The sequence below is a fragment of the Streptomyces sp. WAC 04229 genome (genome assembly GCF_003947455.1).
Lineage (GTDB): Bacteria > Actinomycetota > Actinomycetes > Streptomycetales > Streptomycetaceae > Streptomyces.
In genome coordinates this window covers 1-57,671 of the sequence record NZ_QHJH01000006.1, presented here as the reverse complement: position 1 = coordinate 57,671, position 57,671 = coordinate 1, and the positions used below count along the sequence as shown (strand labels likewise).

Genomic DNA, 57,671 nt, shown 5'->3' with positions numbered 1-57,671 from the left:
CGACCAGGTCCACCGCACCGCTGTCCGGGTCGATCCGGTAGACGTTGTTGGCCGCGATCTCGCTCTCGGCGCGGTAGCCCTCGTAGTCGCTGGTGATGCCGAAGTCCGGGTCGGAGAACCAGACGGAGCCGTCCGACTTCACCGCCGCGTCGTTAGGGCTGTTCAGGCGCTTGCCCTGCCAGCGGTCGGCCAGCACCGTGACCGTGCCGTCGTGCTCGGTCCGTGTCACCCGGCGGTTGCCCTGCTCGCAGGTGATCAGCCGGCCCTGCCGGTCGAGCGTGTTGCCGTTGGTGTGCCCGGCGGCACGGCGGAAGACGCTGACGGCGCCGGTCTCCTCGTCCCAGCGCAGCATCCGGTCATTGGGGATGTCGCTCCAGATCACCTGCCGCCAGGCAGGCACGTAGACGGGCCCCTCGGCCCAACGGCAGCCGGTGTACAGCACCTCCAGGCCGTCGTCGCCGTTCATGCACCGCCCGGCACGGAACCGGTCGTCGAGCATCTCGTACAGCGCAGGGCTCTCGTCGGGCATGGGGTCCCCTCCCACAGACGGGCCGAACAAACTTCGGCATGGCACGCATATTCTAGGATGACGTATTGTGCCTGCACCTGTAGGGCGAATGGAGAATTGTGGATCACATCGATCGTGTCCTCCTGACGCGACTCCAGCAGGACGCCACGCAGTCCTACGCCGTGCTCGGCCAGGCCGTGGGCCTGTCCGCCGGGGCGGCCCACGAGCGTGTGCGCAAGCTGCGGGAGCGGGGGGTCATCCGACGGACCACTGCCGAAGTGGACCCGGCGTCGGTCGGGTGCGGTGTCCTCGCCTACGTGATGGTCGACTCGACGGCGTGGATGGGAGACTCCGCGCAGGACTTCGCCGCGCTGCCCGAGATCCTGGAGGCGCACGTCATCGCCGGCAGCGCCTCGGTGCTGGTGAAAGTCAGGACCGCGACCACCGAGCAGCTGCAGGACGTGCTGCGCCGTATCTACGCCATTGCCGGGGTCAGCGGGACCAGTGCGACGGTTGTGCTGGAGACGCTCTTCGAGCGGCAGGTTTCCCCGGGGGCGGGCGACCAGACGTGAGTCAGCGCCGGGACCTCGCGGGTGTCACGAAGTCGCGGCGGGCGGACGGAAACACGCGATCACGGTCTTGCCGTCGGGACAGGCGCGGGCCTCCCAGTCGTCCGCCAGCGCCTCGACGAGGAACATCCCGCGTCCGCCCAGGCGGTCGGGGCTCGCCGCCCGGGCCAGGGGGAGTTCGCCGGAAGAGTCGTGCACGGCGATGTGCAGGCAGTGCTCGTCCCACGTCATCATCAACTGCGCGTTGCTGCGGGCGTGCACCTGGGCGTTGGTGACGAGCTCCGAGACGGTCAGCAGCACGGCGTCCACCGTCTCCGGAGCCGTGGCGGTCCACCGCATCTGCCGCAGGTGGCCGCGGGCCCAGTCCCGCGCCGTCCTCACATCGCTGGTGAGCGGCAACGACTTCGCCCAGCCCACTGCCCGTAGGGATGATTCGCTCACCTTCGGCACCTCCTGATCCGGTTCCCGTCCTCTGTCCCGACTACCCCGGCACGGCGGATCGAGGCCCAGTGGGTCGAGGCCGGCCGACCGTGTCGTGTCCGGGGTGGCCCCCACGGACCACAGCGGGCGGCTCGCGAACCCGGCGTGGTCATCAGTCGAGGAACCTCAGGAGTTCGGCGGTGACGAAGCGGGGGTTCTCCTCGACGAGCCAGTGTCCGGCTCGCGGAACGTCCACCGCCCGCTCGATGTTGGTCACGCGCGGGGCCACTGTGCCGCGGATCGCGTCGAGTTGTCCTTCCGCGGTCATGAGCAGGGCCGGGACGCGTACCGGTGCCGCGGCCACGGTGTCGCGGACGTCCCGTTCCAGAGCGCGGTAGAGCTCGAAGCCCCCCGAGAGGGCCTCGGGCCGGCTGTAGGTGCGGGCGTACTCGTCGATCTCGGCGCGGGTGAACGGCGCGTCGTCGGACGTGCCGCCGAACGCCGTGCCACGGTACGAGACCTGGGGGTAGAACAGCGACAGGTACTTCCTGACGTCGTCTCCCACGACCGCCTCGGGGACGCGCCGCTGGGCGTGAAAGGCGATGTGCCAGCTCAGTGAGCGGTAGGTGGGCGCGTCGATCGCGGGCCCGGGCAGCGGCAGGTCCAGGTAGCCCAGGCGCGCGGTGTCGTCCGGGAATTGGCTCGCGTACTGGAATGCCACCGCGGCACCGAGGTCGTGCCCGACGACGCGGGCGTCGTGCAGCCCGAGCCGGTCGGCGACCAGTTTGTGCACGTACCGCGCCAGCGTGGCCTTGTCGTAGCCGGACGGGGAGCCGGTGCTGTCGCCCAGTCCGGGCAGGTCTACGGCGTAGACGGTGTGGTGCTTGGCGAGTTCCGGCATGATCGGCCACCAGCCGTACCAGGTCTGCGGCCAACCGTGGATCAGCACGACCGGCGTGCCGCTGCCGCCCCTCACGTAGTGCATACGGACCCCGTCGACGTCGGCGAACTCGTGGCGGAAGTCCTTCTCGAACCGGGGATCGTTTTGGGTGACGGCGGCGTACGCGGGGGCGTCGTCCACCGCTGCCGGTGTGGAGCAGGACGCGGTGGCGATGGTGAACAGGAGGGTGAGGAGAACGCTTGCCACCGTTCGCGCGGAACGGCGGAAGGTGTGCGGCATCGGCCGTGGTGCTGGGGTCATGGTTCGCAGTCTTGCCAGCCGCCCCCTGGCCTGGCACTCCATCTTGCGGTTACGGCAAGAGGCAGCGCGGCCCGTCCGACGTCGGCCACGACGCCGTGGCCGAGGCAGTCGACGACCGGCCGGGCGGCACAATGACACGATGGATCATCAGTTCGTCGGCATACCGGAGTTGACCGACGTCCCCCGCGTCGCGGTCGTCATCGACGTCATGCGGGCCTTCACCGTGGCCGCCTGGGCCTTCTCGCGTGGCGGGGAGAGGATCGTCCTCGCCTCCACGGAGCGTGCGGCGCTCGAGTTGAAGGAGAGCCGGCCGGGTTGGCTCGCCTTGAAGGACGGTGCTCCGGCGGCGGGGTTCGACGCGGTGAACTCGCCGGGCCTGCTCAGGTCCGCCGATTTCGCCGGCCGCACGCTGGTGCAGAAGACGACGGCGGGAACCGTGGGCGCGCTGGCCGTCGCGGACGCACCGCTGGTCCTGTGCGCGAGCTTCGTGGTGGCCGGACCCACCGCGCGGTTCCTGCGGAGCCAGGAGGCCGGTCCGGTGACGTTCGTCGTCACCGGGGAGGACGGCAGGGCCGACGAGGACCTGGCCTGTGCCGAGTACATCGGGCGTTGCGTGGACGGTGGCGGTGTCGACGCCGCCCCCTACGTCCACCGTGCGGGCGCCTCACGCGCCGCGGCCGAACTCGCCGGAGGACTGCGGAGCGGGTACCACCCCGACGACGTCGGTCTCTGCCTGGAGGTCGACAGGTTCCCCTTCGCCATGGTGGCTCGCCAGGAGGGGCCGCTGACGGTGCTCCGGCCCGTTGCCGTGCCCGACTCCGACCGTCCCGGGCGGTCCTGAGCCGCTGCCGAGAGCCCTTGGCCGGAAGCGCGCGTCCGGCCGGATCGGGCGGGTCACACCCCTGGACGGTCGTCACGGGGGTGTGCTCTGATCCTCAGTGCGCTCCCGTCTTCCAACGATGTACAACTCCGCGACCTCGTACGCCCGTCGACACGGAGCCCTGCCCCCGTGCGGCCCTTCAAGGGGACCGACGGCACAGAAGGATCCGAGTCCACAGTCAGGAGACCCGCATGTCCGTCAGCAGACGCGCCCTCCTCGGCACCGGCGCCCTGGCCCTCGGCACGGCGGCGCTGGGCGCCCCGCTCGCCACCTCCGCGGCCGCCGCCACATCGAGGGCGTCCGGCGCGCTCGCGCCGGACGCCCTCCGCAAGCTGCCCGCCGGCAGCGTCACCGCGCGGGGCTGGCTCGCCGGTCAGCTCGGACTCCAGCTCGACGGCCTCTGCGGCCGGTTCGAGAGTCTGTCGCACTTCCTCGACTTCTCCTCGACCGGCTGGGTGCACCCGGAGCGCGGAGCCTGGGAGGAAGTGCCGTACTGGCTGCGTGGATACGTGCCCATGGCGGTCGCCACCGGGGACCGGGACGCGCTCGCGCGCTCGGGCACCTGGATCGAGGCGATCCTGGCCACCCAGCAGAGCGACGGCTTCTTCGGGCCGCGCGCGCTGCGTACGTCACTGAACGGCGGTCCGGACTTCTGGCCGTTCCTGCCGCTCCTCCAGGCCCTGCGCACGCACGAGGAGTACACGGGGGACGAGCGCGTCGTCCCCTTCATCACCCGGTTCCTGCGCTTCATGAACGCCCAGGGCCCCGGCGCCTTCAACTCCAGTTGGGTCTCCTACCGCTGGGGCGACGGCCTCGACGTGGCCCTGTGGCTGCACCGCCGCACCGGCGAGCCGTTCCTGCTCGACCTGGCCACCAAGATGCACACCCTGGGCGCCGACTGGACGGGCCCCACGCCCTCCCGGCACAACGTCAACATCGCCCAGGGCTTCCGTGAGCCCGCGCAGTACGCGCAGGTGACCGGCGACCCGGAGCTGATACGGGCCACCTACCGGGCCTACGACCGGGTCATGGACGTCTACGGGCGGTTCCCCGGCGGCGGCATGGCGGGCGACGAGAACTACCGGCCGGGGTTCACCGACCCGCGGCAGGGCTTCGAGACCTGCGGGATCGTCGAGTTCATGGCCAGTCACGAACTGCTCACCAGGATCACCGGCGACCCCGTCTGGGCAGACCGGTGCGAGGACCTGGCCTTCAACATGCTGCCCGCCTCCCTCGACCCGCAGGGCAGGGCCGTGCACTACGTCACCAGCGCCAACGGCGTCGACCTGGACAACCGGCCGAAGACACAGGGGCAGTTCCAGAACGGCTTCGCCATGCAGTCGTTCCAGCCCGGCGTCGACCAGTACCGCTGCTGTCCGCACAACTACGGCATGGGCTGGCCCTACTTCACCGAGGAGCTGTGGCTGGCCACCCCGGACGGCGGACTGGCCGCGGCGATGTACGCCCCGAGCGAGGTCCGCGCGCGCGTCGCCGGGGGTACGACGGTCACCGTCACCGAGGACACCGGCTATCCCTTCACCGAGACCGTCGCGCTGACCGTGTCCACGCCGCGCCCGGTCTCCTTCCCGCTGCGGCTGCGGGTGCCGGGCTGGTGCGACGGGCCGGAGGTCCGCGTCAACGGCCGCTCCGTCGCCGCGGCGGCGGGGCCCGGCTGGGTCACCGTGCGGCGGACCTGGCGCAGCGGCGACCAGGTGTCCCTGCGTCTCCCCCAGCGGACCACGCTGCGCCACTGGCCCGACCAGCACGACGCCGTCAGCGTCCAGCACGGGCCCCTCACCTACTCCCTCCGGATCGGCGAGCGGTACGAGCGGTACGGGGGCGACGACACCTTCCCCGAGTACGCGGTGCACGCCACGTCGCCGTGGAACTACGGTCTCGTCGCGTCGCCCCGCCTGGAGTTCACCCCGGCACGCGGTCCCGTGCCCGACAATCCCTTCACCCACGAGTCGGTCCCGGTCCGCATCAGCGCCGAGGCCCGTCGCGTCGAGGAGTGGATCGCGGACGACGAGAACGTGGTGGCGCCCCTGCAGGCCGGGCCGGCGCGCAGTGACTCCCCCGTCGAGACGGTCACGCTCGTCCCCATGGGCGCCGCGAGGCTGCGCATCACCTCCTTCCCCACGGCCACGCCCGACGGCAGGGCCTGGACGCCCGAGCCCCCGTTCCGGCGCGTCCAGAACAAGCACAGCGGCAAGGTCCTCGCCGTGGACGGCATGTCGCTGGAGAACAGCGCGCGCGTCGTGCAGTTCGACAACTCCGGCACCGGCGACCACGCCTGGCAGCTCGTGGACCGGGGTGAGGGCTGGTATCTGATCCGCAACGGCAACAGCGGCAAGGTCCTCGGCGTCGACGGCATGTCCACCGCCGACAGCGCCCGCGTCGTCCAGTACGAGGACAACGGCACCGCCGACCACCTGTGGACCCTGGTGGACGACGGGGACGGCTGGTACCGCATCCGGAACCGGCACAGCGGCAAGGTACTGGGCGTCGACGGCATGTCGACCGGCAACAGCGCGCAGGTCGTCCAGTTCGACGACAACGGGACAGCCGACCACCTCTGGAAGTTCCTGTGACGCGACGGGAGTGAGCCTTTGCCGCGCCTGGGTTGACGGCGGATCAGTGAAGTGGTGCGCGAGGTCTGGACAGGCGCGGAAGGGCGTGTTGTCATTCCGCTGACACAAGCTTTCCAACGTTGCAAAGATGGCTTCCGAGGAAGGGTCCGATGACGAGACCACACACCCGCCCACGAGCCAGAGTGTGGGCAATCCTGACAGCGGCGGCCCTGGTGCTGCCCACGACCGGCCTCACGGCCTCCGCCACGGCCGCGGAGGCGGCCACCGGCACGTCCGCGGTGCGGGCCGAGCAGGACGGCCCGGCCGCCGTCCAGGTGCAGGGCCTGAAGGGCGAGTACTTCAGCATGTCCGCGCCGGGGGCGAGGGATTTCGCCGAACTCGGCGGTACGGTGCTCGACCCGCAGGTCAACTTCTCCGGCCTGACCAGCACTTTCCAGGAGCTGACCGGCAAGACGGAGCACACGACCGCCCGCTGGACCGGGCAGATCGCGGCGCCGGCCACCGGCGACTACACCTTCCACGCCATCGGCGACAACGGCTTCCGGCTCTTCATCGACGGCGAGCCGGTCATCGACCACTGGCAGCCGGACTGGGACAACGAGCAGACGAGCGCCGCGGTCCACCTGAAGGCGAGTGAGAAGCACGACTTCCGCCTGGAGATGTTCCAGGACACCGGCGGCGCCAACATGTTCCTGCGCTGGTCGACGCCGACGACGGACAAGCAGCTCGTGCCGATGTCGGCGTTCACCCCGCCGGACGACTTCGAGGTCTACCCGGTGGAGCTGAACGTCGGCGAGGACGGCCGGCAGGTGCGGGCCCGCTTCGAGGGCAGGGTCGGCGATGTCGAGGGGCTGGCGGAGCACCTGAAGGTCGAGGCCGACACGACCCCGATGCCCGTCAAGTCGGTGCGGGTGGCGCCCGGCGACCGCAACGCGCTCCTCATCACGCTCGCGGAGCCCATCCAGAAGAACCAGCAGGTCAAGTTCTCCTACGACGGCGAGGGCGGCCTCACCGACGGCGGCGGGACGGTGCCCCAGGTCGTCCGGTACGCGCAGAACGAGTCCACCCACCGGCTCACCACGCCGTGGGGCGACCGGCTCGACGAGAAGAACCCGCTGCCCGAATACCCGCGCCCCCAGCAGGTACGGTCGAAGTGGAAGAACCTCAACGGGCCGTGGCAGTTCAGCGCCGCGGAGGCCGGGGAGCAGCCGGTCTTCGGCAAGGACCTCGACGAGAAGATCATCGTGCCGTTCCCGGTCGAGTCGCAGCTCTCCGGTCTTGAGCGGCACGAGGACCACATGTTCTACCGCAAGCTCGTCGAGGTGCCCAAGAGCTGGAAGGTCGGCGGGAGCGACAAGGCAGGCAACCGCCTGAAGCTCAACTTCGGTGCCGTCGACTACCAGGCACGCGTCTTCGTCAACGGCAGGAAGGTCGCGGAGCACACCGGCGGATACAACGCCTTCAGTGCCGACATCACCGACGCGCTGAAGGGCAAGGGCCCGCAGGAGGTCGTCGTCGCGGTGACCGACACCGGCGGCGCCAACCAGCCGATGGGCAAGCAGTCCCGGAACCCCGGCGGCATCTTCTACACCCAGTCGTCCGGCATCTGGCAGACGGTGTGGATGGAACCCGTCGCCCGCGCGTCCGTTGACAACGTAGTCACGACTCCGGACATCGACACCAGCAGCCTCGCGGTGACCGTCGAGTCCGGTGACGCCTCCGACAAGGCACGGGTCGAGGCCGTCGCGCGTGACAAGCGCGGCAAGGTCGTGGGCAAGGTCAGCGGGCCGGCCAACGAGAAGCTGCGGCTGCCCGTCGCGAAGCAGCACCTGTGGAGCCCCGACGACCCGTACCTCTACGACCTCGACGTGAAGCTCGTCGACGGCAGGTCGACCGACCGCGTCGGCGGCTACTTCGGCATGCGGAAGATCAGCGTCGAGAAGGTCGGCGGGTTCCCGAAGCTGGTGCTGAACGGGAAGCCCGTCTTCTCGCTCGCCACCCTCGACCAGGGCTTCTGGCCGGACGGTCTGTACACGGCACCGAGCGACGACGCGCTCGCCTTCGACCTCGAGGCCCACAAGAAGCTGGGCTTCAACGCCGTACGCAAGCACATCAAGGTGGAGTCACCGCGCTGGTTCTACCACGCGGACCGGCTCGGGCTGCTGGTGTGGCAGGACTTCGTCTCCGGGAACTTCCCCGACGAGTCCGGGCAGCAGGCGTTCGTCGAGCAGGGCACGGAGATGATGCGGCAGCATCACAACTCGCCCTCGATTATCGGGTGGATCGTCTTCAACGAGGGCTGGGGCGAGTGGAACCGGGAGGCCACCGGCCGTCTCGCCGAGTCCGTGAAGGCCGCCGACCCGTCCCGGATCGTCAACGCCCACAGCGGTGTCAACTGCTGCAACTCCAAGGGTGACTCGGGCAAGGGCGACATCATCGACCACCACGACTACAACAACGAGGATCCGCCCTTCCCCGACGAGACCAGGGCCGCCATGGACGGCGAGCACGGTGGCTTCACGCTGCGCACACCGGGGCACATGTGGCCGGGCGCGCCGACCGTGATCTACAGCGGCGTGGCCGACAAGGAGGCGCTGACCCGCAAGTACGTGGAGAACACGGAGGAGTTCTACCTGGCCCAGGCCGGTGCGGAGCTGTCCGGCTCGGTGTACACGCAGATCACCGACCTGGAGAACGAGCTCAACGGTCTGTACACCTACGACCGCCGGGAGATCAAGGTCGATCCGGACCGGGTCCGCGAGATCAACCGCAAGGTCATCGCGGCCGGCGCGGCCGCGGGCGACCGGGAGCCCCTGACGGGCGGCGGCAGCTGGTCCCTCGACGAGGGCTCCGGCACCACCGCCGCGGACGGCGGGCCGGGCGGCCGGGACCTGAAGCTCGCCGCGGGCACGGCCTGGACCCCGGGCGTCAGCGGCAGCGCGCTGAAGTTCGACGGTCAGGGCCAGTCCGCGCAGACGGACGGGCCGGTGCTCGACACCACCGGCAGCTACTCGGTGTCCGCCTGGGTACGGCTCGACGCGCTCCCCGGCAACTACGCCACCGCGGTCAGCCAGGACACGCGGCGCCAGGCGAGCCCGTTCTACCTCCAGTACGGGCAGGGCGCCTTCGCCTTCAGCACGCCCGGCGAGCAGCGGGCCCGGATGGAGACCACTCCGGAGACGGGCCGCTGGTACCACCTCGTCGGCGTACGGGACGGCGCGGACAACCGGCTCAGCCTGTACGTCGACGGTGAGCCGGCCGCCACGGCGGCCGCCGGACCGGCCTACCCGAGCACCGGCCCGCTGACCGTGGGCCGCGCCCAGTGGGGCGGCGACCCGACGGACTTCTGGAACGGGGCGGTCGACCAGGTCCACGCCTACGACAAGGCCCTCACCGCCGAGGAGGTGAGGGCTCTGTACACCGACGAGAAGCCGTAGGTTCCAGGCTCTCCGAGGTCCCGGCGGGAAGCGGGTTGGCCCCGCTTCCCGCCGGATGTCTCAGCGGACCGGGCCGACCGCCACGTTGTCGAAGGAGGCACCGGTGTCGAAGACCCGGACGCCGTTGGCACCGCTGCGGTACGTCCCGTCGGTGACCGAGATCCTCGGGGTCGTCATGTCGTCCACGTACACCTTGATGGAAGGGCCGGCGGCCGTGACCCTCACCCGGTGGGTGGACCCGGGGTCGAGGGACGTGTGCGCGGTCGCCAGCGGTGTCCAGGAGTCGGCGACCCGGCCGAGCACGACCCCGCCGTCCCGGCGGATTCCCGCGTAGTACCCGGTGTAGCCGTCCACGCCGACCGACGGCCGGGTCACCCGGAAGGTCAGGCCCGCGTCGCCGTTGCCCGAGCCGAGGCGTACGTCGGCGTCGTAGGTGAAGTCGGCGAAGTCGGTGTCGAGGAGCGCCTTTCCGCCCAGTGAGTGTCCCGCCCGGTAGCGCCCGCCGTCGGCCGACCAGGAACCGCCGTAGGTCCGCCAGCCGAGGGCGTTGCCGTCGGCGAAGTTGTCCTTCACGCCCATCTGGATGCGCGGGATGGTGCCGTCGGCGTTGAAGTGCAGGCGATCATAGGCGAGTTGGCGGTGGTTTCCGTCGGTCTCGCTGAGCGGGCGGCGGTGGTAGACGATGTACCAGATGTCGGTACCCGGCACGTTGATCACGGAGTTGTGCCCTGATCCCTTGGCGACCGCGGGGTCCTGGGCGAGCACCCTGTCGATCTTCTCGAAGGGGCCGGTCGGTGAGTCGGAGATCGCGTAGGAGACCGAGTAGTCGGGTCCGGTCCAGCCGCCCTCGGACCACATCAGGTAGTACTTGCCGCCCCGTTTGAACATCTGGGGCCCCTCGACGTAGTCCGCCGGGGTGATCTCCTTGTACGTCGACCCGTCGGCGAAGGTGCCGAGGCTGGTCATGTCCCGGTTGAGCTTGACGACGTTGGCGTGGCCCCAGCCTCCGTAGTACATGTAGGCCTGCCCGTCGTCGTCGATGAAGACGTCCTGGTCGATGGGCTGGGCGCCGTTGTGGAAGCGGGAGACGAGCGGGCCGCCGATGGCGTCCTTGTACGGTCCCTCGGGACGGTCCGCGACGGCCACTCCGATGCCGCCGGTCTGGGAGTCGTTCTGGATGTCGTTGGCGGCGAAGTACAGGTAGTACTTGCCGTCGCGCTCGATGGGCGCCGGCGCCCACAGGGCGTACTTCGCCCAGGAGACGTCGGCCGTCTTCAGGACCTCGCTGTGCTTGGTCCAGTGGACCAGGTCCGTCGAGGAGAACGCGTCGAGGTAGGTCTGCTCGGCGTAGCTCTTGGAGGTCGTCGGGAAGACCCAGTACCGCCCGTCGTAGCGGGCGGTGTCGGGGTCGGCGTACCAGCCGTCGACGAAGGGGTTGCCTGCCTCGGAGGTCGAGTACTCGGGTGCGGCGACGGCGGCGGAGGGCGAGAGCATCGCGATCAGTCCGCCGGCGAGCAACGATGCGCAGGACCTGGCGACGAGCCCGGTCGCTTTGACGGTGGTCATGGAGGGCGTCTCCTGTCGGTCGGTGGTGGGGGGTGCACCGGCCGGCGGGTGGACGTGGCACCGGCCGTGGAAACCGGACGCGGCAGCCGGGGCGAGTGAGGCACGGCTGCCGCGTCCGGGGCTCTGTCACATCAGCCGGCGTCTGCGCCCCAGCCAGGTCTGGGCGATGACGACGAGGGCCAGGAAGGCGCCGCTGACGACGAGTTGGTAGGAGGAGTCGAGGGAGCCGATCTGGTTGATGACGTTCTGGATGACCTTGAGCAGCAGGACTCCGACGAGCGAGCCGCTGACGTAGCCGAGGCCGCCGGTGAGCAGGGTGCCGCCAATGACGACGGCGGAGATGGCGTCCAGCTCCATGCCGTTGCCGAGGATGGTCACGCCGGAGGCGAGCCAGGCGGCGTTCAGGGCGCCGGCCAGCCCGGCGAGCAGCCCGGACAGGGTGTAGACGAGGATCTTGGTGCGGGCGACCGGCGCCCCCATCAGGGCCGCCGCGTCCTCGTTGCCGCCGACCGCGTACACGTGCTGGCCGAAACGGGTCCGCCGCAGCACCACGGCGCCCGCGCCGAACAGGGCGAGCGTGATCCACACCGGGTTGCCGAGGCCCAGCGTGCTGCCCTGGCCGAGTTCGGCGAGGAAGGAGCCCTTGGCGATGAGGTAGGTGTTCGCGCCTTCGTCGGTGATGGCCAGCATGAGGCCGCGGGCGCCCAGCATGGCGGCCAGGGTGACGATGAAGGGGGCGAGGCGGGAGCGCGCCACGAGCAGTCCGTTGACGACGCCGATCAGTCCGCAGACCGCGAGCGGCAGCAGGAGGGCCACCAGGGTGCCGTGGCGTGATCCCCAGGCGGCGAGGACTCCCCCGAGGGCGAACAGGGAGCCGACGGAGAGGTCGATGCCGCCGGTGATGATGACGAAGGTCATGCCGAGGGCGACGATGGCCAGGAACGCCGAACTGGTCGCCATGTTGCTGATGTTGTCGCCGGTGGCGAAGGAGTCGAAGGAGAACGACGCCACCAGGGAGACGATCACCAGCACGGCCAGGGCGCCGTGCTGCTGGACCAGGGCGCTCAGCCGCTCGGAGCGCGCGGAGCCGGCCGGCTCGGTGGCGTCGGTCGGTTCGTTGCTCGCGGTGACCATGGGCGCGTCCGTCTTCGTCGCGCTCATCGCTTCCCCCGTCCTCGTGCCGCGTAGACGGCGCACACGATCACTATGGCCTGGGCGATCTGGGTCCATGAGGGCGGCAGATCGTGCTTGATCAGCGTGGCGGTGAGCAGCTGGATCAGGACGGCGCCCGCCACGGTGCCGGCGATGTTGACCCGGCCGCCGGTCAGGGGTGTGCCGCCGACCACGACGGCGGTGATGGCCGAGAGTTCCATCAGGTTGCCGAGCGAGGTGGGGTCGCTGGCCTGGAGCCGGGCGGTCGCCAGCACGCCCGCCACGGCCGCGAGCAGGGCGCAGGCCACGTACACGAGGATGAGTACCCGGCGCACCGGGAGGCCGGCCAGCTCGGCGGCGGGCCGGCTGTCGCCGATGGCGAGGAGCTGGCGGCCGAAGGTGGTGCGGCGGACCACGAAGGCCACCAGCAGGGCCAGTCCGGCGGCGATCAGGATCAGGTACGGGAATCCGAGCACGTCGCCCGAGCCCAGGGAGGCGAGTGCGGGGTTGCGCAGGTCCTCCAGCTGGGGCAGCAGCACCAGGGCGAGACCGCGGCCGCCGACCATGAGCGCCAGGGTGGCCACGATCGGCTGGACGCCGATGAAGGCGACCAGCGCTCCGTTGGCGAGCCCGACGCCGGCCGCGAACAGCGCCACCACCAGCAGGGCGGGCAGCAGCCCGTATCCGAGGTAGAGGGCGGTGGCGGAGGCGGCCAGCGCCATCACGGCGCCGACGGACAGGTCGACGCCCTCGGTGCCGATGACCAGGGCCATGCCGAGCGCGACGATGATGACCGGGGCGACCTGGACGGCCTGGGTGCGGAAGTTCTCGGCGGACAGGAAATGCGGGGTGATGACGATGTTGACGATCAGCAGCAGCGCCACGCCGGCGTAGACGCCGTACGTCTGCAGCCACTGCATGAGGCGGGCCTTGTCCAGTGGGGCGGTGCGGAGGGTGGCTTCAGCCATGGGTGACCGCCTCCTCGGCCGGGTCCCGCGGCGGGGCCTCGCCGGCGATGGTGCGCATCAGCTGGTCCTCGGTGACCTCGTCGCCGGTCAGTTCGCCGACGACCGCACCGTCCTTCAGTACGACCACGCGGTCGGACCCTTCGATCAGTTCCTCCAGGTCGGAGGAGATGAGCAGGACGCCCAGGCCGTCCGCGGCCAGTTCGTCCACGAGTTTCTGCACCTCGGCCTTGGCGCCGACGTCGATGCCGCGGGTGGGTTCGTCGAGGAGCAGCACCTTCGGGTTCATCGCCAGCCAGCGGGCCAGGAGCACCTTCTGCTGGTTGCCGCCGGACAGTTCGCCGACTTTCTGGTGGGGTGAGGACGCCTTGATGCGCAGCCGTTTCATGAAGGTGTCGACGATGGAGTCGACGCGGGACTCGGAGACCAGGCCGAAGCGGGAGAGCCGGGGCAGGACGGCGAGCGCGATGTTCTCCCGCACGGACAGACCGGGGACGATGCCCTCGCTCTTGCGGTCTTCGGGCAGCAGGCTGATGCCCGCCCGGATGGAGGCGGGTGTCGATCCGCCGCGCAGCGGTGCCCCGGCCACCGTGACGTTTCCCGAACTCAGTGCCAGAGCACCGGAGATCGCCTTGGCGGTCTCGGTGCGTCCGGAGCCGAGGAGACCGCCGAGGCCGACGACCTCGCCGGGCCGGATGTCGAGGGACACACCATGGAGCTTGTGCCGGACGGACAACTCCCGCGCGGACAGGACCGGTTGGTCGTCGGCGATTTGGTGGTCGCCGGAGAACTTGGTCTGCCCCTCCGCGCGCACCTCCCCCAGTTCGCGGCCGAGCATGGTCGACACCAGGTCGATGCGGTCCAGGTCGGCCAGGTCGCCGTGGTGGACGCGGCGCCCGTCGCGCAGCACGGTGACCTTGCTGCACACGGCGTACAGCTCGTCCAGGCGGTGGCTGACGTAGATGACGGCGATGCCCTGGTCGCGCAGGCGGCGGATGACCGAGAACAGGGTCTCCACCTCCCGCGGTTCGAGGGAGGAGGTCGGTTCGTCCATGATGACGACGCGTGCGTCGGTGGCCACGGCGCGGGCCAGGGCCACCATCTGCTGGGCGCCGACACCGAGGGTGCGCAGCGACTGGCGGACGTCGACGCGGACGCCGTAGGTGCGCAGGATCTCGCCGGCCTCGCGGTTCATGCGGGCGAAGTCGAGCAGGCCGAGGCGGGTGCGGGGCTCGCGGCCGAGGAAGAGGTTGCGGGCCACGCTCAGCAGCGGGATGAGGTTGACCTCTTGGTAGATGGTCGAGATGCCGGCCTTCTGCGCCTCCAGCGGGGTCTCGAAGGAGACCTCCCGGTCCTGGAAGGTGATGCGGCCGGCGTCCGGTCGGTAGACGCCGGTGAGCAGCTTGATGAGGGTCGACTTTCCGGCGCCGTTCTCGCCGATCAGGGCGTGGACCTCGCCGGCGTGCACGGTCAGGTCCACGTCGTCCAGGGCGCGGACGCCGGGGAAGGTCTTGCTCAGTCCGCGGACGGCGAGGACTTCGGCGGGGGGTGCCACCTGTGCCTCCAGGATGTGTGGTGCGGGCAGGACGACGGGGGCCCGGGTGTCCCGGGCCCCGTGGAGGGTCAGTAGGCCTTGCCGATGTCCTGCTTGGCGTTGTCCGCGTTGTACGCCCCGTCCTCGATGACGATGTCCTGCGGCACCGCTTCGCCCTTGGTGAAGGTGTCGAGGGTCTGGAACGCCAGCGGTCCGAAGCGCGGGTTGGACTCGATCACCCCGCTGATCCAGCCGTCGACGATGCCCTGCACGGCGTTGCGCGTGCCGTCCACGGTGATGATGTCGACGTCGCCCGCCTTCTTGCCGGCTCCCTTGAGGGCGGCCACCGCGCCCAGGCCCATCTCGTCGTTCTCCGCGTAGATGCCCTTGATGCCGGGGTTCGACTGGATGAGCTGCTCGGTGACCTGCTGGCCCTTCTCGCGGGCGAAGTCACCGGTCTGCTCGAAGACCACCTTCAGGCCGGGGGCCTTCTCGGCCACGCGGTCCTTGAAGCCCTTGGTGCGCTCGGTGGTGACGTTGTTGCCGGCCGCGCCGAGGAGGATGGCGACCTCGCCCTTGCCGCCCGTGGCCTCGATCATCTGGTCGGCGGCCCGGCGTCCCTGCTCGACGAAGTCCGAGGCGATGAAGGAGACGTAGTCCTTGCAGGCCTCGGCGTTGATCTTGCGGTCGATCGTGATGATCGGGACCTTCTTCGCGGCGGCGGCCTGCAGCACCGGGTCCCAGCCGTCGGAGTTGAGCGGCGCGATGACCAGCAGGTCGGCGCCCTTGGCGAGCAGGTCCTGCACGTCGGTGATCTGCTTGGAGAACTGCGACTGGGCGTTGGCGGTGAGCAGCTTGACGCCCCGCTTCTCCGCCTCGTCCTTGATGGACTGGGTCTCGGCGATCCGGAACGGGTTCGCCTCCTTCTCCGACTGGGAGAAGCCGACGGTCGCGCCCTTCAGGTCCAGCTTCTCGGCGCCGTACGCGTCGATGGTGCAGGTCTTGCTGCCCGGCTTCGGCGTGACGGCCTTCTGCTCGGCGCCGGCCGCGGACGACCCGGACTGCTTGCTGTCCGACGCGTCGTCCTCCGACTTGGCGCAGGCGGTCGCGGTGAGGGCCACGGCGGCGGCCAGGGCCACGACCACCGGGCGGCCGAGGAGGTGTGGACGGTGAGTGGTGCGCTGCATGGTGACCCCGATCCGGGTGGCGCTGAAAGGGAATTGGGGAGCCGGACTATGTGCGACGACTACTGCTTCTCCCCCTGCGGAGGACCTCGTCCGGCCCGCCGCACAGAGGTTTTACATCGTTGCAAGGATGCTGTAAACCCCCCGTGCGCGACCTGCGATCAGGACGTGCGGGTCGAACTCGCTTTTCCAGCGGTCCCGTTCACCGAACCCCGGCGAACACGCGGCGGCCTCTTGACTTGTTGCCGCCGTTCCGCCGAGACTGAGTCGTCAAGTCGCGTGACAACGATGTCAATTCGGGGGACGGCCATGCCGTCCGGCCCACCCCCCGAGTACAGGTCGGTGCGTGTGTTCAGATGCCTTCGGCGCCGCGGCCCAGCGTGCTCTCCCGCTCCACGAGCCGGTGGTCGGCCCGGAAGCGGCGCGGTTCGGCCGACTGGCCGCCGAGCCGGGCCAGTACCGACTCGACCGCGAGCCGGCCGATGGCCTCCTTGTCCGGCGACACCGAGGTGAGCGTCACCGCACCGAACCGGCCCTCGACCACGTCGTCGAAGCCGACGACCGCGATGTCCTCGGGCACCCGCAGCCCTCGCGCGTGCAGGACGCGCATCGCCCCGATGGCCACGAGGTCGTTGTAGGCGAAGACCGCGTCGGGCCGCCGGCCGGCCTCCAGGATCCGGGCCATGGCGGCCGCACCGTCCGCGTGCCCCCAGCCGTCGGTGGCGGCGACGAGTCCGTCGTCGGCCGGTAGCCCGGCGGCGGCCAGCTCCTCGCGCCAGCCGCGCACGCGCAGCTGGGCGGGTTCGCTGCGACCGAGCCGGTCACCGATGAACGCCACCTCCCGGCGGCCGAGGCCGATCAGGTGGCGTACCGCCGCGCGGGCCGCCGCGACGTTGTCGATCGCGATGTGGTCGTAGGGCAGGTCGTAGTCCCGCTCGCCGAGGAGCACCAGCGGCACGTTCTCCGTGCGGTCGCGCAGGTCCTCCGTCTCCAGTTCGATCGGGCTGAGGATGAGCCCGTCGATCACCCGGGCCCGGAAACCCTGGCTGACCAGGATCTCCTGCTCCCGCAGCCCGCCGGTGTGGTCGAGGAGCACGGTGTAGTCGTGCGCGGCGGCCGCGTCGATGACGGCGGCGGCCAGTTCGGCGAAGTAGGGGTTGCCCAGCTCGGGCAGGGCGAGCGCGATGATGCCGGTGCGTCCCTTGCGCAGGTGGCGCGCCGTCAGGTTCGGCCGGTAACCCAGCTCGTCGATGGAGCGCTGGACACGCTCCCGCATTCCGGCGGTGACGTAGGGGTAGTCGTTCACCACGTTGGAGACGGTCTTGACGGAGACCCCCGCGTGCGCGGCGACGTCCTTGAGGCTGACCCGCACGTCGAATCCCTCCGAAGCGTCCCCACTCGGTGTTCGGTGCGGGGCGGGTGTCCCCACGGTGAGCCGGACTCCAAGCCCCTGGGCACGAGTTTACAACGTTATACAGCTCGTCTCCCGGCGCTGACAAGCATGGCGACCGACCGGCACCGGACTATCCGGGATGGTCGCACACCACGCCGGGAGGCGGGCCGCACGGGCGTGCTACTCGAAGAACTTGAGGCTCCAGCCCGTGTCGTTGTTCGGGCCGGGGACGTTGGCGCGGCTGTAGGTGGTGTTCCCCCACCAGGCGAAGGTGCCGGTGTACCAGTACCGGTTCTCCCAGGAGTACGGCGTGCCCTTGGGCACCGCGTGGAACATCAGGGGGAAGCGCGGGCCGGCGGGCGGGCTCGTGTCGATGTCGCCGTCGAGCAGGACGAAGGTGTGGTGGCCTGGTCCGTTGACGTGCAGGGTCGGGTCCCAGCCGGACATCATCGTGGCGCGGTTCGAGCCGAAGAGGCAGCCGTTGGACTTGTACCAGTCCCACACGTACGTCGGATCGCCGCCGGCCCGCAGCCGGAGGTCGGCGAGGCAGTACTGGTCGCTCCAGCTGCCGTTGGCGGAGTACGCGATGTGCAGCTGGCCGCTGGGGTCCTTGATGGGCTCGGGCCCCTCGTTGATGTACGGGTTGCCGACCACGCGCTCCCAGCTCTCGCGGGGCTGCGAGATGACATGGCGCGCGCCGGTGGGCGTGGTGGGGCTGCTCATCCGCGCGATGTACAAGTTCTGCTCGACGTTGGTGTCGCCCGCCCAGCCGGACCACACGAACCATCGTTGCCCGTTGAACGTGAACAGGGTGCCGTCGATGGCCCACTTGTCGTCCGGCAGCGCCAGCTTCGTCTCGGCGGTGTATCCGCTGTCCGGGGAGGCGGAGCTGATGACGTACATCCGGTGGGCGGCGCCGCGGCCGGCCGAGAAGTAGATGTAGTAGCGGCCGCCGTCCCGCACGATCTCGGGGGCCCACACCTCCCCGCGGTTCCGGGTGTCCGACCAGACCTGGCGGGCGGGCGCCGAGGCCAGGGCGGCCGTCGACGGGGCCTGGCGCACGACGATGCCGCCGCCCGCCGACTGCACGGAGACGTAGGTGCTGCCGACGCGCAGGACGCTGGGGTCGGCGGCGCGCAGCCCGGTCTGGTCGGCGGTGGCGGGCTCGGCGGACGCCAGGGACAGCGCGGCCGCGAGGATGCCGGAGAGGCCGAAGGCGACGGCGGCGTGGAGCAGGCGAAGAGGTTTCATGGTCCCGTTCCCTGATCGGTCTCCTGTTCGACGCCGGCCCGGCCGTGGCGTGGCGGGTCGGGCCTGGCATCCGGTCAGCAACGGGTCGGCGGAGTCTGTGGGGTCGGCCCGTGACCGTCGAGCGGGTTGTCCGTGCGGGTCGGCAAGTACGTCGAGGGGGTGCGCCGAGCGGCGCGCACCGGACATTTACATCGATGGAAGTCGGCTGTCACAGGATCGCGACGGGCGCTGGGCATGTCAACAAGTCCGACGCGAAGCCGTGTCGGCTCAGCCCCCGGGGACCTGCATGGCGCGCGGGGTGGCCGGATTCGGAGCGGTGGCGTCAGCCCTGGCAGGCGGCCGGGAACCGTCCTTCGCCTCCGGGAGGCCCCTTCCGGGAGATCCTCTCCGGCAGATCCTTGAGGCAGGAACACGCGGCGACGCGGCCTGGCCATCCGGCCGAGGGCGCCCGAGCACTGGTCGTATGTGCCCCCTGGAGGCCCCGTGGGCAGCACGGCTCCCACGCCGGTCCGCACGGACCTCCGCGCTGAGCGCTCCGCGTGCGGGCCCTCGCCGTCCGGCCCACCCTGAGACCATGAGCGAGCAGCCGATCGTCATCTACCCCGCCGGAGCGGACAGCGGCAGACGCGTCCGCATCAACGGTCACTTCGTCGGCATCGCCTACACCACCACCGACATCGCCGCCTTCATACAGGAGGCCGGGTTGCAGGATTTCGACGACATGGACGTCGTCCGGTCCAAGGGCATCGAATGGCGGGGAGAGGGGCCCGACGACTGGGACACATGACTGCGCCGTCGGGCTCCCCCGCCTACCATGCGCCATGTCTCAGCGCATCTTCCGATGGGCCGGACTCGGGTCGGAGGGCCGTCACACCGCGTAGGCGCTGCACGAGGTGCGGTCGACCCAGATGTGGGCGCTGATGCTGTTGTTGGCGCTGCCGAAGATCGGGTCCTCCATGAAGTAGTCGTCGCTGAGGTTCGAGGCGTAGCCCTCCGCTCGGGTCAGGCAGATGTGGGGGTTGAAGCCGGAGAAGCTGGTGCGGAACGCGAAGAACTTGACCTCCGAGTAGCGGCCCATGTTCAGGACCGAGGAGGCCCTGTTGTCGTCGGATCCCTGGAAGCTGCTCGCGGAGTCGCCCCAGTCCTGGTCGTTGCCGACCGCGAGGCCGAGCTGTCCCTCGCAGTTGGCGCCGTTGTAGGCGTACATGTAACCGGCGCGCGCCGATTCGTAGTTGTCGGCGCAGGTGGCCGCCGCGGCGGCGGACGCGCCGGGCACGGGGCCGAGGAGGCTGATGCCGGCGAACACGGCCACGGCGGCCGCGGCAGGGATTTTGCGCATGACGGATCTCCTTGGGTGGGTGTGATGGCGATGCCGGCGTCAGGACCGGACGTCGTCGGCCTGACGCAGGGCGTGCAGGCGCATCGTGCGGTAGGCGGCCCGCTGCTTCACGTACCTCTTGAGTACGTTCTCCCGGTACGAGGTCTCCAGGGCGCGCATGGTCCGGGCGAGGGAGGTCTTCCCGGCACAGGTCGCGTCGAGCACCGCCAGTGTCCTGTCGAACCTGTGGGCCTCGGCGGACGGCATGTCCGCCGTGGCCCTGACACGTTCCTGGCGGAGCCGGCCGGGGTCGTCGAAGGGGCGGCCGGCCTCCTTCATGCAGCGCGCCCACCGTGCGACCGGCTGCGTGAGCCGGCTGTCCTCCATGAGGTCCCGGCCGTAGAGCGGCAGGATGCCCTCGATGGTCTTGCGGACCGCGAACCACTTCTCGGCGTCACCGTAGAGCGTGGAGCGTGCCTGGTTGGCACACCCGCCGCGGGGCGCGTGCACCGTGCCCGTTCCGCCCGGCAGTTCGGTGCTCATCCGGTTCCGGTGGTCGCCGTCCAGGGCCTTGTTGTAGGCGGCTCGCTCCCGGGGGCTCAGCTTGTTGATGTGGACGGTGGTCGGGTCGGTCCTGCGGATCTCTTCGCCGCGTTCCTCGAAGACGCGGCCGTAGCCGTACCTCCGCGCCCAGTCCACGTCGTCGGTGACGTAGCGGCCCGCCTTGCGCTCGTCGACGCCGGGGACCGGCAACTCCCAGTACGGGTAGCCCTTCGCGGCCATGCACTCCTTCACGAGCCGCTCCTCGGCGCGCCCGACGCGGATCTCCCCCCGGACGGTGAGATCCCTGACCTCCGTGTTCGGGACGGTCTGCCGTTCCGCCGGGGTGTTGCAGCCGGCCGCGCAGCACACCGCCGCGGCGAGGGCGGCGGCGACGAGGGTCTTCTTCCTCACGGACGTGTCACCTTTCCCGGCCGGAGGATCGGCGGCCTGTGCGCCGGCACTCCGGGCGTGCCGTGGAAGACCCTAGGGCGGTCGTGGGGAGGCGGCTTTGTCGTGCGTGCGCAGTACTTTGCCAGGCGTGCGCGAACGTGTGCGCCGCGGCGAAGCCGCCCGTGAGGGGCGGGCGAAGCCCCGCGGTGACCTGGCGGAGGCGCTGTTCAGCGCGAGAGCTTCGGGTCAGAATGAGGCCGGGATCCGTCCGTGCCGAGGGGGACTTGTGGGGGAACGGGCCGAGCAGCCGCGGGGGCGGCGCCATGACCGGCGCAACGGGAGGTCTGCCTCATGAGTCCGGTTCTGGACACGGCGTTCGTTACGCCACGGGACCGGAAGGAGGTGGTCCGGCATGCCGTGTGGGAGTCCCTGGTGGCCGTCGACATCGACCACCGGCCGCCGGTCGAGGAGATCTCCGTCCGCATCGGGCTCGGCGCCGTCGGACCGGTGAGGTTCTGTTCGGCGCGGGCGTCGCCGGTCACCGTCCGGCGGACGGAGCGGCTGGCCCGGCAGGACGAGGAACCGGCCGTCTTCCTCGGCCTCCAGGTGGCCGGCACCAGCCTGGTCGTGCAGAACGGCCGCGAGTGCGTGCTGGAGCCGGGCCAGTTGGCCGTCTACGAGTCGATCTCTCCCTACACGCTGCTCTTCGACAACGGTGTCGACCACCACTTCCTGCGCTTCCCCCGCTCATCGCTCGCGTTGCCGGACCGGCTGCTCCGGGAGACCGGCGCGGTGGCGATGGGAGCCGGCAACCCCGTCGCACCGCTCGCCTTCAGCTACTTCTCCCAGCTGGCCGTCACCGACGCCCTGCACCAGGGCGGGCACGCCGACGCCGTCGTCGAGCCCAGTGTCGAACTCCTGCGCGCGGTCCTCACCACCCAGTACGGCGACTCCGGCCGGGCCACGGGCCCGTTGGAGGCGACACTGGGGCTTCGGATCACCCGGTTCATGCGGGAGCACCTGGCGGACGCCGATCTGTCGGCGGCCCGGATCGCCGCCGCGCACGGCATCTCCGTGCGCCACCTCTACGCCGTCCTGGCCCGCTCGGGCATCAGCCTCGGCGACTGGATCCGTACCCGCCGCCTCGCCGAATGCCGGCGGGAACTGGCCGGCCCGGCCGGACGTCGGCGGACCATCGCGGCGGTCGGCCGCAGCTGGGGCTTCGTCAACGCCACGCATTTCAGCAAGGTCTTCAAGCGGACGTACGGCATGTCGCCCCGGGAGTGGCGCGACCGGAACCGGGCCGGTAGGGCGGACGGTTGAGCGGTTCACTTGCGTGCGTGCGGGGAGGCCGCGATCTCGCGATGGCCTCCCCGCACGGCGCTTGGTGCTACGGTCCCGTCAGGTGACCGGGCGCTCCCCGTTCAGCACGTGCGGCCGGTGTACCAGGCGCCGTCGACACCGGAGCTGGAGCCGATCCAGGTCACACCCGGACCCACGCACTGTTCGCTGTTCGGCCCCCAGTCGTCGATCTCGATGACGATGCGCGAGCCGTCCGAGGTGCAGTGGTTGTAGTAGGCGTCGGAATGGGTCTCGTAGAAGCCGCAGGGGTTCGCGGCGGCGGGACCAGCGGTCAGGGTGACCGCGCCGGCGGACGCGAGGACGAGAGCGACGGAGCCGAGGGCACTGGTCGCCATACGACGAAGACGCAAGGAGAGCTCCCAACGGTAGGGGGATCGGCGCCCCTCCGCAGGGTGTCCGCCGATCGGCTGTCGGTGTCCGAGACTCACAGCTCGGAGCATTCGTTTCGGCTCCTTGGGACACCGTTCACCCGCCGAATCGATTCCCTGCTGCGCCGACCGGTTGGACTTCGCCGCTTCCTGCTGCGCCGCTCGTCCGGCCTGTGTTGGCTCGCCGGTCGCCCCCCCCTCCCCCGGGCCCAGGGCGCGTCTCCGCCACCTCGCCCTGCCAGCGCCCGCGACGCCGGTCGGTCCGGGCGTGCCCACGACCCCTTCGCGGATCCGCTCACTCGGGCCAGTCGGAGCCCTCGATGACCTCGACGAAGTCGGTGCGGCGGAAGCCGGGGACGAAGTGTTCGAGCACGTCCGCGTTCACCGTCCCGAACGTGGTGGCCGGACGGTGCCGGAAGCCCTCCGTGAACGCGTGGAGGATCTGCCGCTTGAAGTCCGGGCGGGGGTGGGCAGCCGTGACCTCGTCGGTCTGGGCCCGGGTGAGGTTGCCGAGGTTGAGGCCGAGCACGTCCGTCTCCACCCCCGCCGTGGTGGCCGCGATCTCCGGTGCCAGCTTGTAGGGCACCTCGGGCGTGGTGTGCAGGGCGACGGCCGTCCAGACCGTCTCGGCGTCCGACGCGGACGCTCCGCGGGCCAGCAGGAAGTCGCGGGCCCGGTCGGCGCCGTCCATCTCGAACCGCTGGTCGTCGCCGCGATAGGGCGGGACGAGCCCGGTGTCGTGGAACAGCGCCGCCACGTACAGCAGCTCGGGGTCGGGGCGGAGTCCGAGCGCGGTAGCCTGGAGGCTGCCGAACAGGTAGACCCGCCGGGAGTGGTGGAAGATCAGCGGTGGGGTGGTCGTGCGGATCAGCTCGGTGGCTTCACGGACGAGGGCGCTGTCGGGGATTTCGACGCCGGCGATCTTCTCACTCATGACGGCTCTCCTTGGCAGAGGTGGTCGGTACCTCCACCCTGCGTCCACCGGTGTCCGCGCGTCCGCTTACGGATGGCCGAGAACCCCTCGCGGACGGACACGGCCGTGCGAAACACCCCGGCGTGTCAGCCAGAGGCGCGTACGGCCCGGGTACCCGCCCCGGTCGTGGTGAATCGGCGCTGGTACCTGGTCGGTGAGACGCCCAGATGCCGGGCGAAGGCACGGCGCAGGCTCTCGTAGCTGGGGAACCCCGACCGGGCGGCCGCCTCCGTCGCGTTGTGCCCGGCGTCCAGCAGCGCCTTCGCCATGTCGAAGCGGATCAGCTCCACGTACCTCATCGGCGTCGTGTCCAGCTCCGTACGGAACATGCGGGTCAGGTGCCGGGGACTGACCCGCACCCGCGCGGCGAGCGCCTCCAGGCCGTGATCGGCCGTGGGATCGGCCTGTACGGCGTCCTGGACCTGCCTCAGGACCGGCGTGCGCGGGGGCGGCCCCTGGAGGGAGGCGGAGAACTGGGACTGCCCGCCCGCTCGCTGCATGTACACGACGAGCGAGCGGGCGACGCCGCGGGCCAGGTCCGGTCCGTGATCGTGCTCCACCAGGGCCAGCGCCAGGTCGATGCCCGCGGTGACGCCGGCCGAGGTGTAGAGCGCGCCGTCCCGGACGTAGAGCGCGTCGGGCTCCACGCGTGCGGCGGGGCAGCGACGGGCCAGCAGCGCGGTGTGCTGCCAGTGCGTCGTCGCCCGCCTGCCGTCGAGCAGCCCCGCGGAACCGAGGATGAACGCACCGGTACAGATCGACGCGACCCGGCCGGACCGGGAGGCCAGCTCTCGTGCGGCGGCGGCGAGGTCCGGGGCCACCGTGCCGTGCGGCACCTGGTCGCCGCCTACGACCAGCAGGGTGTCGAAGGCGGCGGCCTCGGTGGCGTCGGCGTCGACCGGGACGCGGACGCCGATGGAGGTGGCGACCGCTCCCCCGCCGACCGACACGAGGCCCAGCCGGTAGCGGGCGCCGTACCGGTTGGCCTCGCTGAAGACCTCGGCGGGACCGGACAGGTCCAGCATCTTCATCCCGTCGAACACGAGTACGCCGATGCTGTGCTCACCCGGATCCATCGCCCTCACCCTCGTCGCGGCTCTCTCGCGGGAACGCGTTGTTCCCATTGTCCTCGCCGACGGGGGGCTACCGGCGGCGGCCGCGGCTCAGTGGTCCGCCTTCGGCGTCCAGCCGGGCGGGCCGAAGACGTGGCCCGCGCGGTCCCGCCAGCGGGGGGCGGAGCGTACGTCGCGCCAGGTGGCCGCGTACTCGTGGAAGGCGACGCGCAGCGGGTTGTAGGTGTCGATGTTCTTCGTCAGGCCGTAGACCACCCGCTCGCCCTCGGGTTCGAACGTGCCGCAGAGCCGGTCCCAGACGATCAGGATGCCTCCGTAGTTGCGGTCCAGATAGACGTTGTTGGAGCCGTGGTGGACGCGGTGGTGGGAAGGGGTGTTGAGGAGGAACTCGATCGGGCGCCAGAGCTTGTCCACGCGTTCGGTGTGCAGGAAGAACTGGTAGACGAGACTGATCGACTGCTGGAGCAGAATCATCCACGGAGGTACGCCGAGCAGGGCGAGCGGCAGCCAGAACGGCAGGGTGGTCATGGGTGTCCAGCTCTGCCGCAGCGCGGTGGAGAGGTTGAAGCGCACGCTGGAGTGGTGGACGACATGACTCGCCCACAGCACCCGGATCCGGTGGTGCGCGCGGTGGAAGACGTAGTAGGCGAGGTCGTCCGCGAAGAACAGCAGCACCCAGGTCCAGACCGAGCCGGGGGAAAGCTGCCAGGGTGCCAGGGTGTAGAGCCCGGCGTACGCGACGATCGCGACCGCCTTCCACGGGAGCCCGACGACCTGGCTGCCCGCGCCCATCGACATGCTGGTGACGGTGTCGCGGGTCTCGTAGCCCCGTTCCTCGTCGTCCGGCAGGAAGCGGTACGACAGCGCCTCCACGGCGACCAGCAACACGAAGGCGGGTATCGCGTAGACGACGGCGGGTATCACGCCGGTCCTCCTTCGAGTTCGGGGGCGACGGGTGCGGTGGGCACACTGCGGGCGAGCAGAGCGCGTGCCGCGGCCTCCGCGCCCTGCTCGTCGCGCGTCCCGATGAGCGCGGCGAGCCGCACGTGGCCCTCGATGTCCAGCAGTTCGGCCGCGCGCAGCTCCATCGGCACCTCACCGGCGACGAGGGAGCCGTCGACGAGGGTGTTGAAGGCGAGGAGGTAGGCGAGGTTTCCGGAGCCCTCCACGATCAGCCGCCACCACGCGACGTCCGCGGCGCCCAGTTCGGCGAGGTCGGGTCCGCAGCCGATGTATCCGGCCGCGCCGCTGACGATGTCGGCGGCGGTCTCGCGCGAGCAGCGGGCCGCGCACAGCCGGGCGGCGTCCGCACCGAGCGAGGCCCGCATCTCCAGGACGTCCCGCCGCAGGTCGTGCGCGGGGGAACCGGTCGCGCGGGCGAGCTGCACGGCGAGGTCGAGTCCGGCGGTGCGTCGCCAGTCCAGGACCCTGGTGCGTCCGCCGTGACTCACCTCGACGAGCCGCGCCTGCTGCAGACGCTTGACCGCCTCCCGTACGGCGTGCCGGTTCACCCCGAACTCGGCTGCCAGCTCCCGTTCGGCGGTCATGGGCGCTCCGGCGGCGAGCGTCCCGTTCAGGATTCGGTCTCTCAGCAGCGTGAACAACTGGTCGGAGACCGCCTCACGCCGGATCGGCTGCTCTGTCATGGCCCAGAGCCTGAACCGTGCACGGCACCTGGTCAACTGGTTGGACCAGAGTGAACCGGACGGTTTTCGAAGCCCGTTGTGCGCCGGACACGTTCCCGGCTCCTGTCGCGGCTCCGCGAGCCGAGGTCTCCGTCGAACGGACACCGGGTCGGCGCCGTACCGCATCCGTACGGATTGCGTACACGCTGTACAGCGGGGGCCGGCGGCGACCAGCCGGTGGCCGGGCACTGATGTCCGTACTCACCCGATTGGTGCAGTCCGAGGTGTGGGCTTACGGTCGTCGTGGGGCTCCTGCAGCCCGCCCCAGGCCCTCGCCATAGGGAACGCACATGTCGAACCCTCAGCCTGTCCCGGCCGATTCGATCACTCAGCCGCGACGAAAGCGCGGTAAAGGCGTAGCCCTGCTGGTCATCGCCTCGTGTCAGCTGATGGTGGTCCTGGACATCACCATCGTGAACATCGCCCTCCCCCAGATCCAGACCTCGCTCGGTTTCTCCACCGAAGGTCTGTCGTGGGTGATCAACGCGTACACCCTCACCTTCGGCGGGCTGCTGCTGCTCGGCGGCCGGTCCGGGGACATCCTGGGCCGACGGCGGATGTTCGTCATCGGAGTGCTGCTGTTCGTCGGTGCGTCGTTGCTGTGCGGGCTGGCACAGAACCCGTGGGAGTTGCTGCTGGCCCGGTCGGTCCAGGGCATGGGCGGCGCCATCGCCTCCCCGACGGCGCTGGCGCTGATCGCGACGACCTTCGCCGAGGGCCCCGAACGCAATCGGGCCTTCGGTGTGTTCGCCGCGGTGTCGGCGGGCGGCGGCGCGGTCGGGCTGCTCGCGGGCGGCATCCTGGTCGAATGGCTCGACTGGCGCTGGATCTTCTTCGTCAACGTGCCGATAGGCCTGCTCATCGCGCTGGCGACGCCACGGTACATCCGTGAGTCGCAGCGCCGGCCGGGCCGTTTCGACGTCACCGGGGCGCTGACCTCGACACTCGGCATGGTCTCACTCGTGTACGGCTTCATCCGGGCGTCCGAGGACGGCTGGCGGGACGCGGTCACCCTCGTCGCCTTCGCGGTCGCCGTGGTACTGCTGGCCACGTTTCTGCTGGTGGAACGGCGGTCCCGGCAGCCGATCACGCCGTTGCGGATGTTCCGCGACCGCAATCGGGCCGGCACGTACGCGATGATGCTCAGCCTGTCCGCGGCCATCTTCGGCATGTTCTTCTTCCTCACGCTGTACGTGCAGAACGTGCTGGGGTTCGGGCCGCTGGAGGCCGGTCTCGCCTTCCTACCGGTGAGCGCCGTGATCGCGGTCGGCGCCGGCCTGGCGTCGCAGCTGCTGCCGAGAACGGGCCCCAAGCCGTTCATGGTGCTCGGCGGACTGCTCGCGGCGGCGGGCCTGTCGTGGCTGACGCTGACCGACATCAACAGCACCTACGCGGGCAGTGTGCTGGGGCCGATGCTGGTGTTCGGCCTCGGCATGGGGATGGAGTTCGTGTCCCTCACGCTGATGGCGGTCTCCGGCGTCGCGGAACGCGAGTCGGGGGCGGCTTCCGGGGTGCTGAACGCGACCCAGCAGGTCGGCGGTTCGCTCGGTCTCTCCATTCTGGTGACCACGTTCGGCACGGCCAGCCGCAACAAAGCCGAGTCGTTGCTGCCGAGGTTCCTCTCCGAGGCGACGCCGCAGGAGCAGGCGGAGGCCCGACGCACCGGCGAACTGCCGGGGATATGGGGCGATCAGGTGCTTACCGCGGGCGTGAGCGCGGCGTTCGTCGTAGCCGCCGTGATGGCCGGATTGGCCGCCGTCATCGCATTGTTCGTCATCCAGGTCCGCGCGTCGGATCTGGAACGCCTGAAGGGCAACGGCGGCACGGGCGAACCATGACCGATCCGGGGAGGAGGGTTGTTCAGTCCTCCGCTTCCCGTGGCTGAACAACTCGCCAGCCGGTTGAGTCTGGGAGCGACCACCCCGGCGGGCCGTACGGTCCGTGTCCGGTCGCCCCGACGCAACCGAACAGGGAACCGATGATCAAGCACCGGCATGCTGCGCCCACCTTGACCACCGCACTCACGGCAGTCCTGCTGCTGACCTCCTGTGGGAGCGGCAGCGGGAACGGGCAGGCGGACAACGGCCGTACGTCGCCCAGGACGTCGCCCTCCGTCACCGCCACCCCGACCCCCTCGTCACCCGTCCCGACCTCGCAGTCGCCGTCGGGTGCCGGAGCCTCGGACGCTCCCGCGACACCACCAGAGATCATGCCGGTCTACCAGAGCGATTACGGCCTCGTCGGAACGCCCGCGTGCACTGGTGTCCCCTGGGACGACGCCGGGTGCGGGAAGGACCTCACCGCGGCCGGCGAAGTGGCCGACGCGATGACCCGGCACATGCAGAAGCACTTTCCCGGCGGCGAGTACGCCGATGCCAAGAAGGCCGCGGGTCAGGTGGCGCGAGCGGTGAACATGCTTCGGAAGGCCGGCTGTTACGGGATGACCCCGAACCCTCCGAAGACGAGTCCGGACAAGCTGCGTGAGCTGTGCCCGACGCTGAGCACCGTCGCGTCCCTGTCGTGGCTGAGCCTGGAGGGCAGCCTCGACGTGTTCTGACCCGGCGCTTGAAACGGAGCCGGGGCTCCCGAAAGTCCCTCGGAATCAAGGGCCGGGGAAAGCAGGAAGTCGGCAAGCACGGCGCCTCGTGCACGTGGAAGTTGGCGGGCCAGAGCGTCAGCCTCGCAGTGGACCTCCGCGTCTTCTTGCTGGACGGCGAACTCTCGGCTGCCGAACCCAAGAAACTCCGCCACCGGCTCCTGCACGTCGCCGCCCGGATCACCCGGGGCGGCGGCCGCCGCCTCCGCCTTCGGAGATCGGCGACCTGGCCCTGGTGACATGAGCTCACGGCCGCATTCCACCGCCTACCGGCCGACGCAGTCGCAAACAACCTCGCTCAGCCGCCCAGCAGCCCCGACTGAAACCCCGAGGCGAGCTGGCCGGATCTGCACCCGCACGAGCGAACGGGCACCGCAGGATGAGTACTGCGATCTGTCGAGGGGGCGTGTCTACATACGCCCGAGAGTTACGGCCTGCAAGATCGAAATCATGGACAAATGGCGACGCTGTCGCGCCTCTGAGTCGGGGCCCTGGGAACATCGTGAGGGCATTCAGGCACGCATCAGCGAGCTGCGCGCACTCCTGAACGATCGCGAGGAGGCGCATCGAGAGGGAGCGCCGGCTGAGCGCAGGAGGAAGGCGGAACTTCTCAAGAAGGCTGAAGAAGAGCTGGAGAAGGCGGAGAAGGCCATTTCCCCCGAGCACTCCCCCCAGTACAAGCGTGCCGCCCATGTCATCGTCGGGCGTATCCATATCGACGCTGCCCACAACATACTGCTGCGGTCTTCGGAAAAGTTCGAGGTGCTGCCGCTGCTGCCGGGCGTGCTGGCCTTCCTGCGCGAGCACCTGCTGCCCGATGACCCGCGGCGGATGGAAGCGGAGAAGATCGCCCGAGAAACGTCGGAAAAGGTGCCTCCGTCGGAGGTACAGCGTGAGATTTTGCTCGAAGCGATGGGCGTGGCCCGCCAGGCAAGAATCGACGAGGCCATGCGGGTACGCAGCTTCGTCTATATCGTCTGGTGGCTCATGCTTGGCTTGACAGGGCTGGCCATCCTTGTCGCGATCCTTGGGTTCATCAACCCCGGTGCGGTCCCGCTGTGCTTCACCCCCGAGGAGCCCAATGCAGCCGACAGGGTAGCCGTCTGCCCGATCGACATGACCTTCATCAAGGAAGGTACAGGCCCTGCGGCGACCAGGGCATTGGTGGCGCACACCGCTCGCGGGGCGGACTTCTTGATCATTGAGCTGGTGGGGCTTGTGGCCGCATGCATCGCCGCCGCGGCGGCGCTCCGTCGTATGCGGGGCACCTCAACCCCATTCGCCGTGCCCCTGACTCTCGCGCTGCTCAAACTGCCAACTGGGGCGCTGACAGCTGTGCTGGGAATCTTGCTCATGCGTGGCGGGTTTGTGCCTGGGCTTACGAACCTGGACTCATCAGCTCAAATCATTGCTTGGGCTGTCATCTTCGGATACGCACAGCAGGTCTTCACACATTTCGTAGACACCCAGGCACAGTCCCTCCTAGCCGCGGGGCCCCCAGGGCCCGCGACCCCTACAGCCCCGACGTCGCCTGTGGTCTCGGCGACGGTGGATCGTGACGCCTAGATGTGTTGTCCAGGGACGTTGGTGACACGCGTGCTGGGTCCTCGAACAGGTGAGGGCCTTCTGGGTTCGGTGCGGATTGCGACAGCTACCACCGCCCCCACACCGGCATCGGCGGCCACACGCAAGCCAGTCCGAGAAAGGCCAGGTAGTCACGGGGTCGCCCTCACGTGGGCGGTGTCGAGGACGACGCGGGTGACGTCGACCAGGCCGGCATCCTCAAGCCGGTGCCCACTGTCTACCGCCGGTTCGCTCAGTGGAGCCGGATCTGGGCCCGGCTCTACCGCGTCCTCGACGAGCTCGGCGTCCGAGGCAAGCTACTCGATCAGTGTCCGGGCGGCAGAAGGGAGCTTTTGACGGGACCGAATCCGGCCGACCGCGGCAAGCTGGGATCGAAGATCCACCTCAATGCGAACATGCATGACAGCCTGGTCCTGGAGCCGCTCGTGCGCGGGAGCCGGCCCATCCGCTCCCGTCGCGGCCCGCGCCGCCGGCGTCCGTCAGGGAGTGAAGGTGGAAACAACGAACTGAACTCGCCGGTTCTCCTGCCGCTGCGCCTCGCTGGTCGGCACCACGTTCAAGAGATTGGCCGCCCCACAGGGTATGGGCACGATTCCGAAGTTCGTCGCGTCCTTCACACCCGGCGGAGGGGTTTCCCCAGCGGCGATGAGCGCAGCGGTGATTTGATCAAAGACCCATTGGAATGCACTGATGGCCCGCTTGTCACTTGCCTCGAGCTCCTGCGCGCGACGCTGCTCCGAACTGAGTCCCGCGGTGTCAACCCGGTCGGAGTGACCCAGGACTGTAATCAGGCAGAACTGATTGTTCGAAGGGATCTTCTCGGCGTTCACCGCAGGCTCGGTCACGTTCTCTCGGATGGCGTTCTTGAACCCCGAGGACAGTCTGTCGAACAGCTGGGAGAAGGCGACCTCCTGGGCTACGAATCCGTCAACCGGAAGATCGGTCGTTGCCTTGGCCATGACGAGGCTCCTTCGGTCGGGCGCTGCTGCCGCAACAGCGCGGAGCAGTCTATGGGGTGAGGTGCTGCACTGAAGGCGAAAGACCGAATCGTGGAGCCTGCGATTTTCGGTATCGCGGTGGTTGCGGCCGCCGACAGGTTCGAATCTTTCTTCAATTATCTCCCTGACATCCGTGCCGACAAATCCCGTTGGCGCCATTGGAGTCCCTAATTCGTCCGGTGGTGTTTATCGGCGTCGGCCGAAACCGCCCTTCGAGTGAGCACGGCAGTCCGTCCGATTCACTGCCACGGTTCCGTGGGCCGTACCGTGTCGTACGCCAGGCCGCTCGCGCTCTCCCCCGTGCCGGGGGTCTTCTCCCTGCGTACCCAGCTGTGCCAGGAGCCGTCGGACCAGCGGGCCAGGACCGGGCGGCGGGAGACCAGGACTCCCTCGCGTGGTACCTCCTCCTCGTGCAGCCACAGTCCGGGGGTGATGAGACGGCCCTCGGGGCGTGAGTCGAGACCGGGACCGGTGAGGGTGGCCAGGCGGAACCGGATCTGACCGGCCCGCACCGGTTCGGGAACCAGGGGGAACCAGTAGTCCGGGACGACGGACTGGACCGCGTACGCGGGTAGATCCCCGGCCGCAGCGGCTTCGGGTGCCGCCGTTCGGGCCCAGCGGTCGCGGCGGTCGACCGGCTCGCCGCGGCTGTCGGTGTAGTGGTGCTGCACCGCCCAGGCGAGATTGGCCAGTTCGTCGCGGGTGAGGAGGACCCGCTCGAGCGGCTGTCCCGGCTGGCCGCGTTCGGAGGGCAGCATGAGCAGCCCGGACGCGGCGGGGTGGTCCGGGTCGGGGCTGTTCAGGGTGAACATCGTCCAGGACGGGTCGTCGCGCCCCGCCCGCTCCACCAGGTGGTGACGGCCGAAGACGTCCCGGACGAGGAGCCGGTCCAGGGCGGTCAGCGAGGCCGCAGGCACCTCCAGCGGCACCAGGAACCAGTCGTTGCCGAAGACCGTGGCGAAGGAGATCAGCAGCAGCCGCCCGGTGTCCAGCGTGGACACGTCCGCCGCGCTGAGGTCGACGCGCGCGTCCTCCATCTCCCAGAAGCGGTCGGCCGGCAACCCGCCGTAGCGAATCGTCGACGGCAGGCTTTCCTCAGCGAACGTCCGGCTCTGCCCCGCCGGTGCCGCCACGGCGTCCGGGTCGGGGTGGACGTCGAGGGAGTACCAGTCCAGGCCGTCGCCCTGGTACTCCTCGGCCCGCAGGACCGTGCCGCCGACGGACAGTTCGGCGGCGTACTCGCCACGGTGCGGGTCGAAGCAGTCCGGGCCGTGCTCGGCCAGTTGGGCGGCCCACCAGTTCCGCCAGCGGGCGGCCACCTCGCCGAGGCGCGGTTCGGGTCCGGCGTCGAAGGTGCCCGCGTCCAGCGCGGCCGCCACCGATGCCGCGTCGGGCACTCCTCCGTCGAGGAGCCCGCTCAGGCCGGCGTCCGGCTCCCCCGGCCGCAGTCGGTGCGGGGCCAGGACCGTCAGCGCCGCGGCAAGCAGTCCGGCGTCGTCGCACATGCGCAGCAGCGCGGCCCCGCCCTCGGCGCGCATCCGTTCGTCGACCTGGACCCGCTCGTCCTCGATCTGGGTGTCGAGCGGGCCCTGGCCGAGGTCGTAGGGCACCCAGTCGGTGGCCCCGCCGGGCCGCCAGGCCTCGATGGGCGCGCTGCTGCCGCTCATCCGTACCACGGCCGGGGATCCGGCGTCCTGAGCGGTGAACTCCCCGAACTGCCATTGCCGGGTCAGTAGCCACAGGGGATCGTGCACCCGGGCGGCGAGGCCCGCGTCGACGTCGGTGGCCCGGTGCCGCGGCTCCAATTGGAACGGGCCATGCGGGTCGGTGTCGTTCCGCTTCGTCTCGATCCGGGCCAGGGCCCGCCCTGTCGCACTCTCCTGGGCGATGCGGATGCCGGGCAGGAGCGAACTCAGCCGTCTCAGATCCTGATGGTCGACGGCGCGCAGCTTGGCCAGCTCCAGGGTCTCCAGGAGCACCTGCGCCAGTCCGTCGGAGGTCCAGCCGCGGTCCAGGTCCGGTGGGACCGCGAGGAGCACGCTGTGCGGGGCCTTGGCGTCCGGGCGGTCGTAGTGGAAGGCGATGCCCGTCAGTTCGGTTTCCGGCGCGGGGCCGGGCCCCGGGGGCGGCTGGTCGGAGCCGGGGAGGAGTTCGATCCACTCGTCCAGGACGACCCCGGTGACGTTCGCGCCCGAGGCGAGGTCGGCCGGCGCGTGCCACACCAGGTGGCTTGTGGCGGGCGGGCGCTGCCCGGCGGGGAAGGAGCCGCCGATCCAGGTGTCGCCCTCGGCCGTCGGATGCTGGGCCGCGCGCAGCCGTTCCACCCGCCCGGCCCGGTTTCCGGCCAGCAGCAGCGTCTCGTGCAGGGTGCGGGCCATGGGCCGTACGGCGGCGTTGCGCCGCAGCCAGTCCTCGATGTCGGCACCGGGCAGGTTGGCGCGCCCGATCGGGGCGGTGAGCGTGGGAAGCAGCGGGAGGTCCACGCCGAGCACCGGGGCCAGCGCGGTGCGGGCCTGTGCGAGCCAGGTCTCGGCCGACTCCGGTGGGACGTTCTGGGCCGCCAGTTTGCGGATCTCGGCCTGCGCGGGGTGTCCGGCGAGCACCGGTGTCTCGGCGAAGGCGGCCAGACGGGAGCGCACTCCCCCAGTGTCGGCCGAGCGGCCTGCAGCGCCGTCGGACAGGTGTGCCTGGAGCAGCGGTTGTGCGCTGGTCAGCAGCGTACGGATCCGGGCCGCCCGGACGTGCAGGCCGTTCCATCCCGGTCCGGTGAACACGACAGGTGTTTCGGGCGGGATGCCCCGAGCGCCCTGCACCGCCCGGCGCAGCGCGGCCGGTTCGGCGGCGGCAGCGTCCAGTACGGCGCTCAGGGCGCTCAATCCCAGCTGTTCGGCGCCGAGTTCGAACGTGCGGGGTTCCGCCTGGCCGTCGCCGAGCGTGCCGGTGAGGGTCCAGCCGGTGGCCGGGCCGAGGAGATGGGCGACCCAGGCCTCCAGCGCGGGCTGCAGTTCGGCGAGTGGATCGGTGGGCCAGCCGGTCGGGGCGGTCGGTTCCGCCGGGAGCAGCGCCGCGGTGCGATGGGTCAGGGCGCGGGCCTGGTGCGGGGTGCGCAGGACGCGGAAGGTGTCCGGCACGTCCTCGCCGCGGCCCAGGGTGTCGGCGGTCAGGCCCGCGCGGATGGGGTTGCCTCCCACCAGTTGGTGGACACTCTCGGCCAGGACGAGATCACCCACGGCGTCGAGGGCGTCGGCGAGGTCGTCCAGCAGCGGTGTCACCGCGGCCCGGTCGTTGTCCGAGCCGACCACCGGTGCCTGGTCGATGACGCTGGCCAGGTCGGGTGCGCCCGCCCCGGCCCGGGCGAGGGCCATGCCGTCGACGACGTTGCGCGCGGAGACCGCCTCCGCGCTGCGCGCCCACAGGTCCGCGTCGGGTTCCTCGACGGGGGTCTCGGGGACGACGGGCAGCGGGAACTGGCGGCGGAACCGTTCGACGAGATGGTCCAGCCCGGCGTCGTGCAGGGCCCGTTCGAACCGGTAGCCGAGCAGCGAGCCCAGGTTCTGACCCTGCCGTACACCGCCGAGCAGCCAGCGGGCGACGCGGGCGCGCCGGGAGGTGAGGTTGACCGCGTAGCTCTGCTCGTCGGGGTTGCCGAGGAAACCGGACCGCAGTACGGCCGCCGTGGCCGCGTGGTGCAGCGAGGGCGCGTGGATGTAGCCGTCCTTCCCGGACAGTTCCACGGTGGTGGCCACGTCGTCCAGGTCGATCTCCAGCTGTTCCCTCGGCACCGGCGGGCGCAGGTCCTCCACCCAGCCGTAGCAGCCGAACCGGACGCCCTCGGTCCCGGACGCCCGGAGTTCGGCGAGACGCTTCGACGCCAGTGAGGTGATCCAGGCGTCAAGGCGGTGCGAGTGGACGTCGATGACCTCCACCAGCAGTTCAGGCAGCCGGGTCACCGGTACGGCGGCCAGGGTGCGCAGCGCCTGCTCCAGCCGGGGCAGCGCCGCGGCGGCCGGGGTGGCGGCGGCGACGCGTGCCGCGCGCTCGCCCTCGTCCAGACCCTCCAGCACGTCCGCCACGAGCTGGTCCACATCGCCGACGACGGCCAGGGCCTGGCGCAGGGGGTCTCCGGCGGGGTCGAAGTCGCCGAGGAAGGTGGACCAGTTGGGCAGGAAGAGCAGCGCGTCGAGCACTCCGCTCATGTCCCGTTCCGAATCGGGAATTTCCTCGGTTCCTTCCTCGTCCTCGACCTCCTCCGCCGGTTCCTCGCCCTCCGTGGGAGGCGGCTCCTCCTCCAGGCCCGGAAGATCGAAGAACGTACTGCGCCGGGGAGGGGTCTCCCGCCCCGTGGACAGCTCCACGGGCCACTCCGCGTCATAGGCTGTGGCGTCCAGGTTCCCCTCCAGAAAGGCCCGTACGGCCCCCAGGAAGTCCGCGGTCGCCGCCGCCCGGGCCGGAAACGCTCCGGAATCCGGGGTCAGCCGGGTGACGAACTCCGGGACGCCGGTCGCCTCGTCCAGGCTCCAGCCGAGCGAGGTCCAGCCGTCGCTGGTCGTCGTCCAGCGGGCCAGGCCCTCGGGCGGCAGCCCTGGCACTCCGAGCGTCGCCGGGGGCGCGTCGAGGGGGGTTCGCGATACGGCGCGTTCCGGTCCGCTCATCCGGATCATGCCCAGGCCGGTGGCCACGGGCAGTCGTTGCAGGGCGTCCACCGCGACCCGGTCCACGGGTTTGCCGGGTTCGACGCGCGGGATGGTCACCTCCACGTCGCCGTTGTCCTGGGTCACGCGCTCGTCCAGTACCGCCCGCCAGACTTGCCGCAGCCGCATCAGCCAGGGTGCGATCACTCCGTCGACGTCGTCGGCGCGTTCGGCGCGCCAGTCGTCCAGCGCGGTCACGGGCAGGACGCCGTACGGCTGGCGGCCGACGCGCAGCATCGGCAGCGGTCCGCGACCGCGGACGTGCTCGGCGAGGTGCTCACGGACCGCCCGCCAGGGCCCCTCCTGGGAGACCCCGCTGGGCTGCTGGGTACCCAGGTCGATGCTGGTCAGCGCGGCCTCGGCGAAGCCCTTGCCGAGCGTGGGCCAGGTGAGCAGGGTCAGCGCGGCGACGGCCGAGGGGGCGGCGTCATCGGCGCCGGGGCAGTCACGCAGGAACCCGGCGTCCGGCAGGCCGAGCGCGGCCGCGAGCGTGTCGGCGACCGGCCGCTGCTCCGCCTCTCCGTCGGGGTCCGGGCCGGGGTAGGCGGGGGCGGAGGACCAACCGGATCGGGAGCGTGGGGTGTTGTTGGTGGCGGTGCCGGAGGTCAGCAGACCGAGCCCGCCGCCGTACCGGTGGCCGTGCAGCAGGTCGCGCAGCCGGGCCGCGCCGTCCACGGGCGTGTCGTCGCGGACGCCGACCACCAGCAGCTGGTCCAGGTTCTCGGTGTTCTCGGGCGGGACGATCAGCTCGATGCCCATGCCGGCCTTGACCGCTTCGAACCATTCCGTCTCCCAGCCCTCCTCCTCGGCGCGCAGCAGACCGATCGGCAGCGGGTCGGGTACGGGGCGGCCCAGCTTGTCGACCACCACCTGGCCCTCGAACAGTCCGAGGAAGCGCCAGCGCTTCGGCATCGAGACCGCGTGCGGACGGGGTTCCCGGGGGTCGTCGGAACGCGTCGCGGGTGCCGGGGCGCCCGGGCGGCAGGCGCGGACCGCCCAGGAGGCGCGGGCCGGGCGCAGCTCCGTGAGCACCTTCTGCCAGGCCTCGGGGCCGGGATTCTGCCAGTAGGCGGTACCGGCGGCGGATTCGGCGGGGGTGAGTCCGGGCTCGAAGCCGGACAGCAGGATGTCGTCCGGGTAGATCCGCACACGCAGGGTCTTCGGCTCCCACCAGATGGTCTCGACCCGCACCGGCAGCAGCGCGACGGGCGCGGTGTTCTCGTCGGGGAACAGCGCCTCGCCCTCCGCCAGGGCCCGGGTCAGCTCCTGCTGTGCCTCGGCGACCAGGCGGTTCATCTCCTCGGCCCTGCTGTGAAGCTCCGGCAGGGCCGCCTCGGCAGCGGCCAGCGCTTCGGCGGCGGTGGGCGGGAAGGGAGGGTCCGGCAGGTCGGCCTGGATGTGTGCCCGCAGGCGCCGCACCACTGCCTCCTGCTCGTCGGCGAGGGCCTGCGCGGTGTCCGCTTCGGTGCGTGCCCGGTCCAGTTGCGCGCGGGCGGCGAAGGCGTCGTTCATATCCCCACTGCTCCTGTTCCGGGCACGGTCAACCACCCAGCAACGTGGCCGCCCGGAAGGCCAGTTGGAACGGCTGTTGGAAGGCGATGCGGGCCATGTCGGCCGCGTCCCGGGCCCACACCGGCGGGTCGGGCCGGGTGAGCCGGGTCGGTGTGCCGGGCTTCGGGCCGAGCTGGGCGCATCGGGTAGGCTCCACGCCGATGCCCTGCCAGGTGAGGTCGGCCCACGTCTCCATCACCGCGGGCTGAGAGCCGGTGTCGAACCCGAACTGGGTGCCGCGCATGGGTTCGCGGAACACGAAGAACCAGTCCTCGGTGCGGGCCCGCTCCTCGTCGAGGTCCGCGAACAGGTACAGGACGGTCGACTCGTCCAGCGCGAGCGAGGTGGCAGGTACGCCGTCGAAGGCTTGCGGCAGCTCGCCGTCCACTCCGCGTACGGCGTGCAGGGCGGTGCCAGGGAAGCGGCGCAGCAGGTCCCCGCGCACAAGCATGGCCAGGTCGCCCGCGCCGCCGGTGCGCAGCTGACTGCCCAAAGGGGCGTCGAGCGGCCACAGCGCGATCTCCTCGACGTCGGCGTCGTCGCCGGGCCAGAACCGGGCGAAGGGGGTGCCGCGCTGGTCGGTGGGGAACTCCCGCCAGAGCAGTTCGCGGTTGAACTCGTGGTTGAGTCCGACGAGCAGCGCGGCAATGAACTGGGGGTTGGTCTCCAGCAGGGTCACCGAGTCGCCCGGCATCGCACCGATACCGGGCAGCGCCCACTCCGGCCAGCGAGCCAGCAGTTCCTCGGCGATCGGCACGGTGAATTTCGGGTGGGCCATGATCGGCCGTAGCGGGCGGTCGTCGTCCTCGGTGCGCTGTGCCCAGATGTCGGCGGGGATTCGGTCGGTCAGCCGGAGCACTTGCAGTCGCACGGGGGGCATGCCGGCGCGCAGTTCGCCGTGCAGGACGCCTTTGCGCTCATCCTCGCCGATCATGTTCATGGCCTTGAGCTTCCCCGTGAGGAAGGACCCGGCCTGTGGCGGCTCGCCGCCTACTTCGGCTGTGATGCGCTCGGCGCGGCGGGCCAGGGCGCCGTTGGCGCGGGTCAGTCGGGCGAAGGAGGTGCCGGCCACCGCGGCCGGCAGGTCGGGTGCCGCGGCGAGCAGGGTGGCCAGGGTGGTCGGCTCCGTGTCCTGTTGCGTGGCGGACACGGGCACCCGCCCGCTCACCGGCGCCATGACGGTGACCAGGCCGGCCGCGTCGAGTGGGTCGAGGTGCTTGCGCTGGGCACGCTCGGCGGCGACGGCGGCCAGCTCGCCTGCCGCCAGCAGCCGGTTGGCCTGGCGGATCTCGCCGACCTGCTCCCAGGCCCGGGCCATCAGGAACTCCTGCTCCAACTGCACGTAGCGGCAGCCGAGTGCGGCGGCGACCCGTCTGCGGACTTCGACGTTGAGGGTGCTCAGCCAGGTCTCCGGCTCGGTGGGCACGGTCTGTTCGCCGGTGTGGTGAGTGCCGTAGAGCGGCGGGGCGACGGCGACGACGTCCTGGTCCTCGGCGGGTTCCCCGTCCGGCACCGGCTCGGCCCGGAGCCGGGCCGGCGCGTCCACCCGTTCGCGGATCAAGGCCCGGAACCGGTCCTGGGCCGCGGGGTCGGACCAGGTCTCGAGCGGCGTCGGGCCAGGTGCCCGCAGGGCGCCGTCCATGACGGCGGTGGCCGGACCGGCGGGTTCCTCGGCGGGCCACGGGAGGCCGACGTCGATGGTCCGGGTGCCGAGTCCCGACTCGGCGGCGGGCCGGAAGCGCAGCCGGCGGGCGAGTTCCTCGAAGGTGCCCGCCCTCCCGGTACGGAAGGTCCACCAGTGGTAGACGGGCAGGTCGACGGTGTCCCGGCCGGGGACCGGCCAGGCGTCCACGGTGGCCGCCGCCCCTGCCGCGGCGTTCAGGCCCGCGTCTCGCCCTGCGGCGGTGGCGGGCACGACGGCGGCGATCCAGCCGCGGTCGGGGGCCAGCCGGCGCGGACACAGCAGCCGTCCCACGACACCGGCCGAGTGGTTCCGCGTGCCCTGTTCGACGAGACGCCGCGCGCTGTCGACGTCGGTGACGTCGTCGGGCAACCGTGCCTCCACGTGGGCCCAGGCCCACCGTTCGGCCAGTGGGGGCAGCGCGGCGACCGGCGCGGTGAGGATCGGCAGTGGGTGCGCGGGGCGGGGAGGGGCGGCCTCGTCCTCGGCCAGCACGATCAGTGCGATCCAGGGCTGCGGGGTGGGTCCGCCGTCAGTGGGCACCTTGCCCGGGGAGAGCAGCCAAGGCAGGTCGGCGTGTGCCAGCTCCACGCTCGCCAGCACGTTCTCCGCGGCGTCGGGTGTGCCGGGCGGTGGTTCCTCTCGCAGCACCATCGAGCGGTCGAAGCCGAGCACGTCGCCCGGTCCCACCAGCGACAAGGTCGGTCCCTTCAGTTCGTCCGGTTCCTCGCGGCGGCCGTCGATGTCCCGGAAGAACCGCACCCCCGTGTGCAGTGCCTGGCCGTCGGCCGAGGCGGCGGCGCCGACCCGCGCGGAAGAGAAGAACCACCGCGTACTCATACGACGCTCCCTAGGGGTCGGCGGAGGGTGCGGGACGTGTTCACCGGCGCACCTCCCAGCTCTCCACGAGCCGCAACGCCGCCTGGGGCTGTTCGAGTTGGCCGCTCATCGCCTGCCAGGCGTCGTCGGTGGCATCGACCATGGTGACGTCGTCCAGCAGCGGCCGGAGCGAATCGGCGGCGGTCACGGTCAGTGTGGCGGGGCGCATCTTGATCACCGCTTCCGGTGTACGCCACCGTTCCAGCCGTTCGGCGGCGCTGACCCCCACGACGGCCTCCCGGCGGAACAGCCCCGGCCAGAGGGAGAACTGCTTCTTGGGCAGCGGGGGTTCGTATCCCGTCTCGTAGCCGTCGTCCACGCGGTGGCCGGCGCCGACCGCGATGCCGTCGGTGTCGGTCCGCAGTCCGCCCGCGCGGCTGACGAAGGCGGGCTCGGTGAGTTGCGCGTCCTCGGTGAGTTCGAAGAACTCACCGGGCACGAATTGCTCGGGCAGCGAGGGGAGTCCGGTGGCGGGCCTGGTGGTGCCGAGGATGATCTCCTTGATCGTCCAGGTCTGCGTCGGCACGGGCCGCCGCTCGAACCGGGAGATCGGCACGCCCAGGGGCACCACGCGCTGGGTGAAGCGCAGGGTGGCGTCGGGATGGACGAGGGTTCCCTGGTTGAGCTTGTCGTCGGCGGCTTTGGTGAACACCAGCGCGGTCCGTTCGGCGGTCGGCCTCTCCGCCGCCCATGCCTTCGACCGGGCGAGTTCGGGTGTCAGAGCCTCGAGCGGATCGCGTCCGGCCTTCTGCGGGACGGCGGGCGGCGAGCCCCAGCGGACGTCGAAGTCCAGCTCGACGTCCCAGAACAGAACCGAGATGCTGCCGGTGCCGAAGGCGTGCCAGGGCGCGGGCCCCTCCAGCGTGAAGTCCAGGGCGATCCCGGCCAGTCGGCGCCCGAAGGCCCGGACCGCCACTCCGGCGCGTACGTGTACGGAGAACGCGAACACCGGGTCGAAGACGAAGAGAGCGTCGAGTCCCAGCCAGCCGGTCACCCCGCAGCCGGCGATCGTGGCGTTCAGCTGGACCTGGCCGCCGAACATCACCGCGTTGGAGGTGACGGCGAAGTAGGCCTCCATGCGCAGTCCCCAGCCCTGGCCCGGGGCCAGATCCACTTGGAGCCGGTCCAGCGCGGGGACCCGGGCGGGGCGGGCGTAACGGGGGTGGAAGCCGCCGGCGGACATGACGAACTGCGGCTGCCGGCCGCCGCGCACGAGCAGATACAGCTCGCCGCGCACGGCGAGCCCGACGATCCACGACCCGGACAGCGACACCAGCAGTTCGAAGAGGGGGACGGCCGGTTCGATCCGGCCGAGCACGCCGGCCTGGAGGCGGACGAGCGGCACGGTCGGGTCGGGCAGCCCGACCAGCAGCCGTCCCAGAAGGAGTGCGCGGGCCGGCGCGGGCAGTTCGAGGATCACCGCTCCGGACAGCGACACCATGCGGCCGCCCCAGTTGAGCCGGATCATCGGCCCGACCAGGATGCGCCCTGCCGCCACGGGGAACGCCGAGCCGAGCGATCCGATGATCTCCTGGGCGCGTTCCACCGCGCGGTCGGGGAACAGCACGTGGTCGGCGTTCCCGTCGCCGACGAGCTGCTGGAGCGCGGTGACGTCCGCGCGTCGGTTCACCGCGACCAGTCCCCCGACCGCGTCCAGTGCGAAGCCCAGGCCGAGTTGGATGCCGGGTGTCGGGAACTGTGCGGTGAGCAGGGCCAGGAAGCTGGTGGGGTCCTTGCCGTCCGGCGGGCGGAACAGCGCGACCGCCTGGACGCGCAGCACGCCGAGGTCGACGGAGATCAGGCCGCCGTAACCCTGGTCGGGGGTGCGCCGGACCACGCCGCCGCCGGAGATGGGCGGCACCTTCAGCTCGGCTCCGATGCCGTCCGGGAACAGCTCACGCAGCCTGCTCGGGTCGAGGCCGGGACGGTTGGCCGGGGCGAACGTGACCGGCAGCTCGATCCCGGCGCGGTCGAGGTGGACGCTCAGGGGCAGGCCCGGCAGTCCCGCGCTGGCCGACACCGACAGGGCCAACCGCGGCTCGCCTCCGTCGGAGGTCAGCTCCAGGGCGGCGCCGCGGCTGGACACGCCGGGGCCGTTCAGCCGGAGCGGGAGGGGAACATTGAGACCGCCGGTGCCGGAAAAGCGCAGGCCGGCGGCCCGGTCGGCGCGCAGCACGACGGGTGTGGGAGGTCCCGACATCGGGCTCGCGCCGCCGATGCCGAGGAGGCGGGCCAGCGCGGCCGGCAGCACCGAGGCGGTGAACCCCTGCAACTCCAGCTCGACGGCGGCGGGGGTGCCCGGCTCCGAGGTGACGGTCAGTCCGATGCCGTCGACGCTCATACCCGGCCCGTCGGTCATTCCGGCGGTGAGCTTCCCGGTGCGGCGCAGGCGGATCGCGGCGCTTCCGCCGGGCGGTGCGGGCGGCAGTCCCGGCCCGAAGGCGGCGTCCCAGCCCTGTGCGGCGGTGACGGTCGCCTCCGCGCTCCAGGGCCCGTGGACGGTCTGGGGCAGGGTCAGGGCCGCTCCCGCAGTCACCACGATGTCGAACACGGGTCCGTCCGGGGTCACCCCGAGCACGGCACGCCCGCCGGCGGCTGCGGCAGGGTCGTCCAGCACCAGGGCGAGGCCGAGGGGCGCGCCGGGGGCGCGTCGCCAGCCGTGCAGTCGCACCGGCGAGGCGGCGTCCAGGTCGCCGAGTGTCTCCCTCAGGAGTTCCACCAGTGAGTTGCCCGGCGGCAGCTTGTCGTGCACGGCGAGCAGACGGCCGGCGAGCACGGTGCCCGCGGCCGAGGGGTCCTCGCCGAGCTGGGGCAGGGAGCCGACCAGGCCGTCGACGGCGTCCTTGGCCAGCGCGCGCAGTTGTCCGGCGACCAGCTGGAGGAGTGCCTGCGGGTCCATCGTGGCTCACCCCTGGTTGGCTTCGCCGTTGTCGATCACGAGGGCGCCGTTCATGGTGCCGACGCCGAGCCAGCGACCGTTCGGACTGAACCGCAGCGCCAGCACCTCCTCGGTGGGCACGTTGTACAGCTCCTTGCCCTCGATGTTGAACAGCCGTACGGCGTTGTCGATGGAGGCGCTGGCCGCGTGCTTGCCGTTGGGGCTGAACGCGACGTGTGTGACGGCTCCGAAGCTCTGGTCCGCCGGAGAGCCTGGGTTCAGTTTGGGCGCCCGGCCGCGCTCGTCTCCCGTTTCCGCGTCCAGGACCCGGGCGAACCCGTCGGCGCCGCCGACCACGGTCCACTTGCCCTTGGGGTCGAACGCGAGGCAGCTCGGGGCGGTGACCTGCTCGTCGGGCTCCTCCGGGGCGGACCAGACCTGCTTCCCGGTCCCCGCCTCGAACATGCGGGTGGTGTCGTCCGCCGCGCAGCAGAGCACGCGCAGCCCGTCCGGGCTGAACGCGACGGTGAAGACGGCGTCCTGCGGAGTCAGCCGTGCCAGTTCCTTGCCGGTCGCCAGATCGTGCACCCGCGCGGACCCGGCGTGCCGATGGTTTCCGCCGTGGCGTTCGTCGACGGCCAGCGCGATCCGGCTGCCGTCCCGACTGAGATCCACATCGGCGATCAGCGGCGGGTCCACGGTGATGCGCCGCGTGGTCTCCCCGGAGGCCTGGTCGAGTACGGCGACCAGAGTGTCGGTGGCCGCGATCAGATGTCCGTCCGGGGCGAACCGAACGGAATTCACCGAGGTGCCGGGGGCGAGTGGACCCTGCCACAGGGCCGTGCCGGTGGTGCCGTCACGCAGGAACACCTGCTCGAAGTCGGCCACGGCGATCCGGGTGCCGTCCGGGCTGAAGTCGAGGCCCGTCACGGATCCGTCGGTGGTCACCTCCAGTGGCGGTGCCCCGATGCCGATCGAGCGCACCCGCAGCCGGGTGTCGCTGCCGCCGCCGGCGAAGCGCTTGTTGTCCGGGCTGAAGGCGATGGCCTGGACCGAGCCGTCCTGTGGTGCGCGGAGCGCGACGGTACCGGGCTCGCTCATGACCGGTTCCTCCTGGTGCCGAATGGTGGTCGGCGGCCGGGCACGGAGATATCGAACGTCGCTCTGCCGCCGCGCTTTATGGAAGACGCCCCGAGCGTGTTCCCGACCGCGGCATTTCGGTGCCCGTAGTACGGCGAACACTGCATGCATCTCGAATGTGCCGCTGCAGCTCACGCATGCACCAACTGCAACTCATCAGCTTAGTCGGAATATCCGCGCCCGCCACATCAGCCCGGACCGGACGAGACGCGGAGCCGCTCACCCTTTGCATCGTCAACTGTTCACCGCTGCAGGGCTATTTCCGATCTGCGGTCCAGTCCAGTCCGCGTATCCTGGTAAGTGTGGCCTTGAGATCTCCGCGATACTGAGGAGTCGCCATGCCTATGCTGCTCATCAAGGGCTTTTACAACGTGACGGGGTCGCAGCCGGACGGGGACACGGTTCATTTCACCGCGGACGAGCCGTCCGAGTGGAGCCTTGTCGGTGGAGGGGGCGGGCGGGCCGTCGAGCACAGTTCCGTGGGTCGCGCGAAACTGCGTCTGGACGCGGTCGACGCGCTCGAGACCCACTACGGTCCGAACCGTGACCACCAGCCGCTCCGGTTCGCTCACGCCGCACGTGACGAGATGCTGGCGTGGCTCGGCTTCACCGACGTCCAGCGACGACCGGACGAGAGCGTGACCGCCACCACCCCGGAGACGGTGCCCGGCTTCGTACTCACCCGCGGGGCCGACGTCCACGGCCGCTGCATAGCCCTGGCCGGGCGGGGCGATCCGCCCGGCACCAGCGGCCTGGAAATCGACGCGACCGTCCCCGTGCTGCGGACGACGGTCAATCACCACCTGCTCAAGGAGGGACTGGCGTACCCGACGTTCTACCGCAGCCTGTTCACCACTCTCCGTACGGAGATGGCCGCCGTGGCCGTCGGGGCACGGGACGCCCGCCGGGGCCTGTGGGCGAGCGACGTGACCACGACCGGAGCAAAGATCACAGGTCTGGGCTCGCTCACCGACGAGGTGGTGATCCTTCCCAAACTGTTCCGGCGCACGATGGACTATCTGCGTCTGGACACCATGCCGTTGTCGTGCTACCCCGCCTTCCTGGCCGGTGGTCGGGACCGTTTCTCCGTCCTGTCCACAGGCGAGCGGCGTGCCGGCCTCCACCATGTCGTGGAGGTCACGAACGGCCACACGGTGCGGATGACCCGTCCGCCCGAGGACCTCCTCTTCGAGGACGCCTGACAGCGTCCATGGTGCCCCCGAAGGTGGGACATCACCACCGAGAGCCCGGCCGAGCGAGCTGCGCTGAGCGGGAGTTGGTCCGCTTCGAACGGCTCAAGCACGACTTGACCCTGGCCACCGCTGGACCTTCGCGGGTTGTCCGCTGCCGGGCAGAATGCCGAGTGGCTCTCGCATGGCGTGGCCCGCGAGTGGGTGCGACCCTGGAAGTGGTGGTGTGCGCCGTTCCGAGCTCTCGCGAGGAGGGATGGTCATGACCAAGCGTCTGGTGGTCTGCTGCGACGGGACATGGAACTTCGCGGACCAGCCGAGCAAGACCAACGTCGCCAAGGTCGCCCTGTCCGTGCGTCCCGAGTCCGCTGCCGGGATGGAGCAGCGCGTCTATTACCACAGCGGTGTCGGTACCCATCGGCGGGAACGCCTGCGCGGCGGCGCGTTCGGTGTGGGGCTGTCCCGGAACATCGTGGGCGCCTACCGTTTCCTCGTCGAGACGTACGAGCCGGGCGACGAGTTGTTCCTCTTCGGTTTCAGCCGCGGTGCGTTCACCGCCCGCAGTCTCGCGGGGCTGGTGCGCAACAGCGGCATCGTGCGCCGGGAACACGCCGACCGGATCCCGGAGGCCTGGGCTCTGTACCGGGACCGGATCGAGCAACCGAACGGTGCGGCCGCCACATTGTTCCGCCGCTCCTACGCGCGCGAGACGGAGATCGGATTCGTCGGGGTGTGGGACACGGTCGGCGCCCTGGGCATCCCGGTCTCGGACACAGCATGGCTGCATCCTGCGGTGAACAGGTTCAACCGCCGCTGGGCGTTCCACAACACCGAACTGAGCAGCTGGATCAAGGCTGCCTTCCATGCACTGGCCGCCGACGAGCAGCGCTCGGCATTCCGGCCAACGCTGTGGCATCAGAAACCCGGCTCCGCCGAGCAGGGCCAGGAGCTGAAGCAGGTGTGGTTCGCCGGTGTTCACTCCGATGTCGGTGGCGGCTACAAAGAGACGGGACTGTCCGACGTCGCCCTACTGTGGATGGTCGACCAGGCTCGCAGGCACGGGCTCGAGTTCGACTCCCATGCGCTGAGCACGGCCGGACCGCGGGTGATGCAGCCGGGGGAAAGCATCGACTTCCGTGTACGGCCGGACGGTTCGGGCGTTCTGCATGCCTCACGGACGGGGATGTACCGAATGTCCAAGCCGCTGCACCGGCCGCTCGGAGAGGCGGTGAACGACGACGGCGAGGCCGACGGCAACGAGTTCCTGGCGGTGCCCGCCAAGGAACGCTACGACCGGAACACGGGCTACCGGCCACCGCAGCTGGAGCGCTACCTGGGCAGACAGGAACGGGTCCGGCTGGAGCCCGTCCTGCTGCCGGGCCTCTCAGCGGGCCTGCCGCCCATGCCGCCGGCCGCGTCCGGTCACAGCGCGGATGCCGACGCACACGACGGAGCCGACCGCGCCACCTGACGCCGCGGCCCCAGTCAGGGCGCCGCTGTTCTGCCGGTCGCCATCGCGCTCGTTGCGCCGTGCCGAAGTCCACGCCATCGGCGTGTTGTTCTTCTCAGCGCGGTCTGGGTGGCAGAGTCACCTCGCCTGCCATAACGTCGAAGCAGGGGCACACCTCCGAAGGGTGCGGAACGGTGACCTCGATAGACGACAAGCACGCCGGACTCCTGGCGTCCGGTCTGAACCTGGGCGCCCCCGTGGGACCGGAGGAGGTCCTGTACGACGGGGGCTCGACGCGCCCCTTCGAGTTCGGTCGGATCCTTTTCCATCCACGGATTGGTGAGGCATTCGAGCTGCATGGCTTGATCCTCTCCACCTACCTCGAGCTCGGCGCGGAGTACGGCGGTCTCGGCCATCCGGTCACCGACGAGATCGACGACGCAGCCGTCCCGTTCGGGCGAAGGAACGTGTTCGAGCAGGGGTCGCTGCGCTTCGACCCCGCTGTGGGCGTGACGCAGGAAGTCTTCGAACGCCAGTTGGTGCCGTCGGTGACGGTCAAGGTGGTCGACGGCACCTTCGTCCCGCTCGGCCCCGGCGGAGCCCTCACCCTCACCGACTTCGCCAACGCGGTCGTCGGACCCGGGTTCGAGCCGTTGATCGCGGTGGTCGGCTCGTTGCTGCCGGGCCTCCTGCTGCGCCGCGTATTCGACACGCACACGGGCGACGAGATCCAGGTAATGATAGACGAGGCCCGTGCCGCCGACCCGGGCTACTCGGCCCCCGACTTCAACAACTTCCTCGCGATCGACTGCCCGCCGGGATTCGACACAGACGGGCTGGCCGCGGCGTTGTCCCAGCTGGCCGGCACCGTGGAGTACGCGTACACCACGCCGTTGGCGTCCGACCCCGTCGTCGGCACCTCGAACCCACTCTTCAGCCGGCAGGGCTATCTGCGGCCGGCGCTCGACGGAATCGGTGTGCAGGCGGCATGGGCGAAAGGCGCCGACGGTTCGGGGTTGCAGTTCATCGACGTCGAGCAAGGCTGGTTCCTCGGCGGGCATCAGGACCTGCCGACCGGGATCCGGTTGCTCGGCGGACACAACACCGCCGCAAGCTTTCCGCACGGCACCGCCGTGATCGGCGAGGTGATCGGCGCCGACAACACCGTCGGAATCTGCGGCATTGCGCCGGCCGCGGCCACCCGGGTCATGTCGTACAACCAGTCGAATCCACCGTTCAACTCCTTCCAGAGCCGCCAGGAGCTCGCCAACGCGGTGATGGTGGCCCAGGCGCAGCTGCGCTTCGGCGACGTCCTGTTGCTGGAGGCCCAACTCCAGGCGACCATCAGCGGCGTCAAGCACCTCGTGCCGGCCGAGACGGACCCAGCGGTGTTCGCCGCGGTACGGCTCGCTACCGCGCGTGGGGTGAGCGTCGTCGCGGCGGCCGGGAACAGCGGTGCCCCGCTCGACCAGTTCGTCGGACCGCAGGGCCGCCACTCGCTCGACCGGCAGAGCCCGGACTTCCAGGACAGCGGCGCGATCGTGGTCGGCGGAGGCTCATCCGCGCCCCCGCACGGAAGGCTGACCGCACCGAATCCGGTGACCAATGGGAAGGTGAGTGGCTTCGGCACCCGCATCGACTGCTACTCCTGGGTGGAGAACGTGGTGACGTGCGGGAACCCCGCGGCACCGAGGAAGAAGGACGGTTACTGGACCGCACCGCCGTTCGGCGGGACCTCCGCCGCGGCGCCGGTGATCGCCGGCGTCTGCCTGCTGGTGCAGAACCTCTTTCAGACCCTCAACCCGGCGACCGGGGCACCGGGGAAGATCCCCGCGACACGGATGCGCGACGTACTGACCCGCCCGCTCAACAGCAGTCCCGGCGCACCCGGTGCCTTCCTCGGGGTGATGCCCGACCTGCAGAAGTTGATCGGCAACGAGTTCGTCTAGACCAGCGAAGGGAGAGAGTCGGTAGTCCGCCGCCTCATCGCCGGGCCGAGAGCGCCGCCTCGACGTCGCCCTCGGCATTGACCTTCATCTCGGTCGGCAAGAGGTCCATCGTTCTCTCCAGCACGCCTCCTGCAGAGGCGCCTCGATGGATGTCAGGTGGGGCGCACGTCCGTGCCGAAGCCACCACCGGCCGGGCGCTTTTCGAAGTGAAGATGAGGGCCCGTTGCGTTCCCAGTGCGGCCGACTTCTCCGATCTTCTGGCCCGCCTTGACCGAACCGCCTCTGACGTTCTGCTGGGAGAGGTGGGCGTACCAGTAGTCGAACCCGCCGGCGCGCAGCACGAGGAAGTCACCGAAACTGCGGTCCTTCCCGCTGCGGACTATGGAACCGTTGCGGACCGCGACACATGGTGTCCCCTCCTCAGCGGCGTAATCCACTCCGGTGTGGTAGCCCAAGCTCCAGCGAGGCCCCTTCACCCGGTAGGCGGTCGTGGCGCGGTGCCGCGGTACGGGAGACATGACGCGGCCGCCGGGAGCTGGCGACGACGCCGGGACACGAAGGCGGTCCCAGGAGGTCTTGCCCGGAATACCGTCGGCGTCAGTCCCCTTGAACCCGATCTTGCGCTGCCATGCGGCGAACGACTCCCGGTCGATGTCCGTCCACTCGGGGCCGGGCCCCGTCCGGTACTTGCCGCACTTCTCCGCCACCAGACGTTTACCCATCGACGCGATCACGGGACTGCGTTGTCCCTTGTGAAAAAATTTCGCTCCTGGGAATGGCGCCAAAGCAGGCATGGCCCTGTCTCCTTTCACTCAGCAGACACCGTGTTCGGTTGAGCCGAGCTGGTGAGTCCCAGCACGCTGCCCTTCCGCAAGCCCCGTGCTCGTCTGCTCGCCGAAGAAAGCCCGTTCAAGAGCAGGGCAGCGTCGGCCAAGGAGTGCGCCTGTCGGTTCGACACGGTCGCTCTATTTCCACCATGCGCCTGATGGAAGCCCCTCGCAAACCCGCAAAGGGGCTGTTCAAACACGTCTTCTGACGGCATCTCGGCAAAGTCTGAAGGCTCCGCAGTTGTTGCTCATGAAACCTCAGACGTTGGGGACCTCGAGCCTGTCCCAGCTGAGTCGGCCGGGGATGCCATCGGCAGCGCGTCCCTCGAAGCCCAGCTTTTGCTGCCAGGCGATGTACGACCTCACGTCGCCCGGCCCCCACACGTCGAATCTGGTGCTGGACGTGTAGCGGTCGCAGTCTTTGGCGACGAGCCGGCCATGCATTCCGCCGATGATCGGTGATTGACGCCCCGCCTGGAAGAAGGACGCACCGGGGAACGGCTCGAACTGGGGCTCGGTATGGGAGGAAGGAGGCGGCTGCGACCCGAACGCGGGCCAGGAACCCGGGTCGACGTGGTCGTTCTCCGGGACATGGGCGTGGGCGTACCACCCGCCCTGCGTCCTCCACTTGTCGGCCGGACACGTATTGCGGGACAGGGACGTCGGGCGGCCCATGGGCCAGGCGTCCGGTACGTCCCACGAGCTGACCCACGCGTGGAGGTCGCCCCACCCCTTGCAAGGAGTGTCGACCAGCCTTGGGAACACCTTGCCGTTCACACGGCAGTGCGGGAAGAACAACGCCTCGATCTGGATGACGACTCTGCCGGCCCGGTTGGTACGAGTGCCACCAGGCGCGTCGAACACGGCTTTGCTGCGGGAGGTGGCGGGGAAGAACTGGGCGAACGCTCCGGTGAAGGGATCCCAGAGGATCTGTGGAGCCCGGCCTTTGCCGCTGCCGGTGAAGAAGCCCTTGAGGTTGGCGAACGGGACCAGATCCAGGGGAGCTTCGGCGGTGGCCGCCCTGTCCGCCGTAATGTGCGCGATAGCCCTTGCCGGGAATTCGGGGTCGCATGGCGCATGGTCCCCGACGTCCGCCCTGAGGGCGTGGGGCATCCATGGATGAGGCATGGTGAGATCCTTCCCTCGTCGCATCGCACCGCTCTTGATCGGGAGGCGCAGCGGGAGACATGGGGAAGCCGGCGAAACGAACAACGTGCCGTGCGCCAGGCTCTCCCCTGCTTTCTACGATGCGACTGGCAGTGAGCTGCGGCAAACCGTGAAAGTGGCAGGAAACAGTTGGGACAACGGTTGCTTTGGGCATACGTCACGCCGCGAGTGCAGCTCATGATGCCGAAGTCGGTGCCAGCTTCGCGGCCTTCGCTTGCCCTGGGATGGCCGGCAGCACCGCGACTGCGTGCTCCCGTTGCAGACGGCGCCGGGCAGGTGAAGAGTAGGTTCATACCTACCGCGCAGGCTTCCGGCTCCGCTTTCCCTGGAGCCGCTGCCAACGCGAAGTTTCCACATCAACGAAACAACACGGCGCCAAGCGTATCTGGAATCATTATGGCCAGAATCTCCCGGCGACACATACTTCACGCGGCCAACGCTTCCCTCCTGGCTGCAGCACTCGCTTTCCCGGCAGGTCTGACGATTGCCGCAACGGATTCTCAGAGCCCGAACGGAAGCCATGCCGGAGCCCCGGCGCAGACCACTGATCCTCCGCCGTCGCCCCCTTCCAAGCCCAGTGATCCGACAGAACCCACCGAGCCTCCCCCTTCGCCACCGGACTCCGGACCGACAACCCCACCAAGCGATTCGCCGGAACCCGAGACGTCTCCCACCTCCGAGCCGAGCGGGACGTCGGAATCCTCTGAGCCGTCAGATCCCGACGATACCGACGGACAGACCTCCGACCCGCCGCCCGAGCAGAAGGTGGAGATCGACGAGGCCACGACGACGCTGAACGAGGAGAAGGAACAAGTCCCCGAAGAACTCGCGTCGACCGTGGCAAAGCTGCTCACCATCATCAGCACGGTGAAGGACCCGGATACACTGCCTCAGGACAGGCAGGGAGTCATCGAGAGCGCGGAGAATCTCTCCATCGCGCTGGCGGCCATCAATGACCCGGGAACACCCCCGGAGCTGCGGAAAGACTTGACCGAGATCGTGAAGCAGGTGACTTCGGCTCTCGGGGCGGCCGGCGATACCCGGGTACCGGCCGAGGAAAGTTCCACACTCATCCTCGTGATCAAGCGCACCACTTCCACACTGGAGATGATCTGCGACCCCAAGACGCCACAGGACGTGCGGGGCCAGATGATCAGCACAGCGAAAGACACAACCTACGTGGCCGAGAGCTCATCCACTGCCGAGAGCTCACCTGGTGCCGAGAGCTCAGCCGGTGCCGAGAGTCCAGCTGCAAACACGGGGTCGAAGCAGGCTACTTCGAACACTCTGGTCTCGTTGAGCGCATCGTCGGACATAGCGCGCGACGGAAGAACACCGCCGAAGGAACGAGAACAGCTCACGGAGATCACGCAGCAGGTCAGCGCACTGCTGAAGAAGAGCAACGACTCCGGGGCCTCGGCGGCCGAGCGGTCCGAAGCCAAGAAGGAGTTGGAGGAAAAGACCTCCCGCATGAAGGACCAACAGGAGCAATCCGCCTCCGCCCAGGACCGCCCCGAGGAGTCGCTCGGCAAAGCGGCCGCGTTCTGCACGAGCGCCATCTTCGAGTCCACCCCTGAGTCCGACCTCGTACGGGGACTGAGGAAAATGCTTCCCGCCCAGTGGGAAGCCGAGGGGGTCAAGGACTTCTGGAAGGCGAAGGACAAGAGCAATGAGACGCTCGACGTCCTCGCCCAGTTGCAGAACAACGAGAACACCAACGGCCCGTTCGAAGTCGCACCGCTCATCACCGAGCTCGCCGAGCTCGTGCCGCATGACAAACTGTTCGGGACCCTGGGTTCCTCTGCCCTGTCCTGTGAGCAGACGGCAACGTACCTCGACGAGCAGTTTGGGGTCTCGGTGGACACCTGGCTCAGCAAGACCGGTGAGTGATCGGTCAGACGCCGGCGGATCTCAACAGTTCGGCCACGGATACCTCAGAAGCAGACCTGGCCCTCGCAGCCCCGTATCTCTCCAGCTCCCTCCTCTCCTCCGCGTAGTCGCCCACCCCGGAGAACTTGTAGGAGAGAGACGAAATCGAGGAAATGAAGCGGCCTTCAGGGGACCAGACAGCAGTAACATGACGAGGTTTTCGCGTCACATTGATGAGATTATTGTTGTGTCTCACCCTGCCGCGGTAGACGAGCTGCCCCCCGCATATCACCGGTTCACAGTAGTAGAGCGGGTCACCCTCGTTCCACGAAGGATGCGGGGAGCTGAACTCCTCCACGTCAAGCCTGCCCCGATCTTTTCGCATGTACGAAATCTGCAGTACAACACTCAGCGTGTCGTACCCGACGTCTTTGGGGAGCTGAAACACGCGCTCCAATGCGTACTCCTGCCCCACGTCGAGCGAATCACCGGAATGATAAAATCTACCGCTGCTTATTGTCGTGTACTTGAGTCGGTCGACATAGAGTTCGGCCTCCCCCTCGCGCGCCCCTTGCTTTCCGACGCTCTCCCGCCACTCTTCCAGCAGATCCTCATCACCTTTGGAATACAAGGCGGCTCTGCCGCGGACCGTGTAGATGTCATTGATGATGTACACGGGTATCCCACCGGTATTTTTCATGTGCAGCGTCAACGGCACATGCACGAAGGGCAGTTTCTTGTCCTCCCACGCCTTCCCGAATTCCGCTTCGATGGTGAAGTGCATGGGGGCCGCCGCAGGCTGATACATGGTGGAGTAGGCGAGGCTGACCGCCGTCAGGAGTGCCGTGGCGACCACTCCGGCAGCGAATTTCTTCGGTTGCGGTATGCCCTTCCACGATTTTTGGCGCACAAGAATACACAAGGCCCATACGGACCAGCAGAAGGTGGGCAAATAGACCAGCAGGTAACGCGTGTACTCCTTCTCCTCGAGCCAGAGGAGAAGAAGGAGGGAGTCGGTGGCCAGCACAATGACTGTGCCGAGCAGGACAATCGCTCCGGAGGCCCTGAACTGCCGTCTCCCCCAGTAGTCGAGTGCTGCGATTGCCGCAACTCCCAGCACCACGCCCGAGAGGACGAACAGCACTCCGGTAATCCGTTGCGAGAAGGTGAGAGCCCCCGAGGCGTCCGGCCATCCGATGACCACGTTGAAAACCATGGAAGCGAACAGACCGGCCACCATGAGCGCCATGATCGAGCGCCTTCTCCAAGCCCGGTCGGGCCAGGTCCTGCTGTCACCCCCGCGCCAGCATATGGATGCCGGATCATCCAGATCCAAGTTCTCCGGGTAACCCTGACGGACGAGTATTCTGCGCAGCTCGGCCGATGACCAGGCACTGCCGACCGTCTCGCCGCCTATGGTGATGCGGCGAAGGCCTCGGCTGTCAGGTGTCTCCACGACGGCCCATGGACGGGTACTCATCCCCCCAGACTCAAACCTGACCCGGCATCGTGCACGCGGAGCTACCCCAATTGGTTCCAGCGCTGACCTGACCGAAAGAGGGTGTCAGCTCCACGACTCTTCCGGAGGGCTCTCACCGGCTGGACCATCGAACGCACCATGGCCTGGTTCGCCGGCTGCCGTCGGCTCCACCACCGCCACTTCTGGACAACGTCAGGCGTCGCCGGCGAAGAAGGCGGCTATTGCGGCGGCGACTGCTTCGGGCTGCTCGTCGGGGATGAAGTGCCCGGCGTCGGGCACGACGACTCCGGTGGTGTTGTCGGCCCACGGGCTGATGGAGGCGGCCATGTCGGGGATGGAGCCGTGGCTGCTGGAGATTCCGAGGACGGGCACGGACAGGTGCCGGCGGTTGAGGGCCCGGAGATTCTTGCGCGCCGACTCGGCGGCGTCCCGGTAGTAGGCGAGACAGGCGCGGAGCCCGCCGTCGGCGGCGAGGGCAGCCGCGTAGTGGTCGAGGTCGGTGTCGTCGAACGCGTCGGGAGAGAGGGTCTTCGTCTTCAGGAACCAGCCGGCATACTCCCGTTCGCGGCCGGTGAGCAGGGTCTCGGGCAGGTCGGGCACGAGGTGGAAGGCGAAGTGCCAGGTCTTCCACACCCGGGCCGGGTCAGTGGGGATCGTTTCCGGAAGGGTGATGCCGGGGATTCCGGCGTCGAGCAGAGCGACCCCACGCAGGTGACTCTCGTGGTTGAGGGCGAGGGAGAAGGCGACCCAGGCGCCGACGTCGTGGGCGGCCAGCCAGTAGGACGACACTCCGAGTGCCCTTGCGGCGGAGTGGACGTGGGCGGCGACGGTGTGGGTGTCGTAGCTTCGCTCCGGGCGCTCGGAGTGGCCCTGGCCCGGGAGGTCGATCGCGATGACGCGGAACCGGTCGGCGAGACTGGGCATGACCTTCTGCCAGGCCTGCCAGGTTTGCGGGAACCCGGCGAGCAGGACGACTGCCGGGCCGGTCGACTGGCCGCCTTCGACGGCATGAAGCCGGATGCCGTCCGCGTCGACCCAGCGGTGGGTGAACCCGTCCAGGTCGTGCAGGGGCAGGTCGGGGACGGGGTTGGCTTCGCAGACATGCTGAGAGGTGGTCGCTGAGTCAGTCATGGCAGACCTTTATTGGTGTGGGATTTGCCGGTTGCGCCGGCGTTGAAGTCGCTCCCGTGGTGCCGTTCCGGACGGCGGCGGGGCCCGCGGTCGTGATCACGTCTCCAACGTAACACATCTTGAACTAGTCAGTTCAAGATAGAATGGTGTGCAGCACGCTCCAGAGACATCAAGACACCGGCAAGGAAGTGCCACGTGGCAGGCAAGAAGCAGTTCGACATGGACACGGCACTCGACGCCGCGATGATCCAGTTCTGGCGCGTCGGCTACGCCGACACCTCTGTGGACGACCTGGCACGGGTAACCGGCCTGAACCGCAGCTCCATCTACTCATCGCTCGGCGCCAAGGACGCGCTCTTCCTGCGCTGCCTGGATCGCTACGCCGCGCGCTACGGGGAGAAGTACGACACCGCCCTGTCGGGTGCGGCCTCGGAACCCCTCGCGGCTGTTCGTGAGTTCTTCGACGTCACCCTTGAGCGCATCGCCGATCCCGAACTCCCCGATGGGTGCCTGATCGCCCAGTCGGCCATGGCGATTCCGGTGCTGAGCCCCGCCGTCGCGGCGCACGCCAAGGAGGCGCTCGGCTTCCAGCGTCTGCGTCTGCGCACCGCGCTGAGGGCGGGGGGACTGGCCGACGCGGACGCCGAAGCCTTCGCTGAACACATGGCGGCCGTGAACCAGTCTCTCGCGGTCATGAGCAGAGCCGGGGCGAGCCCGGCGCAGCTCCTGGCCGTCGTGGGCGTGACCGTTGACGCCCTTTGGCATACGTTGCGCACAGCCAGGCATGCCTAGGCACGCAGGCGCCCAGCGCGCGGTCAGCTCCGGCCGCCCACCCCGCCCCGGTCGAGTTCTGCTCGGATCAGGCTGAGCCACTCCGTTCCCATCCGTCGTCCGTCGGGGAACTGGTCGTCTCGGTCCCAGCGCCACGCTGTGATCATCGCCAGTACGAGGAGGCGGCACTCGCGCAGCAGGTGCTGGTCGACGCCCGGATAGTGTGCGCCGACCTCCTCGGGGGCATGGGCGAGGTCGAATTCGACAGGGCCGCGGCAGCACGTCTCCAGGTCGATGAACAGCAGTCCGTTCGGCGTCCTGAGGACGTTGCCCGGGTGTGGCTCACCGTGCAGCAGCTGGTCGGCCTCGCCGCGCTCGCGGATCACGCTCCTCAGGCTTTGCAGCGTGTTGCGCAGCAGTCGCCGGTCCGCTTCGGCGAGATCCGGGGTGCGGTCGCGGTTGACGACGAGTTGTCGAGCCTGCTCGACCCGGTCCGTGAAGTGCGGCGTCGGGACGTCGAGCCGGCTCATGCCGGCATGCAGACGCTTCAGCGCGTCGGCGTAGTCGGCCGGTGACACCTCGGGTGGCGCCATGGGCTCGTAGTAGGTCCAGAAAGTGACCGCGAAGCCGTCCCGCTCATGGACGCGTGGCTCCACACGAGGTTCGAGGGCGGCCACGGGGCACCCTGATGCGGCGAGCCGCTGCGCCAGCTCGACCTCGAACTCCGCGACCTGCTGCGCGACGGGCGCCACCCGGGCCAGGACGTCACAGGGCAGCAGACGCAGGGTGAGCTTGTTCGAGTCGTGGAGAACGGTCACGTCTTCGGTGGCCAGGCCGAGTGATGAGGCGGCCGACGTGGCCGCGGTCACGGCCCGACGGAACTCCGGCTCCCGCATGTCTCGCTCTGCTCCTCTCCCCAACGCCGCCTGCTGTGGCACACCGCGGCTTCACGGCGCTGTTTGACGGTACTTCAGGCGCGGTCAGCCGCCCTGGCCGGCGCTGCCGATCGGGCCGACCTTCACCGGGGAGCCGGTGCCGTCCGTGACGGGCAGTGTGGCGGCGCCCGGCCAGTCGAGGGTGACGGACTTCGTCTCGTCGGGCGGGGTGACGACGAGCCCGGTGATGCGGACGCCGGAGCCGCCCGAGTCGTTGATCGGGTAGTGGATGCCGAAGGCCACGGTCTCCCCGTCCTTGAGGGTGCCCGGGACGACCGGCTCGCCACTGCGCTTCGCGGACAGCGTGCCCGAGTTGGTCTTCAGATCGACGCCGGCGTACCCGGAGATCGCGCACTCCCGGCCGCCGCCGTTGGTCAGCTCCACCGCGACGGTGCCCTCGGTGTCGCCGTCGACGGTGGCGTCCATCGCCTTGAACTTCAGCTCATCGGTACGGCACTTGCCGGCCTTGTCATTAGCCCCGGAGCCAGAGCCAGAGCCGGACCCGGAGCCCGCTGCCGTCCCCTGCCCCCCGGTGCCCTCC

The 57,671-nt window shown here is 69.8% G+C and carries 42 protein-coding genes and 1 pseudogene (1 of these 43 running past the window's edge); 15 read left to right on the top strand and 28 right to left on the bottom strand.

The genetic code is table 11. The features are described 5' to 3' along the window. Window positions 1-529: the 5' portion of an SMP-30/gluconolactonase/LRE family protein gene (locus DMH12_RS02915; RefSeq protein ID WP_125489947.1), read on the bottom strand. It extends 431 nt beyond the left edge of the window; 529 of the gene's 960 nt are visible here — the first part of the coding sequence; it begins with the start codon at window positions 527-529; its stop codon lies beyond the left edge, outside the window. Window positions 530-627: 98 nt separating this feature from the next. Between DMH12_RS02915 and DMH12_RS02910 the strand changes: the two genes are divergently transcribed. Then, complete coding sequence (locus DMH12_RS02910) at window positions 628-1,080, top strand: Lrp/AsnC family transcriptional regulator (protein WP_125489946.1); 453 nt, start codon at window positions 628-630, stop codon at window positions 1,078-1,080. 24 nt (window positions 1,081-1,104) lie between these two features. Here DMH12_RS02910 and DMH12_RS02905 read toward each other — a convergent pair whose 3' ends face one another. After that, a complete protein-coding gene (locus DMH12_RS02905; protein WP_125489945.1) occupies window positions 1,105-1,518 on the bottom strand; it encodes an ATP-binding protein in 414 nt (137 codons plus the stop codon). A gap of 151 nt (window positions 1,519-1,669) precedes the next feature. Further along, window positions 1,670-2,644, bottom strand: a complete 975-nt coding sequence (locus DMH12_RS02900; RefSeq protein WP_260473992.1) for an alpha/beta fold hydrolase — start codon at window positions 2,642-2,644, stop codon at window positions 1,670-1,672. 193 nt (window positions 2,645-2,837) lie between these two features. Here DMH12_RS02900 and DMH12_RS02895 point away from each other — a divergent pair, with 193 nt between their 5' ends. The 3 genes from DMH12_RS02895 (at window position 2,838) to DMH12_RS02885 (ending at window position 9,606) form a co-directional block, all read left to right on the top strand. Further along, window positions 2,838-3,539 (top strand): 2-phosphosulfolactate phosphatase, encoded by a 702-nt coding sequence (locus DMH12_RS02895; protein WP_125489944.1) that lies wholly within the window; start codon window positions 2,838-2,840, stop codon window positions 3,537-3,539. A 230-nt stretch (window positions 3,540-3,769) separates the two neighbouring features. After that, on the top strand, window positions 3,770-6,169 hold the full coding sequence (locus DMH12_RS02890; RefSeq protein WP_125489943.1) for a beta-L-arabinofuranosidase domain-containing protein: 2,400 nt from the start codon (window positions 3,770-3,772) through the stop codon (window positions 6,167-6,169). Between the two features lie 149 nt (window positions 6,170-6,318). Then, entirely contained in the window at window positions 6,319-9,606 is a 3,288-nt protein-coding gene (locus DMH12_RS02885) for a LamG-like jellyroll fold domain-containing protein (protein ID WP_125489942.1), read from the top strand. Between the two features lie 60 nt (window positions 9,607-9,666). Here DMH12_RS02885 and DMH12_RS02880 read toward each other — a convergent pair whose 3' ends face one another. The 7 genes from DMH12_RS02880 to DMH12_RS02850 form a co-directional block, all read right to left on the bottom strand. Further along, window positions 9,667-11,172, bottom strand: a complete 1,506-nt coding sequence (locus tag DMH12_RS02880; protein WP_125489941.1) for a glycoside hydrolase family 43 protein — start codon at window positions 11,170-11,172, stop codon at window positions 9,667-9,669. Between the two features lie 126 nt (window positions 11,173-11,298). Next, window positions 11,299-12,333 carry an ABC transporter permease gene (locus DMH12_RS02875; protein ID WP_125489940.1) on the bottom strand — a complete coding sequence of 345 codons (1,035 nt, stop codon included), beginning with the start codon at window positions 12,331-12,333 and terminating at the stop codon, window positions 11,299-11,301. Then, window positions 12,330-13,292, bottom strand: coding sequence for an ABC transporter permease (locus DMH12_RS02870; RefSeq protein ID WP_122618000.1), 963 nt, complete (start codon window positions 13,290-13,292; stop codon window positions 12,330-12,332). Before DMH12_RS02870 ends, DMH12_RS02875 begins: the two co-directional genes overlap by 4 nt. Next, window positions 13,285-14,844: a sugar ABC transporter ATP-binding protein gene (locus DMH12_RS02865; RefSeq protein ID WP_125489939.1), complete on the bottom strand. Its 1,560-nt coding sequence runs from the start codon at window positions 14,842-14,844 to the stop codon at window positions 13,285-13,287. The genes DMH12_RS02870 and DMH12_RS02865 overlap by 8 nt, the downstream gene beginning before the upstream one ends. 68 nt (window positions 14,845-14,912) lie before the next feature. After that, window positions 14,913-16,010: an ABC transporter substrate-binding protein gene (locus tag DMH12_RS02860; protein WP_125489938.1), complete on the bottom strand. Its 1,098-nt coding sequence runs from the start codon at window positions 16,008-16,010 to the stop codon at window positions 14,913-14,915. Window positions 16,011-16,359: 349 nt separating this feature from the next. Then, complete coding sequence (locus DMH12_RS02855; protein ID WP_125489937.1) at window positions 16,360-17,379, bottom strand: LacI family DNA-binding transcriptional regulator; 1,020 nt, start codon at window positions 17,377-17,379, stop codon at window positions 16,360-16,362. 201 nt (window positions 17,380-17,580) lie between these two features. Further along, window positions 17,581-18,651: a glycoside hydrolase family 43 protein gene (locus DMH12_RS02850; protein ID WP_125489936.1), complete on the bottom strand. Its 1,071-nt coding sequence runs from the start codon at window positions 18,649-18,651 to the stop codon at window positions 17,581-17,583. Window positions 18,652-19,225: 574 nt separating this feature from the next. Between DMH12_RS02850 and DMH12_RS02845 the strand changes: the two genes are divergently transcribed. Next, window positions 19,226-19,438 (top strand): hypothetical protein, encoded by a 213-nt coding sequence (locus tag DMH12_RS02845; RefSeq protein WP_125489935.1) that lies wholly within the window; start codon window positions 19,226-19,228, stop codon window positions 19,436-19,438. A gap of 81 nt (window positions 19,439-19,519) precedes the next feature. Here the strand turns inward: DMH12_RS02845 and DMH12_RS02840 are convergent, their stop codons facing one another. After that, window positions 19,520-19,990: a hypothetical protein gene (locus DMH12_RS02840; RefSeq protein WP_125489934.1), complete on the bottom strand. Its 471-nt coding sequence runs from the start codon at window positions 19,988-19,990 to the stop codon at window positions 19,520-19,522. A 39-nt stretch (window positions 19,991-20,029) separates the two neighbouring features. Further along, complete coding sequence (locus DMH12_RS02835) at window positions 20,030-20,923, bottom strand: hypothetical protein (RefSeq protein ID WP_125489933.1); 894 nt, start codon at window positions 20,921-20,923, stop codon at window positions 20,030-20,032. A gap of 330 nt (window positions 20,924-21,253) precedes the next feature. Between DMH12_RS02835 and DMH12_RS02830 the strand changes: the two genes are divergently transcribed. Further along, complete coding sequence (locus DMH12_RS02830; RefSeq protein WP_125489932.1) at window positions 21,254-22,225, top strand: helix-turn-helix domain-containing protein; 972 nt, start codon at window positions 21,254-21,256, stop codon at window positions 22,223-22,225. A gap of 101 nt (window positions 22,226-22,326) precedes the next feature. Here DMH12_RS02830 and DMH12_RS38910 read toward each other — a convergent pair whose 3' ends face one another. The 5 genes from DMH12_RS38910 to DMH12_RS02805 all read right to left on the bottom strand — a co-directional run bounded on the left by DMH12_RS38910 (window position 22,327) and on the right by DMH12_RS02805 (window position 26,324). Next, window positions 22,327-22,599 carry a DUF6355 family natural product biosynthesis protein gene (locus DMH12_RS38910; protein ID WP_221763103.1) on the bottom strand — a complete coding sequence of 91 codons (273 nt, stop codon included), beginning with the start codon at window positions 22,597-22,599 and terminating at the stop codon, window positions 22,327-22,329. A 328-nt stretch (window positions 22,600-22,927) separates the two neighbouring features. After that, window positions 22,928-23,566: an HD domain-containing protein gene (locus tag DMH12_RS02820; protein WP_125489930.1), complete on the bottom strand. Its 639-nt coding sequence runs from the start codon at window positions 23,564-23,566 to the stop codon at window positions 22,928-22,930. A 125-nt stretch (window positions 23,567-23,691) separates the two neighbouring features. Beyond that, window positions 23,692-24,681 carry a GlxA family transcriptional regulator gene (locus DMH12_RS02815; RefSeq protein WP_185832118.1) on the bottom strand — a complete coding sequence of 330 codons (990 nt, stop codon included), beginning with the start codon at window positions 24,679-24,681 and terminating at the stop codon, window positions 23,692-23,694. Window positions 24,682-24,768: 87 nt separating this feature from the next. Further along, on the bottom strand, window positions 24,769-25,602 hold the full coding sequence (locus tag DMH12_RS02810) for a sterol desaturase family protein (protein WP_125489928.1): 834 nt from the start codon (window positions 25,600-25,602) through the stop codon (window positions 24,769-24,771). Further along, the gene (locus DMH12_RS02805) at window positions 25,599-26,324 is read right to left on the bottom strand and encodes a FadR/GntR family transcriptional regulator (protein ID WP_125489927.1); all 726 of its coding nucleotides are present in this window, start codon (window positions 26,322-26,324) and stop codon (window positions 25,599-25,601) included. The genes DMH12_RS02810 and DMH12_RS02805 overlap by 4 nt, the downstream gene beginning before the upstream one ends. 329 nt (window positions 26,325-26,653) lie before the next feature. On the opposite strand from DMH12_RS02805, the gene DMH12_RS02800 reads away from it, so the two are divergent. The 4 genes and pseudogenes from DMH12_RS02800 to DMH12_RS39590 all read left to right on the top strand — a co-directional run. Next, the gene (locus DMH12_RS02800; RefSeq protein ID WP_125489926.1) at window positions 26,654-28,201 is read left to right on the top strand and encodes an MFS transporter; all 1,548 of its coding nucleotides are present in this window, start codon (window positions 26,654-26,656) and stop codon (window positions 28,199-28,201) included. 170 nt (window positions 28,202-28,371) lie between these two features. Next, a complete protein-coding gene (locus DMH12_RS02795; RefSeq protein ID WP_125489925.1) occupies window positions 28,372-28,920 on the top strand; it encodes a hypothetical protein in 549 nt (182 codons plus the stop codon). Window positions 28,921-29,409: 489 nt separating this feature from the next. Then, window positions 29,410-30,525 (top strand): hypothetical protein, encoded by a 1,116-nt coding sequence (locus tag DMH12_RS02790; RefSeq protein WP_125489924.1) that lies wholly within the window; start codon window positions 29,410-29,412, stop codon window positions 30,523-30,525. A 230-nt stretch (window positions 30,526-30,755) separates the two neighbouring features. Continuing rightward, window positions 30,756-31,037: pseudogene (locus DMH12_RS39590) on the top strand (IS5/IS1182 family transposase); the annotation flags it as partial. Here DMH12_RS39590 and DMH12_RS02780 read toward each other — a convergent pair. From DMH12_RS02780 to DMH12_RS02760, 5 genes are all read right to left on the bottom strand, one after another. Beyond that, a complete protein-coding gene (locus DMH12_RS02780; RefSeq protein WP_125489922.1) occupies window positions 31,023-31,502 on the bottom strand; it encodes a hypothetical protein in 480 nt (159 codons plus the stop codon). The pseudogene DMH12_RS39590 and the gene DMH12_RS02780 sit on opposite strands and share 15 nt — an antisense overlap. 278 nt (window positions 31,503-31,780) lie before the next feature. Then, complete coding sequence (locus tag DMH12_RS02775) at window positions 31,781-37,744, bottom strand: hypothetical protein (RefSeq protein WP_125489921.1); 5,964 nt, start codon at window positions 37,742-37,744, stop codon at window positions 31,781-31,783. A gap of 28 nt (window positions 37,745-37,772) precedes the next feature. Next, complete coding sequence (locus DMH12_RS02770; RefSeq protein WP_125489920.1) at window positions 37,773-40,304, bottom strand: hypothetical protein; 2,532 nt, start codon at window positions 40,302-40,304, stop codon at window positions 37,773-37,775. Window positions 40,305-40,344: 40 nt separating this feature from the next. Next, a complete protein-coding gene (locus DMH12_RS02765) occupies window positions 40,345-43,242 on the bottom strand; it encodes a DUF6603 domain-containing protein (protein WP_125489919.1) in 2,898 nt (965 codons plus the stop codon). Between the two features lie 6 nt (window positions 43,243-43,248). Beyond that, window positions 43,249-44,322: a WD40 repeat domain-containing protein gene (locus tag DMH12_RS02760; RefSeq protein WP_125489918.1), complete on the bottom strand. Its 1,074-nt coding sequence runs from the start codon at window positions 44,320-44,322 to the stop codon at window positions 43,249-43,251. Window positions 44,323-44,699: 377 nt separating this feature from the next. Between DMH12_RS02760 and DMH12_RS02755 the strand changes: the two genes are divergently transcribed. The 3 genes from DMH12_RS02755 to DMH12_RS02745 all read left to right on the top strand — a co-directional run bounded on the left by DMH12_RS02755 (window position 44,700) and on the right by DMH12_RS02745 (window position 48,950). Then, the gene (locus DMH12_RS02755) at window positions 44,700-45,563 is read left to right on the top strand and encodes a thermonuclease family protein (RefSeq protein WP_125489917.1); all 864 of its coding nucleotides are present in this window, start codon (window positions 44,700-44,702) and stop codon (window positions 45,561-45,563) included. A gap of 244 nt (window positions 45,564-45,807) precedes the next feature. Further along, on the top strand, window positions 45,808-47,022 hold the full coding sequence (locus DMH12_RS02750; protein ID WP_260473991.1) for a DUF2235 domain-containing protein: 1,215 nt from the start codon (window positions 45,808-45,810) through the stop codon (window positions 47,020-47,022). Window positions 47,023-47,258: 236 nt separating this feature from the next. Beyond that, window positions 47,259-48,950: a S8 family serine peptidase gene (locus DMH12_RS02745; RefSeq protein WP_185832117.1), complete on the top strand. Its 1,692-nt coding sequence runs from the start codon at window positions 47,259-47,261 to the stop codon at window positions 48,948-48,950. Between the two features lie 152 nt (window positions 48,951-49,102). Here DMH12_RS02745 and DMH12_RS40220 read toward each other — a convergent pair whose 3' ends face one another. Together DMH12_RS40220 and DMH12_RS02735 are read right to left on the bottom strand one after the other, a co-directional pair. After that, on the bottom strand, window positions 49,103-49,744 hold the full coding sequence (locus DMH12_RS40220) for a peptidoglycan-binding protein (RefSeq protein ID WP_125489915.1): 642 nt from the start codon (window positions 49,742-49,744) through the stop codon (window positions 49,103-49,105). A gap of 291 nt (window positions 49,745-50,035) precedes the next feature. Next, a complete protein-coding gene (locus tag DMH12_RS02735) occupies window positions 50,036-50,890 on the bottom strand; it encodes a peptidoglycan-binding protein (protein ID WP_312023895.1) in 855 nt (284 codons plus the stop codon). A gap of 819 nt (window positions 50,891-51,709) precedes the next feature. Here DMH12_RS02735 and DMH12_RS02730 point away from each other — a divergent pair. Then, on the top strand, window positions 51,710-52,834 hold the full coding sequence (locus DMH12_RS02730; RefSeq protein ID WP_125489913.1) for a hypothetical protein: 1,125 nt from the start codon (window positions 51,710-51,712) through the stop codon (window positions 52,832-52,834). 4 nt (window positions 52,835-52,838) lie between these two features. Here DMH12_RS02730 and DMH12_RS02725 read toward each other — a convergent pair whose 3' ends face one another. Together DMH12_RS02725 and DMH12_RS02720 are read right to left on the bottom strand one after the other, a co-directional pair. After that, window positions 52,839-54,269, bottom strand: coding sequence for a DUF308 domain-containing protein (locus DMH12_RS02725; RefSeq protein WP_125489912.1), 1,431 nt, complete (start codon window positions 54,267-54,269; stop codon window positions 52,839-52,841). A gap of 216 nt (window positions 54,270-54,485) precedes the next feature. Continuing rightward, window positions 54,486-55,424 carry an alpha/beta fold hydrolase gene (locus DMH12_RS02720; protein ID WP_125489911.1) on the bottom strand — a complete coding sequence of 313 codons (939 nt, stop codon included), beginning with the start codon at window positions 55,422-55,424 and terminating at the stop codon, window positions 54,486-54,488. A gap of 195 nt (window positions 55,425-55,619) precedes the next feature. On the opposite strand from DMH12_RS02720, the gene DMH12_RS02715 reads away from it, so the two are divergent. Continuing rightward, on the top strand, window positions 55,620-56,216 hold the full coding sequence (locus DMH12_RS02715) for a TetR/AcrR family transcriptional regulator (protein WP_125489910.1): 597 nt from the start codon (window positions 55,620-55,622) through the stop codon (window positions 56,214-56,216). Window positions 56,217-56,239: 23 nt separating this feature from the next. Here DMH12_RS02715 and DMH12_RS02710 read toward each other — a convergent pair whose 3' ends face one another. Next, window positions 56,240-57,091, bottom strand: coding sequence for a phosphotransferase enzyme family protein (locus DMH12_RS02710; protein WP_125489909.1), 852 nt, complete (start codon window positions 57,089-57,091; stop codon window positions 56,240-56,242). An 84-nt stretch (window positions 57,092-57,175) separates the two neighbouring features. Further along, the coding region (locus DMH12_RS02705; RefSeq protein WP_148107516.1) for a DUF4232 domain-containing protein at window positions 57,176-57,671 on the bottom strand (496 nt) is incomplete at its 5' end.

Bases quoted from the DNA above. Each gene is read 5' to 3' on its own strand.
- DMH12_RS38910 (WP_221763103.1), bottom strand. From the start codon at position 22,599: ATGGCGACCAGTGCCCTCGGCTCCGTCGCTCTCGTCCTCGCGTCCGCC.
- DMH12_RS02875 (WP_125489940.1), bottom strand. From the start codon at position 12,333: ATGAGCGCGACGAAGACGGACGCGCCCATGGTCACCGCGAGCAACGAA.
- DMH12_RS02805 (WP_125489927.1), bottom strand. From the start codon at position 26,324: ATGACAGAGCAGCCGATCCGGCGTGAGGCGGTCTCCGACCAGTTGTTC.
- DMH12_RS02755 (WP_125489917.1), top strand. From the start codon at position 44,700: ATGCCTATGCTGCTCATCAAGGGCTTTTACAACGTGACGGGGTCGCAG.
- DMH12_RS02820 (WP_125489930.1), bottom strand. From the start codon at position 23,566: ATGAGTGAGAAGATCGCCGGCGTCGAAATCCCCGACAGCGCCCTCGTC.
- DMH12_RS02840 (WP_125489934.1), bottom strand. From the start codon at position 19,990: ATGCGCAAAATCCCTGCCGCGGCCGCCGTGGCCGTGTTCGCCGGCATC.
- DMH12_RS02765 (WP_125489919.1), bottom strand. From the start codon at position 43,242: ATGGACCCGCAGGCACTCCTCCAGCTGGTCGCCGGACAACTGCGCGCG.
- DMH12_RS02850 (WP_125489936.1), bottom strand. From the start codon at position 18,651: ATGAAACCTCTTCGCCTGCTCCACGCCGCCGTCGCCTTCGGCCTCTCC.
- DMH12_RS02885 (WP_125489942.1), top strand. From the start codon at position 6,319: ATGACGAGACCACACACCCGCCCACGAGCCAGAGTGTGGGCAATCCTG.
- DMH12_RS02790 (WP_125489924.1), top strand. From the start codon at position 29,410: ATGGACAAATGGCGACGCTGTCGCGCCTCTGAGTCGGGGCCCTGGGAA.
- DMH12_RS02895 (WP_125489944.1), top strand. From the start codon at position 2,838: ATGGATCATCAGTTCGTCGGCATACCGGAGTTGACCGACGTCCCCCGC.
- DMH12_RS02860 (WP_125489938.1), bottom strand. From the start codon at position 16,010: ATGCAGCGCACCACTCACCGTCCACACCTCCTCGGCCGCCCGGTGGTC.
- DMH12_RS02845 (WP_125489935.1), top strand. From the start codon at position 19,226: ATGAGCGAGCAGCCGATCGTCATCTACCCCGCCGGAGCGGACAGCGGC.
- DMH12_RS02815 (WP_185832118.1), bottom strand. From the start codon at position 24,681: ATGGATCCGGGTGAGCACAGCATCGGCGTACTCGTGTTCGACGGGATG.
- DMH12_RS02830 (WP_125489932.1), top strand. From the start codon at position 21,254: ATGAGTCCGGTTCTGGACACGGCGTTCGTTACGCCACGGGACCGGAAG.
- DMH12_RS02870 (WP_122618000.1), bottom strand. From the start codon at position 13,292: ATGGCTGAAGCCACCCTCCGCACCGCCCCACTGGACAAGGCCCGCCTC.
- DMH12_RS02760 (WP_125489918.1), bottom strand. From the start codon at position 44,322: ATGAGCGAGCCCGGTACCGTCGCGCTCCGCGCACCACAGGACGGCTCG.
- DMH12_RS02780 (WP_125489922.1), bottom strand. From the start codon at position 31,502: ATGGCCAAGGCAACGACCGATCTTCCGGTTGACGGATTCGTAGCCCAG.
- DMH12_RS02890 (WP_125489943.1), top strand. From the start codon at position 3,770: ATGTCCGTCAGCAGACGCGCCCTCCTCGGCACCGGCGCCCTGGCCCTC.
- DMH12_RS02735 (WP_312023895.1), bottom strand. From the start codon at position 50,890: ATGCCCCACGCCCTCAGGGCGGACGTCGGGGACCATGCGCCATGCGAC.
- DMH12_RS40220 (WP_125489915.1), bottom strand. From the start codon at position 49,744: ATGCCTGCTTTGGCGCCATTCCCAGGAGCGAAATTTTTTCACAAGGGA.
- DMH12_RS02750 (WP_260473991.1), top strand. From the start codon at position 45,808: ATGGTCATGACCAAGCGTCTGGTGGTCTGCTGCGACGGGACATGGAAC.
- DMH12_RS02770 (WP_125489920.1), bottom strand. From the start codon at position 40,304: ATGAGTACGCGGTGGTTCTTCTCTTCCGCGCGGGTCGGCGCCGCCGCC.
- DMH12_RS02800 (WP_125489926.1), top strand. From the start codon at position 26,654: ATGTCGAACCCTCAGCCTGTCCCGGCCGATTCGATCACTCAGCCGCGA.
- DMH12_RS02880 (WP_125489941.1), bottom strand. From the start codon at position 11,172: ATGACCACCGTCAAAGCGACCGGGCTCGTCGCCAGGTCCTGCGCATCG.
- DMH12_RS02775 (WP_125489921.1), bottom strand. From the start codon at position 37,744: ATGAACGACGCCTTCGCCGCCCGCGCGCAACTGGACCGGGCACGCACC.
- DMH12_RS02710 (WP_125489909.1), bottom strand. From the start codon at position 57,091: ATGCGGGAGCCGGAGTTCCGTCGGGCCGTGACCGCGGCCACGTCGGCC.
- DMH12_RS02720 (WP_125489911.1), bottom strand. From the start codon at position 55,424: ATGACTGACTCAGCGACCACCTCTCAGCATGTCTGCGAAGCCAACCCC.